A 50,394-nucleotide genomic window follows, 5' to 3' on the forward strand; every position below is an offset into this window, starting at 1 on the left:
TGAAATACGAGTGGCTGCCATTCCAATCGTTTACACCTACCGAACTTGAGGAGGCTATCGATGAAATCGGCGCTGGTTTTGGCTCTCAATACCAATTTACTTTCTGCTAAGCACTTAACGATAGTATTAGGTGCTTATTAAATAAAGGAGAACACCATGAGTATTGCCGCACAACCCTTAACTACAGAGGACTCCGCGTTGTCTCCCTGGTGGATGCGCACGGTGCTGATCGTGATGGTGCTGGGCTTTACAGGCCTGATCGTCATCACTTCACTGGCCTACCGCAACGCTCCGCCGATCCCTGCACAGGTGCTTGATGCGCAAGGTATTCGCCTGTTTACCGGCGACGACATCAGCGAAGGCCAGGCCATCTTTCTCAAGTACGGATTGATGAACAACGGCAGTATCTGGGGTCATGGCGCATATCTTGGGCCCGATTACTCGGCCGAGGCATTGCACCGTATCGGCGAGGATACCGCCACGGTCATTGCGCAGCAGCAATACCAACAGCCGCTTCCTGCACTGGCGCCTGGACAACTGGCGGCAGTGTATGCACAAACAGCGGTCGAGTTAAAAACCAATCGTTATGACGCCGCCAGCGCTACGCTGCATCTGACCATGCCGGAGACTGCCGCCTACCGTCGACAGATTGCTTATTGGACGGATTATTTCCTTAACCCCGAACGTAATGGCGGGCTCCAGCGTGGACTGATCAGCGATCCGACTGAATTGCAACAATTTACTGCGTTCGTCACATGGACTGCGTGGGCATCGGTGGCCAACCGCCCCGGTGAGAATTACTCCTATACCAACAATTTTCCGTACGACCCCAGTGTTGGCAATACGCCCGTCCCAGGCGCGCTGTTGTGGAGTGCATTGAGTCTTATCGTGTTGCTGGCCGGTATTGGAATCGTCCTGTTGATGTTCGGCAAATTCGATTATCTTGGCTGGATTAGCACCGGACAGCATGTACACCCTCATCTGCTGCCGGGGCAGGCCAGTTCCGGCCAGCTGTCGCTGGTGAAATTCTTCGTGGTGGTGGCACTGCTGTTTCTTATGCAGACTTTGGTGGGTGGCGCGGTGGCGCACTATCGTGCCGATCCGGGCAGTTTTTACGGCTTCCAATTAGAGAAAATATTTCCCAGCAATCTGATGCGCACCTGGCATCTGCAAACCGCGGTTTTTTGGATCGCTACCGCTTATGTTGCCGCGGCCTTGTTTCTCGGCCGTTCACTGCGCAAAGATGAACCACACTGGTTCGCTGGCTGGGTTCATCTACTTTTCGGTGCTTTCGTCGTGGTCATAGGTGGCAGCCTGTTAGGCGAGTGGGCGGGTATTTCACAACTGCTGGGTCAATGGTGGTTCTGGCTTGGCAATCAGGGCTGGGAATACCTGGAGCTCGGTCGTCTGTGGCAGTACCTGCTTATCGTCGGTCTGTTGGTGTGGTTTGCAATATTATTGAAACTGGTGCAGTCAGATACTTTGAGCGATCCTTCAGCGAAACCTTTGGTCAGGCTGTTCCTGCTGGCTTCCCTGGCGATTCCGCTGTTCTACATTCCGGCACTCTTTTTCAATGCCAAAACCAACTTCACCGTGGTCGATACCTGGCGCTTCTGGATCATTCATCTATGGGTCGAAGGTTTCTTTGAATTCTTCGCAACCACGATGGTGGCGCTGCTGTTTTATCAATTGGGTCTTACCCGGCGTAACGTTGCGCTTCGAGTGATTTACCTCGACGCCATCCTGTATTTCTCCGGTGGCCTGATCGGCACTGGCCATCACTGGTATTTTACTGGCCAGAGCAGCGTCAACATGGCACTGTCGGCGATGGTTTCGGTACTGGAGGTGGTGCCGTTGACGCTGCTGACCCTGGATGCGTGGGATTTCGTGCGCACTACACGTGCTGACTGCGACACCTGCGGCAAATCGGTAGCAATACCGCATAAGTGGACGTTCTACTTCTTGATGTCCGTGGGCTTCTGGAACTTCGTCGGCGCCGGCATCTTCGGCTTCCTAATCAACCTGCCGATCGTCAGCTACTATGAAGTCGGTACCCAACTGACGCCCAATCATGGCCATGCCGCGATGATGGGTGTATTCGGCATGCTTGCGCTTGCGCTGATGGTATTCGTTTTGCGCCAGACCAGCACCGATAAACGCTGGGTCGACATCGAGAAATACGTTAAGGTCGGATTTTGGGGCACCAATGTCGGTCTGACTATGATGTTAATGATGAGCTTGTTCCCCAGCGGAGTGTTACAGGTCTGGGATGTAGCTCAGCATGGATACTGGCATGCGCGCAGCCTTGACTACATCGACAGCGAGCGATCTCGCCTGATCGAGTGGTTACGTCTGCCCGGTGACCTGGTATTTATTATATTTGGTGCCATACCTTTGGTAATCGCATCCATCAAAGGCTGGCAGGGGGTGCGTCGACAGTCGGCGGATTGACGTTCTTTCCATTCAACGCAAAACAACGGTGTGTGGATAGTTTTATCAGGCATTTTGAAGTCATAAAACCTATCTATTAAAGGATCGGTTGCAAAACCCGTTAGTCGGATGGAGAACTTACCCTTTTTGGGAGGATTGAAAAATCTTAATGATAGTCTCGAAAAAGTAGCGACCATTTTTTCGTCACTGGATTATTAACTTGTATTTGATAAATTTAAACTTATTAGGAGATATTCATGGCCACACATCACGCATCACCAGGTGAAATTGTTGACTTGGCAACCTGGGCGCAAGACGTCCCAAATGAAAAAACAAAAGTCATTGCGAAAACAGTTGAAATGGAGCTGGTTCGACTTGTTCTTTCGGCAGGTAAAGAATTTGCAGGTCATAAAGTATCAGGGCCCTGTGTGATTCATTGCATAACCGGGGAAGTTGAGTGCCCAGCAATGGGAACAACACAAGCATTAACATCCGGCCAACTGCTTTATTTAATGCCCGGTGAGCCGCACGCTGTTAGAGCTGTAGTTGATTCAGTTGTTTTACTCACAATTGTCTTTAAAATTTAAATCGTTAGTACTATACCTGGTAAATTATTCAAGCATGACGCGACGCGATACCTCGTAATTGCCTTTAACTCAAATGACGAATTCAAGACATAAATGCAACAGCCAGAAAATTATCGCTTCAGGATTAAAAGGGTATATGAACTACCGGACAAGCATGACGGCCGGCGTATCCTCGTGGATAGGCTCTGGCCGCGCGGTTTGACAAAGGAAAAAGCAAGCATTGATCTGTGGCTCAAAGATATCGCTCCCAGTACGGAGCTCCGGAAATGGTTTGACCACGACCCGGGCAGGTGGGAAGAGTTCAAGGAACGATATTTAGATGAGCTCAAGGGCAATAGCGAGCAAATCCAGCTCTTAAAGCAAGAACTGGACAAGGGTATCGTGACGCTCGTCTATGGCGCAAAGGACGAAGAGCATAACCAGGCGGTTGTGATCCAGGAAAACAGCTGGCTATTCCGTTAGTTGGAGAGGGAGAACGATGTACGAGAACAGGCGGGAGATTGATGCATTTAATTCGAGAGGGAGTCGGCGACCAACAGCGACCGAGCTGGGCGATGCTCTGACCTCCTATAGCCAGAGCTTTGGTCACAAGATTCCTTCGCTCCGTCTTTCAGAAGCGGATGAGTTTGGTTATTCGCCTGTCACGAGGAACGTTGCCCCATGAATTCATTTGCATCTTTGCTAGCCAAGGTCCGCGCTTGCACCATTTGTGCGGCACATTTGCCACATGGCCCCCGTCCCGTTCTACAGATACACCCGCAGGCCCGGATATTGATTGCAAGCCAGGCGCCAGGAAGAAAAGTTCATGAATCCGGTGTGCCTTTCGATGATGCCAGCGGAGATCGTTTGCGCGAGTGGATGGGGCTGACGCGTGAAGTCTTTTACGACTCAAGGCGGATAGCTATTCTGCCAATGGGCCTTTGTTTTCCCGGCACGGGTAAATCCGGTGACCTTCCGCCACGGCCTGAATGCATGCTGGCATGGCACGATCTACTTCTCGGTCATCTGCGCCATCTTGAAGTTACGTTGGTTGTTGGGCGGTATGCACAGACATATCACATGAACGAAGAACGGTCATCACTTACCTAGACGGTTCGGAATTGGAGATCCCATTGGCCCAAGATTGTCCCCCTTCCGCATCCAAGTCCGCGAAATAATATTTGGCTTAGCCGAAATCCGTGGTTCGAGAAGGAACTACTCCCTATCCTTAAACGGCGAGTGTCCGAAATACTTGAAAGATAAAGGGGAAGCTACCTTACCCTTCTTTTCGGTATCGTTGCCTTATTTTGCTTTAGACAACATCATTTAATCTACTTTCATTAACAAATTTGCCCAGGAGAATCATCATGTCCGATTTTAAAAAATATCAGTGCAGGGAATGCGAACATATCTACGATGAAGCAAAGGGAGACCCTGATAGTGGGCTTGCTCCCGGAACCCGTTGGGCAGATGTACCGAAAGACTGATCCTGCCCGATCTGTGGAGCGCCTAAAGATTTTTTTAAACTAATCGAATAAGCCGCGCTTTTTCGATCCTTTATCTTTCACTACCCACTAGGATTCGCATAGAGCAAAACATAGTATATTAAGGCTATCACCCGACATAACAATGCTGACAACATATTAGTGACAATGAGATGTTTTTTTGCAGAACTATTTTATGAATGGCAGGATAAATTCTCCCATTTTTAGGCACGCGACATTCACCGCCTACACCCTGGAGCGGATTGATGACAAAACTGCTGCAACCGCATCCGTGAACGGAACTTGTCTACGTGCCTGGATTTGAGTCCAAGGATGGCGTCTCGTAGGGTGGATAAGTGATTGACGTGCCTTCCACCTTGGCGAAAGGCGTGATCGTATGCAACTGCCTACGCGTCTCGTTGACGATTTCTTCTACCCGAACCCCGTGAACCAGCAGCGCGTCGGCGATCAGCGAGCGATGGCAACGCCACGGTACGGCCTCGGCGCACATCAACGCGATGCGCTCTTGCTTTGCCCCTTCGATAAGGCTTGCTAGATTTTCCGCAAACTCCGTGGTCTGCATGTAGTCGGCGAAACCGCGAAATGCTTCGTTTCGCCAACCCCGATTAGGCGACTCTCGGCTAGTGCGGCGGAAGCCTCCCAGACCAACGGCGTGTATATAGAGGATTCCGGCAGACTCAAGCGCATCTGAAAAGGTGTCTCGGTTAAACTGTGGGTTGTGACGCGAGCGAGGCACGGTACGCACATCAATGAGACGGGTCACCGCATGGGCATCGAGTAGATTGATAAACGTCTCCAGGGGGCGCGTGGAATGCCCCACGGTCAATACGACGGGTTGGGATTCCGGCTTTAACATTGCTCTCCGATCACGCGCGGCTTGATTTGGAATGGGTGCTTATTAGCTTCTTGGGACGCCTGTATGACATGGTTTTTCTGCCAGAGTGAAGCGCTTCGATCCGCCCGCAAAGCAGGGGGCTTCGGCCGAGCGACAAATGTCGCGCGCATACACGACAATTTCGCACGGTTGCCAACAATGTTCGAGCGACGGAGAACTGGTTTCAGCCACGAGGGTTTGCCTAATTTAATAATAATATTCAATGGGTAATGTTGGATATAGAATATGTTGCTCAATTAGGGTATGGCTGTTAACGAGTGATGACAGCGCCACTACACGGACTTTGCCCTTTCATAAGATACCGGGCTCTTCGTAAATTCTGCGGTCTGCATGTGGTCATGCGTATCCCCTTATTTTGAAACATTTTGCTAACCCCCGATTCATGGACTCCGCACTTGTGCGATGAAAGCCCCCAAGCTCGCGATTTGCACTTAGTGGATGTCGGCGACCTCAAACGCAGCCGGAAAGGTATCGCGGTTGCACTGGGAATTAATAATGATCATGGGGTATCTCCTGTAATAACGACAACCTGGAAATTTTCACCTTGCCACACTTTCCGGTCAAGCCAATAGAAGGTAAAGTCGATGTGCTCGCCTGCAACAAGCTCTTTGGTCTGCAGCCGTGCAACGTAACCTAATCCCCAATCTTCAGTGATGACATCCGCCGGGTTTTGCCAGTCATTCTTACCCCAGTGTATCTGTGCTGCTTCGGACAACAGCACACGCAGTTCCTGACCGGCAACGAGTTGCTTCACACGCTGGCGTGGTTGCCACAAGGCGTAATCAAGTTGCAAATGGCGTCCGCCGTAGCGGGCCCAGGTGCGCGCAGGCCTATCGACTGGCTCGCCTGCTGCTATACTTAGCGCCAGTTTGATGAATTCGGCGTGCGCCCATACCAGCGGCATTGCCGAGCCAGTGGGTTGGCCTGGATACAGGCCACGCTCAGGGATGGCCACGCTATCCCACACCTGTTCTGGCAACAGTCCGCCTTTACCAGTCATTTGCGCCATAGCCTGCAAATAAGGTCGTGCATCCTCCCCCGCCAGCAAGGCCAGATGTCCACGTTCGCCAGTTAAAAGCGGCCAGCCGCGACCCTGCCCCCAGCCATCAAAGGGCGTGCCGTCCGGATGCTCACCATAACCATCGCCGTTATAGCGATGCCACACCGGACCGTTGGGCGTATTGGTCTTGAGCAGCAGGTCAATAGCCTGAACGCTACTGACCATGGCAGGGTCGTCAGCGGCACGCAACCCAAAGCGGGTAAGCTGCAAGCAACCGATAGCGAGCTGTTCATCGGCGGCAATCCCTGGGTTATTCCCGCGGTTTTTGATCAGTAGGCGTTCAAGCTTGGCACCTTCATGAATCAATATGTCTTTCGGCGCGCTGCGCATATAATAGCCTGGTACTCCCAGTTGCTGAGCCAGAGTAGTATTGGCTGCCCAGGTATACTCTTCCAGGCGTGTGTTCCAGGTATCGGCAAGCATCAGCGCACAGTCTAATTCGAGCCCTGCGAGAAATCGACTGCCTTCGACCAGCGCAGCAATGGCTACCGCGACGGTAAAAGTATTGATGCCCGGGGTTTCCTCCCAGCGATCCTGGGCAGTCATGGGCCCTTCATGCGCTATGAAGCTAAGGGCCCGATGCACCATGTCGCCCACTCGTACTTCACCCAGTGCATTTCGCTCCGCCAAGGCGCTGGCAAGCAGCACCGGGAAAGCCGTTTCATCAAGCTGTATACCTTGCCAGAAAGGCTTGCCGCCCAGCCACTGGTTTTGCAGCCAGTGGCCATTGGCCTGCTGGGTAGCGATGAGGTAAATCAAACACCGCTGCGCATCCGCTATATCGTCGAGTGCCACCAATGCACCTGCCGTCTCGACTAAGTCGCGCGCCCATACCAAGTGATAGCCACCCCGACTGTTGCTGGCTTCGCCCCAAGGCACCGACAGGCTTGCGACAAAAGCACCCGGAAATGTATGGTCTTCGTGGATTTTTATGACGGTTGCCGAGCGCCGTAATAGTATGAGTGATTTAGAATCCAGCAAAGCCTCCAACTCAGGTGGCCAGTGCAGGGCCTGCAGCCACTGCTGCCAGCCTTGGCAATACCTTGCCCAGAGCGTATCAAAACCTGTCGACAGCGATTGCAGGGCCAATGTGGCGGCGGCTTCACGGCTGCCGGAAAGCCCGAAGGCCAACGTACCGGCGCAGGGCAATTGCGCAGTGAACGCTACTTCTCCAGGGCCGGCCTGGGCATAGTGCCAAGTCATGCCATTATTGTTTTTAAAATCCTGCCAGCCGTCGCTCTTACCCACTAATCCTACTGAACGCTGCAATAGCGCAGGGCGGCCCTCTCGATCTACAGCCGTCAGAGCCATCCCGAACGGCCCCTGTTCAGCCCACAACATGAGGTGGCCTGCCCACTCATCCGTCCATGCCTGATTGCTAGTTGCATCTTCACCAATACGGGGTGCGGCCAATAGATAGAGTTGCAGATCTGCATCCCCTTTTAACATAAAATCGACCAGTAGCACATCACGTTCCGGATCGATGCATACCTTGAGTGTTAATATAAAACGGGCATGGTGATGAGTGATGGTGATTGCCGGAATAACATCATCCTGCCAGGCCACCGTATAATCGCCCAGCCGGCGCAGTTCAATCCAGAAATCTGTGCCGTCGGCGATGATGAATCCCAGGTCTTTTAACTGAGGAATGTCCAGGCGCGGGTAATATACCTCGGTGATAATTCCTTGAGCCATGGTAAACCATACGCGTGAGGTACCTAATGCCGTGCCAACCGCGTCTTTGGCAGCAGGCGCCCAAGTTGGGTAACCACTGGAGGGTGCAGGCGCTATACCTTGGGGATACGACTTTTCTGACATTTAAGTATTCCTTCTCGATTAGCGAAGCTGTGATGAGCTTCGAACCTCAACACTTTTCGATGCAGGTCTGTTCGCCCTGATCCAGCAACCTGGAATTATTATTTTATGACTGATTTTTTGCCGGGCTCAGCCCTTTTTGTTTAACCAGATGGATCAGACTACCCGCCAGCACCATTTCTACCTGGTAGGGCGTCATCGTGTGTTCGGTCTCATAGGTCTCGTCCTTGGTCAGGTTGATCACCTGGATTCTGTTGCCCTTGCGAATGGCATTGCGCGCATCAGGAATAGACAGCAAGTCGCATTGAGTGATCTTGTTCCAATCTTCGGGATTGGCAAATATCAGAGGGAGGATACCGAAGTTGCTAAGATTCTGTAAATGTATTCTGGCAAAACTTTTTGCAATTACCGCAATAACACCTAAATAGCGTGGGCCAAGGGCCGCATGTTCGCGGCTTGAACCCTGTCCGTAATTGGCGCCGCCTACAACGAATGAGCCCTGTTGCTGATAACCCATTGCTCTTTCGTAGTAGGTCTCGTCGATCTGGCTGAAAACAAACCGGCTGATTGCCGGGATATTACTGCGAAAAGGCAGCACCTTGGCGCCAGCCGGCATAATTTCGTCCGTGGAAATATCGTCCCCCACTTTCAATAGCACTGGTCCTTGGAGTGTTTCGGGTAGAGGTTCTAACTGTGGCAGGGGTTTGATATTGGGGCCTTTGTCCAGGTCATACAGTTCGCCTTCCGGTGCAGGAGGTATCAGCATCTCGGTATTGAGGAGTACGGTTTCTGGTGCAGTGAAACGGGGGTATTCCATGCCTAGCGTGCGCGGATCGGTGATCACCCCGGTCAGAGCTGAAGCGGCGGCGGTTTCAGGGCTGCACAAATAAACCTGATCCTCCTTGGTGCCCGAACGTCCCGGAAAATTCCGGGGTACGGTGCGCAGGCTAATGCGGTCTGTAGCAGGCGCCTGTCCCATGCCGATACAGCCGCCGCATCCTGCTTGATGGAGGCGCGCGCCCGCATGGATGAGCTTTCCGAGCATGCCCATTGCCATCATGTTTTCCAATATCTGCCGGGACGTGGGGTTGACGTCGAATGAAACGCGGTCGTGAACCTGTTTGCCGTCGACGATCATGGCTGCGATGGCAAAGTCCCGCAGCCCAGGATTAGCGGACGATCCGATATAGGACTGGTAGATTTCCCGGCCCGCCACCTCGCGCACCGGCACCACCTTGCCCGGACTGCTCGGCAGCGCAATCAAAGGCTCCAGGTCTGAGAGGTTGATTTCCTCATATTCGTCGTATTCCGCATCCTCATCCGCGAGGATTTTCCGAAAGACTCCCTCACGCCCCTGACTTTTCAGGAACGCCATAACCGCATCGTCTGCTGGAAACACCGTCGTCGTGGCGCCCAGTTCAGCCCCCATGTTGGCAATCACATGGCGGTCCATGGCGGTCAGGGACCTCAATCCAGGACCATAATACTCGACGATCTTGCCAAGCCCGCCGTCCACATTGTGTCGGCGCAGCATTTCTAAAATCACATCCTTGGCGCTCACCCAGTCGGGAAGCGCCCCTACCAATTTGACGCCCATTGTTTTCGGCATGTTCACGCGAAAAGGCTCCCCCGCCATAGCCATCGCCACCTCCAGGCCACCTGCGCCGATTGCCAGCATCCCCAATGAGCCGGCCGCGCAGGTGTGGCTATCCGAGCCTAACAAGGTTTTTCCCGGCACGCCGAAGCGCTCCATATGAACGGGATGGCTAACGCCGTTACCGGGCCGGCTATACCAAAGGCCAAATTTCTTGCAAGCACTACGCAAAAACAGATGGTCGTCGGCATTTTTGAAGTCTTCCTGCAGGAGATTGTGGTCCACATACTGAGCGGAAAGCTCGGTTCGTATGCGCGGAATGCCAAGCGCTTCAAATTCCAGCATGACCAGAGTGCCTGTCGCATCCTGGGTGAGTGTTTGATCAATTTTCAAACCAATCTCTTCACCCGGAATCATAAGGCCTTCGACCAAGTGACTTTGGATCAGCTTCTGCGTTACGTTTTTACCCATGGCTTTATACTCCCACATAGAGACGTTCAGAAAATAAATTTTCCAAAAAGTAAAAAACGCCTTTGAAGAAATACTTATTTCTACCAAGAAAAAGCCACTCAAAGGATGGCTTAAATGATAACACTAATGAGCGTGCAGACAATAAGTTGGCCAATTTAACGATCACTAAAACCGGTTGACGCCCCTTAGAGCCTGTTTATGATCTTTTTAGCTAATATTATTGTTGATTTTTTTCACAATCATGCCAAGAGCCCTATACCCAAGCGATATAACACGAGAACAGTTTGAAATTATCCGTCCGCAACTGGAGAGTTTCAAAAAACAACTAAGGTTCCATTTGCGCGGTGGTTAATTAATCAGGGCAACAAGCAAAGTGACTTGAGACTCGCCGAACGAACCGTGCGTAGCTATCGATAGTCTTGTCGCTCATGCATCGAAGCTTCAACGTTCTGAGGTGACAATTGTATAATTTATCGAGATGCGCTTGTTCTATAGCATTCATGTTAAACTCCAAATTTATCGTACTCGACATTGAGTACAGTTGAAGTTTAAGCTTTAAGAGTGTTTTCCGACGCGATAGCGGATTCGTCCAACTATTGAATAGACTTTACTTAAACAGCAAGATGAGGAGTCTAATACTATGAAAAGTTCAGAAATCACAGTTGCTGATTATTTGATAACCCGACTCAAAGAGATAGGCGTGGATCACCTTTTTGGCGTGCCGGGAGATTTTGTCCTGGGCTTCTTCAACCAAGTACTGAAGAGTGACCTAAAGTATGTCGGCACCTGCAATGAACTCAACGCGGCCTATGCCGCCGACGGTTACGCTCGTATTCAGGGTGTTGGTGCATTTTCTTCGACCTATGGCGTCGGAGAATTAAGCGCCATCAACGGCGTGGCAGGCGCATTCGCCGAGAGAGTGCCGATGGTGGTGATCACCGGCTCGCCTTCGACAATTAGTTTCCGCACCCGGCCGCTGTTGCATCACACATTGGGCGATTATCAGATTCCCTTGAGGATATACGAAAAAATTACTGCCGCCTCAACCGAGCTGGTTTCGGCTCAAACGGCACCGGCCGAGATCGACCGGATGTTATCGGCGTGCCTATCTCATCAGCAACCGGTTTACATCAGTATTCCATCGGACGTGGTGATGATGCCATGTCAGCGTCCTCAGGCTTTTTTGTTCCCGCCAGCCCTAGGTAGTGATCCGGATGCGCTTGGAGAGGCGATCGCCGAAGCGCTGGAAATGCTGAATAAGGCACAGAAACCGGTTGTGATTGGCGATGTCGAATTGATACGCTTCAAGCTGCAACAGGATTTCGCCGGCTTTCTCGACAAAACCGGTTTCCCGTATGTGACCATGATGTTGGGCAAGAGCGTCCTGTCAGAGCAGCATCCGCAATTCATTGGTCTGTTTGAGGGGGAACGGAGTCGCGAGTATGTGCGAAATCGAGTCGAGTCCGCAGATTGCATTCTACAACTTGGGGCCGTGCTGACCGACTTTAACACCGGCGGCTTCACAACCAACCTCGACGACGCGAAGACGATCAGTGCCAACATCCGTTCCGTAAGGATCAAACATCATTATTACGAGAACGTGTCTCTCCATGATTTTATCCTTGGGCTGACTGAAAAAATTACTCGACGCGATCCCGCAACGCTGGATATCCACTGCGCCGCTGAGGGCTGCGTGCACCGACGTTCGGAGCTGTACCAGCCTGATGTGCCGAAACCGCTTACCATCAAGCGATTCTTCGACCGCATGAGTCATTTTATAGAAGACGATGCAATAGTCATTGCTGAAACAGGCGTATCCCTGTTCAGTGCCGCCGAAATGCTCATGCCGGAGGGAGCGACCTTCATAGGCCAGACCTTTTACGGATCAATCGGCTATACGATCGGAGCAACCCTGGGCGCGGGCATGGCAGCGCCGGACAGGCAGGTTGTGCTGTTTGTGGGAGACGGATCTTTTCAAGTAACTGGCCAGGACCTGTCGACGATGATCCGCAACAACCTCAAGCCTGTCATCTTTCTCATCAACAATGACGGGTATACCATAGAGCGAGTGATGAGTGATCGTCCTTACAATGATCTCCAGCCCTGGAAGTATCATAAACTGGTGGAGGTGTTCGGAGGTGGGCTAGGTCTTGATGTTCGTACGGAAGGCGAGCTTGAAGAGGCGCTGGCTAAAGCCGCCACAGCGAACGACCTCGTATTCATCGAAATTCACACCGGACGACTGGATTGTCCCGAGTCGCTACGCAGTGCAGGTCAGTCGATGGCAAAAATAAATCAGCTCGACTCGCGCGATAATTGATTCATCAACTTTATATGCTTGAGCTCGATATGATGCAATCCAACTCGCTTGAGCAGCAGTAATCACTTTTTGAAGAAATGATTGCCAAAGGAAGGCGATAAAGATATTGCGTCATCAATAGTAATAGCTTTAGAAACGGGGGAGCGAGATGGCAATTCCAAGAGTGCTGGCGATGGTATTGGCTGGTGGCGAAGGCACTCGTCTGAAATGTTTGAAGTTGTCAGATCAAGTTCAGAGTTTTACACCAAATGAAAGTGATTGTTGAGTGATCCGCAATCATTGCGGATTAAAAACGCTGATTGATAAGGTTTGGGCCGATCAGCCACAAAAATGTGGAGCAGCGCCGCAAAAATCTAGTAACTTTTACAGTGGTTTTTAATAAAGAAACCCGAAAGTCCTGTATTTTCTATATGCTTGCTATCGTGCGCGGACGTACAAACTGAAAAGTGTTGAATGAATTTTTCTGAACACTGAGCGTTAATTCCGTCCGGCGTGCTGGCAATCGGTCGGAAGGGTGCCAATCAATGCTTACAAGGAGGCAAGACTTTCCGATTTTACGCGAGCGAGGCGACCGCTACTCGCCGCTTTGCCCTTCGGCTCTACCCCCATGTCGCTGTCCTCCTTGTCCCCGGCGGCCGCGCTGCTCATTTTGCTGCGTCGGCACGGTGTTTTGCCATCCCGAGTCCGTACGTTCAGCAGATCGATTCTCAAAACCGCGATTTTGAGGTCCGGTTTCTTGCTGAGCCAAATTTTGTTGACGCTGCCATTGGCCGCGCGCATCCGGCTCGTCCGGCCGAAGCTGCCGTCCGTCATTCCGGTTATCGCGCTGTTGATGGTCCCACGCGCTTTGCCGATTGCCGTAAGGCTTCGGAGTCTGCTTGTTCCAGTTATAATAGCCGTTTGTGCCATGATCGTGCGAATCGTGCTGGCGATAAGCCGTGCCGGAAGGAGCCGGGAAGCGTTGCGTGTCCCGATAGCGTCTGTCCTGATAACGGTGATCGTCGCCGTCATGATGGTGATGATCATAGGTACGATAAGAGGGTGTCTGATAGGCGTAGGTGTTGTAATAGTTCCGTTCAATTACGCCGTAGCCGCCTTGGTATTGCCCCGGATAGTAATAGCCGGAGCTGCTCTGGTACTGTCCTGGATAGTAGCTAGTATCATAATACTGCCGCGAATAGTACGGCGCGCAAGCCGCCGGCAGGAACATCAGGCCGGACAGAGCGAGTCTTTTGATGATGGGGTGCATGAGTTTACCCTTTGTCGAGAGTGATTGAATGTTAAATGAATCATAACCGAGATTGCTGAATGGGCCATGAATCGTGGCGGCATTTTTTTCGCCTGACGCGCTTGTTTGTCGGCAAAGGCAATCGGTAAATCCTGTGCATGATCCGTGCATCGTGATGCAATCCAGCAAAATAATAGAGTGTAGAGGAAAAGAATGAAGAATGAAGTGATCGATGCGGTAATTTCGCCCGAGGAAGGCCGTCTGGAGATTCTATCGAAAGCCGAAGTCAGCAAGTTGTTGGATACCAGCCAGGGCGGACTATACAAGGTGTTTCGCAATTGTGCGCTGGCAGTGTTGAATTGCGGCAGTTCAATGGATGACGGCAAGGAGCTGCTGGAGCGTTATCCCTCATTCGCGATTCGCGTCGTACAAGAGCAACGCGGCATCAAGCTGGAGCTGAAAAGCGCGCCCGCGCATGCGTTTGTGGACGGCAGGATGATCAAGGGCATCAAGGAGCATTTGTTTGCGGTGCTGCGCGACATCATCTATGTCAGCGACGAGATCTATAAAAATTCCCTTTTCAATCTTGAAACCTCGCGGGGCATCAGTGACGCGGTGTTCCACATTCTGCGCAATGCGAACATACTGCGGCCGATGCACAATCCGAATCTGGTCGTGTGTTGGGGCGGCCATTCGATCAGCCGCAAGGAATACGACTACACCAAACAGGTAGGCCATGAACTGGGACTGCGCGGTTTCGATATTTGCACCGGTTGCGGACCTGGGGCGATGAAGGGCCCGATGAAAGGCGCGACGATCGGCCATGCGAAGCAGCGGATCAAGCACGGCCAATATCTCGGCATCACCGAACCGGGGATCATCGCGGCCGAATCCCCGAATCCGATCGTGAATGATCTAGTAATTCTGCCGGATATCGAAAAGCGTCTCGAAGCGTTTGTGCGCACCGGGCACGGCATCGTGGTGTTTCCGGGCGGCGCGGGCACGGCCGAGGAAATTTTGTACATCCTCGGCATTCTTCTGCATCCCGATAACGAGGCGATGCCGTTTCCATTGATTTTCAGCGGTCCGGACAGCGCCGGGGAGTATTTTGAGCAAATCGACAAATTTATCGCCGGCACGCTGGGTCCGAAGGCGCGGCAACGCTATCGGATTATCATCGACGATCCGCGGCAGACCGCGATCGAAATGGAGGCCGGCATTCATGAAGTGCGCGCGTTCCGCAAGTCGACCGGCGATGCCTATTATTTCAACTGGCTGCTGCAAATCGACAAAGTGTTTCAAACGCCGTTCGTGCCGACGCATGAAAACATGAAGAATCTGGCCTTGCATAAAAACCAGGAAACGCATGTGTTGGCCGCGAATCTGCGCAGGGTGTTTTCGGGCATCGTCGCGGGCAATGTGAAGGATGAGGGGATACGCGCGGTCGAACAGCACGGCCATTTCGAGATACGCGGCGACGCCGCCATCATGGAACTGATGGATTCGCTGTTGGCGTCTTTCGTGCAACAGCATCGGATGAAGCTGCCGGGCAAGAAATATATGCCTTGTTACCGGATTATTCAATAAAGGCGAGATGGCAGGGTGATTAGCCATTGGGCGGGTAGATCCCGATGAAAGTGGTTTTGACCGAAAAGCCTTCGGTAGCGAGGGACATTGCGCGCTGCCTGGGTGTGAATAACCGGCGCGACGGTTATCTGGAGGGTAACGGCTATCAGATCGTCTGGGCGTTCGGGCATCTGGTCGAATTGCAGGAACCCGATCAATACAATAAGGGGTGGAAGCGCTGGTCGCTGGATAGTTTGCCGATCATTCCCGAGCGTTTCGGGTTACGGGCACGGGGCGACGCGGCGGCGCAGAAGCAACTCACTACCGTCAAACGTCTCCTTCAGAGTACGAACGACATTATTTGCGCAACCGACGCCGGCCGGGAAGGGGAATTGATTTTCCGCTATATACTGTCCTGGTGCGGCTGCGGGCATAAACCGTTCAGGCGGCTCTGGATCAGCTCGCTGACCGACGAAGCAATCCGTCAGGGTTTTGCGCAATTACGCGACGGCGAGGCCTTCGAAGGACTCTATCGGGCCGCCAAGTGCCGCAGCGAGGCGGATTGGATAGTCGGTTTGAATGCGACGCGTTATTACACGCTCAAGTTTGGGCAGGGCTCGCTGCTGTGGACCGTCGGCCGGGTGCAAACGCCGGTGCTGGCGCTGATTGTGCAGCGCGATAAAGACATCGCCGATTTCAAGCCGAAGGATTTTTGGGAACTGCATACCTTATACCGCGAGGCCGATTTTCAACATGGCGGCGGGCGTTTCGAGAAAAAGGAAGAGGCCGAGGCGTTGATGGCTCGGATCGACGGCCGCGATTTTCGAATCAACTCGGTCAAGGGCAAGCAGGAGAAGGTTTATCCGCCGCCGTTGTATGATCTGACCGATTTGCAGAAAGACATGAGCATCCGCCATGGCTTCACGGCCGATCAGACCTTGCGTCTTGCCCAGTCATTATACGAAAAGAAGCATATCACCTATCCGCGTACAGACAGCCGTTACCTGAGCGCGGATATGAAGCCGCAGGTGAAGCCTTTGTTGCAAACCCTGCAGACGCGTTTCGACGCGCAGATTGCCGGCTTGAATCTGGAGCAACTGGCGCTGACCAACCGCTTGTTCAACGACGCGGGCGTAACCGATCACCATGCGATCATCCCGACCAAGACTTTGCCGCGGGTGCTGGCAGGCGATGAACAAAAAGTGTATGAGGCGATCTCGGTACGGTTCATTGCGGCCTTTTATCCGCCCTGTCTGAAACAGATCACGACCGTGCTAGGTGAGTCGGCGGAAATTCCTTTCAAAACGACCGGTACGGTGATCGAGGCGCCGGGTTGGCAGCTGTTATATAAAGATTCCGCGCCCGCGCCGACCGATCAGGATCAGAAGATTCTGCCTGTCTTCGAGCAGGGAGAAAGCGGCCCGCACCAACCTTCGCTGAAACAAGGCAAGACGAGTCCGCCGAAGTACTATACCGAAGCCAGTTTATTGAGCATGATGGAGTCTGCCGGCAAAACCTGCGACGACGAGACGCTGAAGCAGGCGTTGAAGGAAAAAGGCTTGGGCACGCCCGCAACTCGGGCCGCGATCATCGAAGTGCTGGTCAAGCGCAACTATATCCGCCGACAAAAGAAGTTGTTGCTAAGCACCGAAGCGGGGCGGCGGCTGATCGCGTTGATCGCCGATGAACATTTGAAGTCGGCCTCAATGACCGGCGAATGGGAGTCGCGGCTCAAAAAAATGGAACAGAACGACTACGATCCGGGGCGGTTCATGGACGGGATCATTCAATTCACGCGCAACATCGTGGCGTCGCCCAAGAGGCCCGGCGATCAAGCGGCGCTCGGCAATTGTCCCTTATGCCATGCCCCGATCATTGAAGGCCGCAAAGGCTACGGATGCAGCGATTGGCGTAAGGGCTGCACGTTTGTGTTATGGAAAGAGACGTTCGGCGCGCCGGTTTCCCGCGAAATGGCCGCCGAATTATTGAGGCAAGGCCGCACAAGGCAAACTTATGCGGTCAAGTTCAACGGTGAAGATTTGAATGCCTTGTTGACGCTGGACGAACGCGGCGAAATCGGCGTTAGAGCGTCATCTGCCGATCAGCGTTAATTTTTGCTAGAGCAGCCTTCAGCGCTGCTGCCGCCAGCGAAAATAGGTTTTGCCGTCGTCGCAGGCCCAGCTCGCGCGTTGCGTCCCGGTTTTGCTCATGCGCAATTCACAGTGATGCTCCACTTTGAATTTTTCCCATTGCGCATCGTCCATATAAACCCGGAAGTACAAACTGATCAGGATGATCACCAGCAATGCAAACAACAGCGTCAGCAACGTGCCGATCGGCTGTTCCTGCATATACTGGCCCACGGAAGAAAATATTTGCTTCAATTTCATAAAAACCGCCTAAACCGATAAACTACACTATGGACATCGTTCTTCGGCATGCTTCCCAAGCAATTCTGAACGCGCCGAAAAAAAATTATAGCAATTCTCGCGCCAGTGTAAGCCTTTTCTCGATTAATGGCGAGGCGGCGGGGACGTAATAAGAATCGCGTAGCGCGAGAATACGCAATCCGGCCATAAAGCGGAATCAATCACGCTTTGGCTGTCTAACAGAAGCTTGGCAAAATGATGACCAGGCCGAATAACAAAGGAGAGCACTATGATTTACCGAGTCGAAGGCGATATTTTATTGAGCAAGGCGCAAGCGATTGCGCATGGTTTGGGCATCAATGACCCGATGGACAAAGGGCTGGCGCTCGAATTGCACAACAAATTCCCGGCCATGCATAAGGATTTTCACCGCTGGTGTCATATGCACAATACCAAACCGGGGGAGGCGTGGATGTGGGGCGGACCGGATAACGTAAGGATCATCAATTTAATTACCCAGGAAGGCATCGACAGCCACGATCATCGGCATGGCAAGGCGACGCTGAGCAATGTCCGGCACGCCTTGAGCGCACTGGTGAAGATCATCGCCGCCGAAAAACTGACGTCGGTGGCATTGCCGCGACTGGCGACCGGCGTGGGCGATCTGGATTGGGACGATGTCTGGCCCTTGATCGAAGAGCGTTTGGGCGGGCTGGACATTCCGGTTTATGTCTATACCGTTTATCATCCCGGACAAGCCGCGCTGGAGCCCGGACTATAAAAGGCGACATGGTTCCCCGGCAAATTTTTCCGGGGGCGATTTCTGTTTGTTCGGCGATCTGCGGCGACCCCGAGTCCGCTTGCGGATTGGCCGGCAGGGTTTGTAGATTGCTTTCCTGGATGCCGGAAAATACCGATATGTAAGCTGTCGGATCTGTGCCGGCCGCCGCGATGCCGTAGCGGCCGATCGAAAGTGACAGATAATCGCTTGGCGCGCTGGTTTATGCGTCGATCAGCAAGTCTTGCAGGCTTAATGTATTCTGCGTTTGAGACGAGGACTCTTCTTGTTCATGTTGAAAGTCTTTCATCCCTGCTCCTTAATGTTTAGCTGATGATCAGCGATTTACGGCGGCTGTGTTGTAACCGTTGCAACAGTTTTGCGACCAATCGCCTTGAAATCCAGGCTTCGCCGTTCAATACCGCGCTGATCAGTTTATCGATAAACTTCTCTGCGTCGTTCCTTTCAAGATAGCCCCGCGCGCCCGCCGCCAGGCAGTCAAGAATGCTGCGATCGTCAAGCCGGCCGGCCGTCAGAATGATCGGACTATCGGGGATTATCCGGTATAAGTACGAAATATAAGGGGGGGTGTCGTCTTTCAGCAAATCAAAACCGACAAACACGATGGCGGGCTTTGCGGTTTCAATGCACCGGTAGGCGACAAGCGGATCATCAAAAAAACGCACGGTGAGTCTGCCGCTTCGTAAGAGATGGGCCAATGTTTCTTGGTGATCGATAATCACTATGTCCATCATCTATTCCGGTGCATGCAAGTTGGCGATTGTTCGTAAACGTCGACAGTTTATCGGTTTTTGGCGGTTTGTGAATTGTACGAAAGTACTAAGTTAGGCCATGAAAATAGAAAAGGCTTGGCGCCGATCAGAAAAGCGTTGCGGAAATATTTTGAGCCGGGACAAACCGACGCCGCCTTTGTTTAGCGCGATTGCCCATGTTCAGCGCCATATTTCTGCAATATTGACCTTGAGGGATGGTTAAACAAGAACGGAACTTGGCTTGGATCGTCAAGCCAACTCATTGACCGCGTCCTGGGTCCGGAAAAAGACTTTGCCGGGCTGCAGATGGCTCAAAAAGTCGGTTTTCTTCAATTTATCGAGCACCGGTCCTTTTGCTTCGGAAAGATGCAGGGTGACATGCAGACTTTTTAGCGTAGCGCTGAGGCTTTCCATCACTTCAAGCGCGGTGCTGTCGATATAGCTGACCGAGGCGAAGATCAGCACCACATGTTTAGTGTCCGGCTGCCGTTGCAATTGGTCGGAAATAAATTCCTCGACAAAATTCACATTCGCGAAAGTCAGGTTTTCATCGACGCGCAGCAGCAGCAAATGCTCCCAGGTTTTCACGGCATGGCGTTTGATGTTACGGTAATGCTCGGTGCCCTGGATGCGCCCGACCACCGCGATATGCGGATGGCTGGTGATTCTGAGATAGCTGACCAGGGTCAGAATGATGCCGAGCGTGATGCCCTCCTCAATGCCGAGCACCAGCACGCCGAGTAAAGTCATCACTTCGGCGATGCCGTCGCTGGGGTCATAACGCCAGGTATTGACGATGTTTCGCAGGCGAATCAACGGTGTAATAGCGACCAGAATAATCGCGGCGAGTACCGATTTCGGGATCGCGGCAAAATAGGGACTGAAAAACATCACAGCCAGCGCAACGAAGACGGCGGCCATCAACATCGCCATTTGCGTGCGCGCGCCGGCGGAAAAATTGACCATCGTGCGACTGAAGCCGCCGGCCACAGCCATGCCGCCGGATAGGGCCGAGGCGATGTTCGCCGCGCCGAGGCCGAGCAGTTCATTGTTTGGCTGGATCTTTTCGCCCTTGATGTTAGCGATCGTCTTGGCGATCGCGACGCTTTCGACATAGGCGATCAAGGCGATCAACGCGGCATAGGGCAAAAGGTGGCGCCAATGCGCGGTATCGACAGCATTAAAGCGTAACTCGGGGAGGTTTGCCGGAATGTGGCCGACGGTCGCGACCTGATGCGCGTTGTTGAGATCAAACATATTGACGGCGATCGCTCCGAGAACGACGGTCAGTAACGGACCGCACTTGCTGATCGCAGTAATCCATGCCGGTTTCATTAAGGTTTTTTTGAGTAAACCGGTAAGCGGCTTGCCGAACAGGATCAACAACAAAAGCGCGCCCAAGCCGGTGAGCAGGGTTGAGGTATTCGCGGTTTGAACCGTGTTCGTATAGCAACTGAAACTGCCGACGCAGAGTGGTTTCGCCAGGCCGAGTAGCGGCGGCAGTTGACTCAAAACGATCAGGATCGAGGCGCCGCTGGTAAAGCCGGTCAGCACCGGATGGCTGATGAAATTGACCAGGCCCCCCAGACGCAGCAAAGCCATTATCAACATCAGCACACCGGTTTCGGCGGCCAGGATTACCGCGCTTTGCACGGGTTGCTGCAAGGCGCTGATTTCAGGCGCGTTCAGCGCGCTGGCGATCATTACGGCCGCGATCGACACCGGGCCGACCGAGAGCGTTTTACTGGTGCCGAACAGCGCATACACCATCGGCGGCAAAATGCTGGCGTATAGGCCGAGCTGCGGCGGAATTCCGGCCAGCAGCGCATAAGCGATGCCTTGCGGTACGAGCAGGATTGCAGTGATCGCGCTGGCGAAGATATCGCCGTGGAAATCGTTTCGGGAATAGTATTTGAGCCAGCCGAAAATGGGCAAAAAATCAGTCAGGCGCATTGAAAGTAACCGTGTTGATGAAAATGTAAGCGCGATGAATCAGCAAAAAAACAGCAAAAAACCAGGGGGCGGTTGGGAAAAGAGTGATATTCCGCGTCACGCACCGCAGGAGCAGTGCGGACGGTATTTCCATTTTTGCCTTCTAAGTGCGCAGAGCGCGGGAGCTATGGTAATCCCTTGAATCTTTCGCCTCAGTCCTCTTTTATAAATTTTTTCGCATAGCATTCGAGATGCGGAATGTCGATCCGATAGCCTTTGATCATCAAATGCCAGTAAAGCCACGGAAAGCCGGTCGTTTTGCCCCACCACCAGATCCAGCGGTTTTTGCGCGGATCCAGCAACGGAAATGATGGCGTGACCTTGCCTGCATAGGAAAATTCGGCCAGCATGACCGTGCTCAACGAAGTCGTCAGCGGACAAGAGCCGTAACCGTCGTATTTGTCTTCGGCGGGTTTGTTTTTCATCAGGTGCAAAATGTTGTCGACCACCACCGGCACCTGCTTGCGCACCGCCGCGGCAGTTTTCGCATTTGGGGTCGAGGTCGCATCGCCCAGGCCGAAAATATTTGGATATTTGTTGTGCCGCAGGGTGTTTTCATTCACATCGACCCAGCCGGCCGCGTTCGCGAGTGGGCTTTTCTTGATGAAATCCGGGGCGCTTTGCGGCGGCGTCACATGGATATAGTCAAATTTTTTGTCGACCAACTGTTTATTGCCGGCGCTGTCGGTGGTTTCGAACGTGGCGGTCTTGCCGGGGCCGTCGATCGCGACCAGATTATGATTGAAAGCCTTTTTTATTCCGTAATCGGCGACGACTTTCTCCAAGGCCTTCGCGAAAAACGGGATACCGAACATCGCGGGCCCGGCGTTGCAGAACTCGATGGTAAATTTGTCGAGGATACCTTTTTTACGGAAGCGGTCGGCGGCCAGGTACATGATTTTTTGCGGCGCGCCGGCGCATTTGATCGGCATGGTCGGTTGTGTAAACAGCGCAACGCCGCCTTGCAACGACTGGATGCACTCCCAGGTATATTCGACGGTATCGGGCGAATAATTGCTGCTGACCTGGTTTTTGCCGAGCGTTTCCTTCAGGCCCTTGATTTTGTCCCAGTCCAATTGCAGACCGGGGCAGACGACCAAATAATCATAAGTGACCGTCTCGCCCGAACGGAGAGTCACGCTGTTTTGCTCCGGCTGAAAGCTTTCCGCGTAGTCCTTGATCCAGTTGACCTTCGGGTTGATCAGATCGGCTTCGTTGCGCGTGGTTTCTTTCAGGGTGTAAGCGCCGCCGCCGATGATCGTGAAACCGGGCTGATAATAATGTTTTTCGGACGGCTCGATCAGGCCTATATCGATGCCTGAATTCTGCCGAAGCATGCTGTTCGCGACCGATACGCCGGCCGCGCCGCCGCCAACGATCAAAAGGGTATGGTGCTGTGGCATAAAATCTCCTCGAAATATAATTTTAATGGATTTGACCGCGTAGACTCGCTCGGCCGCCGGGCAGGGTACTGAATCGGTGAGCGACCGATAACCTGACCGAATCGCTCAACCATTGTCTTTTTACTCGAAACACGGCCCATGTCAACTCGAGTTTGATTTTTTCATTTTATGAGGGCATCTTTTGCCACGCTTCGTAACCGCCGGCGATCGACAACACATGCAGATAACCCAACGATTGCAGGGTTTGTGCGGCCAATGCCGCGCGGCCGCCGGTTCGGCAATAAACCAAGATCGCTTTCGATTTATCGGCCAGTTCCGACGTAGTGCCGACTTTGAATTCCAACACGCCGCGCGGAATCGGCAACGCCTTATCCAGATGACCGGCTGCATATTCACTCTCTTCGCGCACGTCGACGACGGTAATATCGCCTTCGGCCAACAGTTGCTTAGCTTTGTCGACACCAATTTCGGTAATTTGCTGTTTGGCCATGGCAACCAGTTCCTGGGTATTGGTGATCACCCGCTCCGGGCGGATCGTTTCCCGGAGAGCCACCGCATCCTGACGTTCGTCTTCATCGAGACCGCAGTAGCGGTTAGCCGGCACCGCTTCATCGATCAAACGCGGTTTCGGCAAATTCAGATTGTTCATGATCTCGATGAACTCCCCGCGCGACTTTCCGGCCAGACGCGGATTCGTGGTGCGTTCCTGCATGATGTTGCTGACCCAGCGTCCCTGATAATCATGGCCCGGATAAACCAGCGTATCGTCGGGCAGGGTAAATAAACGTTGGGTAATACAGTCGTACAGGGCGCCGGCATCGCCGCCTTGAAAGTCGGTGCGTCCGCAGCCGCCGATGAACAACGAATCGCCGGTAAACAAACGGTCCCTCCACAGAAAGGAGACGCTGCCCTTGGTATGGCCGGGGGTTGCGATCACTTTGATTATTTCGTCGCCGGCGAATTCCAGCACGTCGCCGTCCTGCAACTGCAAATCCGCGCCGACCGCGCCGCACAACTGGCCGACGCCGGTTTTCGCACCAAGTTTTTGTCTGAGCAGGCCGCTGGCGGTGATATGGTCCGCATGCACGTGCGTTTCGAGCGTGTATTTCAGCTTCAGGCCATGTTGGTCGAGCAGGGCGATATATTCATCGAGATGCGACTTGACCGGATCGATCAACACCGCTTCTTTGGTGACAGGATCTGCAATGAAATAGGTGTAAGTCCAGGTTTCGGTGTCAAATAATTGCTTGAAAATCATCTTGTCTCTCCGTTTGTTTTAATGGGTAGGAATGATGCAAAGCCGCTTTTATTTAAGTTACAGCAAGGCATGTGCCAGATCCGAAAATGAGAACGTTTATAGGGAGTTTGCTCAGATTCAATTAATTGACATAAATGCGGGTGTTTAGTTTAACGCATTGGCTGAAAAGGATTATTTGATGGCTTTTCTTGCATGGACTCAGCTTTATGCATTCGTGTCGGGTAATTTCATGTGGGCTGTTGCGGCGCATTAGGCCGGCCGAATAACTGTTTCATGATGTTTTAAGATGTTTAATAAATGTTTCATTGAGGCAATATGAAACAAATAAATGCGGACGCTGGAGGAAGGCTAAGTTTAACGGCAAGGAGCGTAACCCTTGCCTTGAAAATGTTACTACGGAGGGGCGTCCTGATAAAAAATCAGGCAGGCTCAACGGCAATAATTTCTGCCTGCGCATTAAATTTGAGCCGCAGGCGGCCATAACAGGATTTCTGATCGCATTGGCAGCCGGAGCCTTCCATGATGCTCTCGAGAAAAGTCACATAGATCAACAGGCTCTCCGGTTGCCGCTCGATGATTTCATAGTGGATCGACTCGTTGATGATCCATCCGTTTTGGCTGCAGAATGCGCTCAGTTCCTTACAGTTTTGCAGTAGATGAGTAATGGCTAGGGCTTCAGACATGGTTTTGTGCCTCTTCAATTCGGTCGGGTTGAGTTTGATGCGAATAGGTTTGTATTTTCTGACTTGCCGATGCCTGATTCAGTTTTATTTTCTGGAAAATGCCGTCATGACCAGAACCAGAGCGGCAAATCCCGCGCCTGCATAAAACGTCGCGGAGGCGCCGTGAAAGTCCCAGAGCCAGCCGGCGAGCACGCTGGCCAGCAGCGCAAACAGGCCGCTCACGAAATTGAACAGTCCGAAGGCGGAGCCTTTCAATTCCGCTGGCGTCGTGCTCGCTACGAGAGTCGCTAGGATGCCTTCGCTGAAGCCCATGTGCAGGCCCCACAAACCGGCGCCGAACAGCACCGCGGACGGCGTATCGGCCCCCGCCAGCAGCAGATCGGCCGCGATCAGCAGTATCAGGCCGATCGAGAGCAGATGGTTTTTGTTCACGATGTCCGACAAAACACCGACGGGGTAGGCCGATAGCGCATAGAACAGACTCATCACAACCATCACCAGCGGCGTGATGGCGATAGACAGTCCCGCTTGCTGGGCGCGCAATACCAAAAAGGCTTCGCTGAACCGGGCCAGCGTAAAGATCGCGCCGATCGCCACGACCCGCCAATAGGGCGACGAAAAAAGCCGCAGAGTATCGAGCCGCAGCGGCGAGCGGAAGCGGTGTTGTCCTGCATTGGGTGTGGGCTCCTCGATGCCGGCGATGATCAGCGCCACGGTCAGCGCGGCCGGCAGGGTCGCGAACCAGAGGACCGCCTTCAGGTCATCGTCGTAAAGATAAAGCAGCAGCATCGCCAGCAAGGGGCCGAGAAACGCGCCCACCGTGTCCATCGCCTGGCGCAGGCCGAAACAGGCGCCGCGAATATTTGCCGGCGCGACATCGGCGATCAGCGCATCGCGCGGCGCGCCGCGGATGCCTTTGCCGATCCGGTCCATAAAGCGCGCGGCGAACACCGTTTCGACCGAGCCGGCCAGTGGAAACAGCGGTTTGGTTAACGCCGCCAAGCCGTAGCCGAGCAGGATCAGACGTTTGCGATGCCCCCAAAAGTCGCTTAGAGCGCCGGAAAAAATTTTGATGATTTGCGCGGTGGCAACCGCGACGCCTTCAATCATGCCGACAGTCAGCGCGTTCGCGCCGAGCGCGCCGACCAGAAAAATCGGCAGGATGCTGTGCACAAGTTCCGAAGACAAGTCCATGAACAGACTGACGTAACCCAGAGTCCAAACGGTGCGCGGAATAGGGACGTGCGTTTTTTTTATGAACAAGAGAACAATCCTATGATGATCAAGAGGGAATAAATGAAATACCTCGACTCCATTTTGCGCTATCGAAGCTGCCAGGTTTAGTTGCAGTTAGGCAAATGTTTCTGCCTGGTTCATCGGAATGCCGTTGGCATCTTTTGCGCGCAATATCGGCTCACCGTCGATAAGCCAATCGATCGCCAGCGTCGGATCATTTCCGGCGATACCGCGTCATAGTTCGGCGCATAATAACCGGTGGTTTTTTGTAGAGCACCCCGGCATAATCCGCGATCACCGCGACCGCTTCCGCGCTGATCCTGAAAGCGGTTTCCTGATCCGTTCCAGCCGTTGTCAACGGCCGTGTAAGCGGTGGCATTCACGATTAGGAGAGTGTTGCCATCCGCGATAAACGGCCCAATTCGCTCAGGTTTTCAATGTTGCCGGCATAGTTCAGTTGGTCTAGGCTGATGACGGTTTCGTCAGATTGCTCGGACCAGTCAAGCACAAGATTGGAGCCGATAAAACCGGCGCCTCTGTCGACCAGCATGCTCATGCGAATGTAATAGGATTGATTTTTTTGTGAAATGCCGGCGTTAAGGATGGGATTATTCCATCATTAATAACTTTTCGGTTCAAGACCTGCCAGGATTTTAAAACCTGGCAGGTCTTGGGTTTTACACATCTTTAAAAGATGGTGGCCTCATTAGCGTTTCAGACCCATCGTTGCCTGCCGGCTGACCAACACGAAGCCCCGTGTTTTTCCTGAAGCCTCGTCGATCGTATTCATCGCCCGCCAAAGTTGCTCGGTTTTGACCCAGACCGGCGGATATTTAAACCGGGCAACGTCCAGGATCAAAAAATGGTCGCTGGTCTGGTCATAGGCGCCCAACGGCGAAATATGACCGCTGGTTTGTTGGCCGAGGGAACTGCGCAGATAGTTGACCAAGATGAAGTTTCCGGGCTGTTTCAGGTTTTCGACGGCGAGCTTGCGGAACTGATCCAGGCTGCTGTCGTCAGCGTGGTAAACCTTCGTCTCGACCGGGTAGGTCGCCAGCAAATCGCCGAGTTGATCCAGCGTCATGCCTTGCAGGGCGACTTTTTTGGCGCTCACCACTTGCTCGGTTTTCGCATTGAACAGGTTGTTCTGGGTAAACATCGGGAAGCGCACATAGACAGGATCGATCGGCGCCGGAATGTCCAGCGCGTTCAGTACCATCGTCATGCTCGCCGCGCCGCAATAGGCGAGATTTTGTTGCGAGACAAAATGAATGCTCAACGGCAGGAAATCCTGTTTGGCGTCGCTGCCGTAGAGCAATTGCTCGCCTTCGGATGAGGTCAGCGGGATAAGCTGTGCGGCTGTTGCACCGCTAGATTTCGCTAAGGTGTCCGGTAATGGCAGTTGTTTTGAACAACAGGCGGAAATAAGAAAACAACACAGAATGAGCGGAAGCGGCCGCAGGATTTTCGAGCTGGTCTCGGTTTTGGGGAAGTGTAATGGCATGACCGGTTCCTCAGATGGGCGCCAGCATAGGCGCTATCAAACTAACATTTTATGCCGGGACGACAGCGAGGTAAATCACATTCAAAGTCAACACCGAAACTCTGTATTGAATCGGCGGTTGCCAACTTTATTCCTCCTCTGTCGTGCACAGCGATTCGGCCCGTTTGCTGATCGGGGTGATACTGCCGTCGGCATTGGCCCGCCAGCGAAAACGCAGTTGCATGCTTTTGTTCATCAAAAATGCGCGTTCGACTTCGAATTGTCCGTCTTCGTTGAAAACCTGCCAGCCCAGATCGCGTTGCGAGCGGATGTGAATCTTGTTTTTCAAGACTTCTTCGATCGTCTGTCCGAGGCAGGGCGAGTTTTTGACCGTCACCTCAATGTTGGATGGATCGATCTCGGCAAAAGCCGAATGGCAAGTGAACAGCAAGCTTAGGATAAGAGAACGGCATGCTTTCATGGCTTCAATAATTCGATCATGTCAAAAGCTTTTCATCAAAAGCAGCGGATTAAAAATTGTAGCCCTGCTGATCGTGCTGATTAAGATCGAGTCCGCTGGTTTCCACTTCCTGATTGACGCGAATGCCGACGACTTTATCAATCGCCTTGAATAGTAAATAACTGACCAGGCCACTCCAGAAGAGCGTGATAGCGATGCCGAAAAGCTGGATCAATGCCTGTTTGAAGATGCCGTCTTCGCTGACGATGCCGGTGCCGCCGAAGGAGACGTCAGCAAATACCGCAGTCAGCAACGCGCCGAGAATGCCGCTAACGCCGTGCACCGGAAATACGTCGAGCGCATCGTCGATTTCGAGGCGCTGTTTGATCAGTTGAATCGAATAAAAGCAGGCGATGCCGGCCACGATGCCGATCATGGTTGCGCCGAAGGGCGACACGAAGCCCGCGCCTGCGGCAATCATGCCGAGGCCGGCGACCATGCCGGTCATCGCGCCGAGTACGCTGGGTTTGCCAAACTTGAGCCAGTCCAGCACGATCCAGGTGATCGAGGCGGACGAGGCGCACAGATGCGTCGACAGCATCGCCATGCCAGCCGAGCCGTTCGCCATCAACGCGCTGCCCGCGCTGAAGCCGTGCCAGCCGACCCAAAGAATACCGGCACCCATTGCGGTCATGGTCAGATTATGCGGCATTAATGGCGAACGCGGAAAGCCGCGCCTCGGGCCGACCGCCAGCGCGCCGACCAGGGCGGCAATCCCGGCGCTGCCGTGCACGACGATGCCGCCCGCAAAATCCATCACGCCCCATTCGGCCAGCCAGCCGTTGCCCCAGATCCAGTGGCATACCGGCACGTAAACCAGCAATTCCCACAGCGCGCAAAAAAACAGCATAGGAAAAAAACGGACTCTTTCGACCATCGCGCCGACGATCAACGCCGGCGCGAAGATTGCGAAGGTCATGTGATACATCGCAAAGACCGATTCGGGCAGGTTGCCGACCAGTTTGTCCGCATCCATATTGACCAGGAATACTTGCGACACGCCGCCGAGCACGGCTTGATGCGTATCGCCGTTGGTTAACGCCAGGCTATAGCCGGCGATCGCCCAGATCAACGACATCAGGGAGGTAATCGAAAAGCAGGCCATGATCACCGACAGCACGTTACGAGTGCGCACCAGCCCGCCATAAAACAGCGCCAGCCCCGGCATGGTCATAAACAGCACCAAGCCTGCCGAAGTCAGAATCCAGGCGGTATCGGCCGAGTTCAAGCCATCCTCGGCAAAAACCGGAAAGGGGAGCGCGGCAAGCAGGATTCGCAAGGCTATCTTTCGCATGATTTCCACCGTTTAATTATTATTGCGGCTCGAAGAAACAGAGAAATGAGCGTTCGATGCTCAAAGGATCGCGCTTTTTAGCCTAGATATAACAAAAATGCAAGGAATTACTTGGGGAATCAGTTTTTTTGGGGGCTCGAATGCACAGCCTTGATCGAGTGCATCAGCATCGAGATAGGCGAACCCGGAATCTCCCTGGGATTGACGATGGGCGAGGATGCCCTTCTAGAAGGGATAGGAAAAAATCATCAAAACTTGATCACGACGTCCATCGCAAACTGCAACTGATGATCCTTGCTTTGGTTGATGTAGGGATTGATTTTCGCATCGGCCCAGTCGTAACGCACTTCGGGCCGCAAGGTGAGCCAGCCTTGCGGCTTCCAGTTCACCCCGGCGGTCAGAGCGAAATAATGCCCCGGGCTGTCGGCAATCACGCGCGTGCCGTTCGCATCCCGAAACCATTCGCCGCGTAATCCGGCCGACAGGGAATCGGTAATGTCATAAATCAGATATTGATTGATGCCGTACCAGAAAGCGTCTTGGCCTGTTGCCGCGACCTTTTCCTGAAATCCGAAATCGTGCTGGAAAACGTATTGCAGTTTGTCGGTCAAGCTGTGCGAAATGACTAGGCTGGACACGGTCCGGTTGGCGGCCAGAACATCATCGGTATCGCCGCTGATCACCGACCAGGATACCGCGCTGCTCGCTTCATCATTGGTCCAGGACATACCTCCCAAAAAATTCCAGTTGGCCAGATTTTCGTCGAAATTATCCCAACCGGCGACGGTGCCCGCATTCAGCGTGAAATTTTCATTCAGCGCATAACTTAAAAGCGCGCCGGTATGCGTGAACGGCTCGCCATGCTGCATCGTATAGGCGTGAGAGTAAAAGAAATTGTTCGGCGCGGTGACCACTTCCTCGCCGAGAATCGTATAAAAATGGCCGATTTTGGCGGTCAGGCCGTTGCCCCACGGCGCACGCACTTCCAGGTAGGCTTGCGGCAACGCCAGGTCGTAAAACCGCAGATTCTTATCGCTGATCCATTTATTGTCGAGCCCCGTGGCCTGAGTGAAACGGCTGTCGGTGCCGAACATCAGATCGACCCGGCCGCCGACATTCCAATGCTTCGACTCCATGTCCACCGGTTTTTCCAGGTATAGATTCAACTGATTGAGCTGGAATTCGCCGCTGCGGTCATTGAATGTGATCGGCGCGTTCGAGTGACTATCCGGGTTGCTGGTCAGATAAGTTCCGCCCATCGATAGCCAGCCGCCCATGTTTAGGGCGTTCTCTTTTAGGAATTGGCTTCGATTGATATCTTGGCCCGTCAATGCAAATAAAGCGCTGTCGTCATGCGCCATTACCGTCGAGGCGAAATGACTGTACAGAAGCAAAAACAAGCAAAGTACCGATAATCTGTCGATGGTGAGCGGAGATGCGCCAAGAGCTGCTTTCGATGGTTTCATGTCCCTAGCCAAACGTTGCCGTAGATGGAAAGCTGTGATGTATGATTCGATGCGTTGCGTTTGAAAAACATCGATCCAGCATGCCGGACCGCTTTTTTATCACGGTTTGCCGGATTCCGGTTAAAGATTATATTATCTTAATAATATCGAGTCGATATTAAAAAGCCGGGCAAGCGAGAAATTTTGTGGTTCAAAGATTGGGAGCGTAAGGCAACAGCATTAATTTTCGCGGCGACGAGTCCTTTTGCCGTATCGATTGACGGCAAGCATTATTTAATAAAATCAAATTCTGGCGATATTTGTCGGCAGAAGAGCAGGACCTTTGATTTATGCGGATTTAGGGGGTATTTACTTTCGATTCGATGCGAAGTAAGATGCTCGCCCGCACTCATTTGGTGCTGATTCGGAAGCATAGGCTGTCCCCGCAAGAGCCATCCAATAATAACGACAAGGCGAAAAATCATGATAAAAGCAAACCGCAAGCATTTAACCAACGTTTTGTTGACCGCCGTATTGTTATCCGGCGTTCCGCTCAGTGTTTGCGCAAAACCCGATGAAGTGCAGGCAGGAAGCGTACAAGGCTGCCAACTCGTCGGCAAGATCGAAGGTTCATCGGGCTATGGCAAGAACAGCAGTTGGCAAAGACTGGCTAAACAGGCGGCGGTCAAACACGCAGCCCAAATGGGCGCAAGCCATGTGGTATGGGAGCGTTTTCACCCGGCAGGCGCTTATAACGGCACTGTTACAGGCAAGGCTTATCAATGCGGGTCTTAAGCAAAAAAAGCCTCTACTGTTGAGACAACACGTATGATTTTTTCCGTTTAATGCCTCGCCTTCAGTCAGCGGCGTTATTGATAATCTTCCAGTGGCGGGCAGGTGCACACCACATGCCGGTCGCCGTAGACATTGTCGATCCGTCCAACCGGCGGCCAGTATTTGTCATCCTGCTGATGGCCACCGGGAAAGAACGCCTGCTGCCGCGAATAGGGCAAGGTCCATTCTTCCAGCAATAGCTTGTGCGTATGCGGCGCGTGGCGCAGCACGTTGTTTTCCGGATCGGCTCGGCCGGCCTCGATCTCTGCTATTTCCTTGCGGATCGCAATCAGCGCGTCGCAGAAACGGTCGATCTCGTCCTTGTTCTCGCTTTCGGTCGGCTCGATCATCAACGTTTCCGGCACCGGAAACGACACGGTAGGGGCATGAAAGCCGAAATCGATCAGGCGTTTGGCGATGTCTTCGACGGTGATGCCGCAGGAATGTTTGAATGCGCGGCAGTCGATGATACATTCGTGCGCGACCCAGCCGTTTTTGCCGGTATAAAGGATCGGATAATAAGAAGAAAGCTGGTTGGCGATGTAGTTCGCGTTCAAAATCGCAGTCAGTGTCGCGCGCTTGAGTCCGGCCGCGCCCATCATCGCGATATAAGCCCAGGAAATCGTATAGATGCTGGCCGATCCCCAGGGAGCGGCCGCGACCGTGCCGATAGTACCATGCCGGCCCTTGTTCGGGTTGACGCCTTTGACGACCGGATGATCCGGCAAAAACGGCGCAAGGTGTGCGCCGACGCCGATCGGTCCGACGCCGGGACCGCCGCCGCCATGCGGGATGCTGAATGTTTTATGCAGATTCAAATGCGCGACATCCGCGCCGATCCTGCCGGGCCGGCAGAGTCCGACCAGCGCATTGAAATTGGCGCCGTCCAGATAGACCTGGCCGCCATGCGCGTGGACCAGACCGCATATGGTCCGGAATGCTTCCTCGAATACGCCGTGCGTCGAAGGGTAGGTAATCATCAGCGCGGCGACCGTGTCGTGATGTTCGGCGAGCTTGGCCTTCAGATCGTCGAGGCTGACGTTGCCGTTGTCGTCGCAAGCGACCACGACCACTTTCAAACCGGCCAAGACCGCGCTCGCCGGATTGGTGCCGTGCGCTGACGCCGGAATCAGGCAGACGTTGCGCCGGCCTTGGCCGTTCACTTCATGGTATTTGCGGATCACCAACAGCCCCGTATATTCGCCCTGGGAGCCCGCGTTCGGCTGTAGAGAAAACGCGTCGAAGCCGGTTAGATCGCAGAGCATGTCTTCGAGTTCGGCAAACATTTGCTGATAACCGAGCGTCTGGTACAGCGGCGCGAACGGGTGCAGGCCGTTGAATTCATGATACGACAGCGCCTGCATCTCGGTCGCCGCGTTCAGCTTCATCGTGCACGAACCCAACGGAATCATCGAGCGGTCCAGCGCGATGTCGCGCCGAGCCAACCTTCGCATGTAACGCATCATCTCGGTTTCGGAGTGGTAGCGCGCGAACACCGGATGTTGCAGAATCGGATCGGTGCGCAGGAGCGTTTCCGGGATGCATTCGCCGATGCTTTGATGCAGCCGATTGATGTCCGGAAACTCGGCCGTCGGCGTCGCGAAAACCTGCCAGAGCGCCCTGAGCGTTTTGCGTGTCGTCGTTTCGTCGACCGAAATTCCGAGATGATCCGGATCGATCACGCGCAGATTGAGCGTCGCTTCCATTGCCTGCGCGGCGATCCGCTTGGCGCGGTTCGGCACGCGCACGACGAACGTATCGAAATAACAACGGCTGACCACGTCATAGCCCATCAACGCGAGGCCGGCCGCCAAAATCTCTGCATAGCGGTGCACGCGCCCGGCAATCATCCTGAGGCCGTTCGCGCCGTGATAGACCGCATAAAAACCGGAGATCACCGCCAGCAGCACCTGCGAGGTGCAGATGTTGCTGGTCGCCTTATCGCGGCGGATATGCTGCTCGCGCGTTTGCAACGCCATGCGCAGGGCGGCCTGGCCGTGGCTGTCTTTCGACACGCCGATCAGGCGTCCCGGCATCGAGCGCTTGTATTCGTCCTTCGTCGCGAAAAAGGCCGCATGCGGGCCGCCGTAGCCCATCGGCACGCCGAAGCGCTGTGCGCTGCCGACCACGATGTCGGCCCCGAAGGCGCCGGGCGGTTTCAGCAACACCAGGCTTAACAGATCGGCGGCGACCGTAATCAGCGCCGATTTTTGCCGCGCGATTTGGACGACCTCGTGAAGATCGTGAATCTCGCCTTGCGAGCCCGGATACTGCACGAGCACCGCGAAAAAATCATGCTCCGCGAGATCAAGATAGGGATCGCCGACGATCACCCGATAGCCCAGCGAGTGCGCGCGGGTTTGCACCACCGCGATCGTCTGCGGATGGCAGTCCCGGTCGACAAAAACGTTCTGCACCGGATTATGCGACAGGCGCCGCGCCATCGTTATCGCTTCCGCCGCGGCGGTTGCTTCATCGAGCAGCGAGGCGTTCGCGATTTCCATGCCGGTCAGATCAATGATCATTTGCTGAAAGTTCAGCAGCGCTTCGAGTCGGCCCTGGCTGACTTCGGGCTGATACGGCGTATAGGCGGTGTACCAGCCGGGATTTTCCAGCACATTGCGCTTGATCACGGCCGGCATGATCGTATCGTAGTAGCCCATGCCGATCAGCGAAGTGAAGACCTTGTTGCGTTCGCGGATCTTGCGCAGGTGTTTGATCACCGCATTCTCGCTTATCGTTTCGGTCAGTTTCAAGGGTTCCGCGTTCAGAATGTCGGCAGGCAGCGCCTTGTCGATGATTTGTTCCAGATCGTTAAGGCCCAGTTCGGCCAGCATCGCCTGGATTTGTTCGGGGTTCGGGCCGATATGGCGGCGGATGAAATCACCGCGCATTTCCAGTTGGTTCAGGTTCGGGCGAGGTTTTGTCATGGCTTAACGGCGGTAGCGATGAGGGATGAAGGGGAGGGTGGTGACGGACAGTGCGACCTCTCGCCCCCGGACTTCGGTGAACAAGCGCGTGCCGGCCGCCGCATAGGCCTTGTCGAGTCGCGCCAGCGCGACCGGTTTGCCGAGGCTCGGCGCGAAACTGCCGCTGGTGACATGGCCGACGGCCTGTCCTTTATCATTCGACAGGGGGGCTCCCTCCCGGATCGGTGCCTTGCCTTCGACGATCAGGCCCGCTCGGATTAGGTCCGTGCCGTCTCGAAGCTGTGCCAGGATTTTCTCGGCGCCGGGAAAGCGGTCGTGGCCTTTCTTGATGATCCAGTTGAGTCCCGCCTCGACCGGCGTGATCGTTTCGTTCAACTCGTGGCCGTAAAGGCATAGCCCCGCTTCCAGGCGCAAGGTGTCGCGCGCGCCGAGGCCGACCGGCGCGACGCCGTCCTCCGCCAGCAGCAGGCGGGCCAGGCGTTCCGCATCGGCAATCCCGACCGAAATCTCGAAACCGTCCTCTCCGGTATAGCCGCTGCGGCTGATGAAGCATGCGCTGCCGTCGAGTTCGGTTTGGCAAGAGTGCATGAATTTCAGGCTGGCGGCAGCCGGCGAAAACTTCTTTATCACCGCCTCGGCCTTGGGGCCTTGCAAGGCAAACAGCGCGCGGTTTTGCAAGTCCCTGAGGCCGCGCAGATGCTGGCGCAGGTACGCGAAATCCTTGTCCTTGCAGGCCGCGTTTACGATGAGAAATAAACCCGAAGCGGTTCGGCTCGCGATGATGTCGTCGAGTACACCGCCATTGTCCAGCGTCAGCACGGTATATTTTTGAAAGCCGGGACGGAGCCCTGAAATATCGCTCGGCGTCAGCCTTTCGAGAGCGCCGGCGGCATCATCACCGTCCACGCTGAATTGTCCCATGTGCGAGATGTCGAAAAAGCCGGCATGGTTTCGGCAATGCAGGTGCTCGCGGATGATGCCGGCGCCGTAGTGCAACGGCATCGCATAGCCCGCAAAAGGCGCCATCTTTGCGCCCAGTTCAAGATGTAAAAGGTTCAATGGCAGGGTTTTCAACATCATCGCATACGGAACCGGAATGTTATTGAACGGTCAGTTTAACCGAATTTTTGCCGATGCGATCGTTTCGTTTATCGATTTTGTCGCTTTTGCGCTTCACAATAGCGAGTCGGCGTTCAAATCGGAATATAAACTGTATGGGTTTGATCGGTGGATATGCGCGCTATGCCGATCTGTCCGCGCCAAATCCTGTTAAAATTGCGCCGCATCGAAGATTTAGGGAGAAAATAGGGCTCCTGAGCGCGACGGGGTATGCACCCCGTCGCTTACGTTTTATACAGGGAAGGGCGTTTGGCATACAAAACGATGCGGACGGGATGAATATCCCGTTCGGCAAAGGTTGATTCGAGCGAAACGTTAATGTCGGGGTTACAAAACCCCGGCCGCTCTGGGATAATTCGATACTCATTATTCCTGAATCGACTTCGCGGAAAGCGCAGCAACTATCACCCACCAGGAGACCCGAATGCCTGCACAACATCAATACATCCGTTGGTTCAATGAATTATCGATCGAGGACGTGCCTTTGGTTGGCGGCAAGAACGCCTCGCTCGGTGAAATGTACCGCGAACTGACGCCGCAAGGCATCAAGATTCCGAACGGTTTTGCGGTGACCGCGGAGGCTTACCGTTATCTGCTCGATAAGTCCAACGGCTGGGAGGCCTTGCATCAGGCGCTGGACGACCTCGATCCGGACAATGTCACCGATCTGGCCAAGCGCGCGCGCCGGGCGCGGGAAGTGATCTACGGCGCGCCGTTTCCGGCCGATCTCGCGCGCGAAATTCTCGCCGCCTATGCGCGGTTGAAAAAGGAATATGGCGATGATTTGAGCGTTGCGGTGCGCAGTTCCGCGACCGCCGAGGATTTGCCGAATGCCAGTTTCGCCGGTCAGCAAGACACCTTTCTGAACATCAGCGGCGATCTGGCGCTGCTCGATGCCTGCAAGCGCTGCATGGCCAGCCTGTTTACCGACCGCGCGATCCATTACCGGGTCGATCAGGGCTTCGATCATTTCAAGCTGGCGCTGTCGGTCGGCGTGATGAAAATGGTGCGCTCGGACCTCTCGGCCAGCGGCGTGATGTTTACGCTCGACACCGAATCGGGTTTCAAGGATGTGGTGTTCATCACCGGCGCCTACGGCCTCGGCGAAAACGTGGTGCAGGGCGCGGTCGATCCGGACGAGTTTTACGTGCACAAACCGACATACGCGTTAGGTTACCGCAGCGTGCTGAGGCGTACGCTCGGCGCCAAAAAGATCAAGATGATCTACAGCGACGGCAGCACGCGCGAATCGACGCACAACATTGCGACCAGCGCACAGGAGCGCAATCAGTTTTGCATCAACGATCAGGACGTGCTGACCTTGGCCGGCTATGCGATCGGCATCGAGAAGCATTACAGCGCCAGGGCCGGCATGTCGCGGCCGATGGACATCGAGTGGGCGAAGGACGGCATCGACGGGCAACTCTATATCGTGCAGGCACGGCCGGAAACCGTCGCTTCTATAAAGACGGGCACGCTACTCGAACAGTTTGTTTTAAAAGGAAGCGCCGAACCTTTGGTCACAGGACACGCGGTCGGCGGACGAATCGCGCAAGGCAACGCGCGAATCATCACTCATGTTGAGCAATTGTCCGCCTTTAAAGCCGGCGATGTACTGGTCGCGGACATCACGACCCCGGATTGGGAGCCGGTAATGAAGATCGCTTCGGCGATTGTGACCAACCGCGGCGGCCGTACCTGTCATGCGGCAATCGTCGCGCGCGAACTCGGCGTGCCGGCCGTGGTAGGCTGCGAAAATGCGACAACCGTGCTCAAAAGCGATATGCTGGTAACCGTGTCCTGCGCCGATGGCGATGTCGGCAAGGTTTATCCGGGTGCGCTCGACTTCGAAAAGATTACGACCGATCTGACCGGTTTGGCGCGACCCAAAACGCACATCATGCTGAACATCGGCAATCCCGAAGCGGCATTCAAGCACAGCTTTTTGCCGAATGACGGCGTCGGCCTGGCGCGGATGGAATTCATCATCACGGAATACATCAAGGCGCATCCGATGGCTTTGATTCATCCCGAAAAGATACAGGACGACGGCGAAAAAGAACAACTGCAAATGTTGACTCAACAGTTCGACAGCGGCCGGGACTTTTTCATTCAGCGCCTGGCGGAAGGCGTCGGTACCATTGCGGCGGCGTTTTATCCGAAGCCGGTCGTGGTTCGGATGTCCGACTTCAAGACCAACGAGTACGCAACCCTGCTCGGCGGCCGCTGGTTCGAGTTTGACGAAGCGAACCCGATGATAGGCTTCCGCGGCGCCTCGCGCTATATTCATCCTGCCTACGCCGAAGGTTTCGCGCTCGAATGCGCGGCGATGAAACAGGTGCGCGAGACGATGGGCATGACCAACGTGATCCTGATGATTCCGTTCTGCCGCCGCGTCGGCGAGGCCGAGAAGGTGCTCGAATACATGGCCGAACTGGGTTTGAAGCGCGGCGAGAACGGCTTGCAAGTGTATGTGATGTGCGAAATTCCGAACAACGTGATACAAATCGACGAATTTGCCAAGCATTTCGACGGCTTCTCGATCGGCTCGAACGATCTGACGCAATTGACGCTCGGCGTCGACCGCGATTCCGAAATCGTAGCAAGCGATTTCGACGAGCGCGATCCGGGTGTGAAGGAAATGATCCGCCTCGCTGTCGCCGGCGCGCGCCGCAACGGCCGCCACTCGGGACTCTGCGGACAGGCGCCTTCCGATTACCCCGAAATGGCCGAATTTCTGGTCGAAGTCGGCATCGATTCGATGAGTTTGAATCCGGATACAGTGCTGAAAACCACGCAGCGGATTCTGGAGACCGAGAAACGACTGGGTAAGTAATCATCGATCAATCATCGTTCCCACGTTTCGGCTTCACTTCCATTAAGCTAAGAGCAAAACTCCCTCTCCCACCGGGAGAGGGTCGGGGTGAGGGGGAATAAAATAAGAAAAAAGCTTTGTTTTGATCCGCCCGGCAATAGCTCCTGCATTGCTCTAACTCCTGCATCCTTGCAGTCGTCATCGGCTATTGCATTATTCGATGAATCTGATTATCATTCAGGCTGAGTTGGCCTGGTCGACGCAGGCTTGTCTTACTTATCGCGCCTCCGTTCTTGCTCAATTCTGCATGAGAAGAGGCCGCAACCGTCGGGATTTGACCGGTTCGGCGCTGATCATGTCCTACCATTTATAAAGTATGACTCTAGTGGGAGAAATTATGAATCAGTTGAAGCTTCATGGGGTGCTTTTTGTCGGCTTAACTTCGGCGTTTGTCGCTCAGGCGGAGACCCAATGGATAACGGTAGCGAAATCCAATGAATCCATCCAGTGCGAAAGTGCCGGCATCAGTCCAAAAACCATGAAAAAAGAACTGACCGAAGCGAAAATTCCGGCCAAGCATGCGCGTTGCGGTACTGATGGTATGCTTTATCCGGCGGTCTGCGGCGGCGAAACCGGCCGCCTGAATCTCTTCGATATTCCCGCCAAAAAGCTCGGCGATGCCACCGAATTAGGTTTTCAGCCGCTCAGCGATTGGCCGGATGCCAGCGAAGCGCCTTGCGAGGAAGAGGTTGCATTTGCAGGCAATGCGGCGGAAATCTCTATCAACGGTATCGGGCCTGCGGTGGATGATAAAGCTTACCGCAAGGTACGCAAGACTATCGGCGAAGCAGTGGCGGACAACGTGATTTCGCGCTTTATCGTTTACAGTTATGGGGTCGAAGGCGGATTTTCGGGTTGCGTGCAAGAAGGTCGATTCGCCCAGCCCAATGCTTTCAGCGACGTCATCAAAAAACTCCGGGCGATAAACGCCGATCCGAGCACCACGGCTTATTCGGTCACGGCGGTTGAAAAATGTGAGACAAGTTCGCCCGAAATCGATGGTGTCCAATAACCTATGACAGACAGCCCGGTTGCGGTTACTTGGGGACGAGAATCGCAACCGGGCTTCGCTCCCGTCCGAAGAAGAGTCGATCCAATACGGTAACAGGTTAGTCCCATAGATAGACCTTCAATTCCTCGCGGTTCGCCAGAATGATTTGCTGCGCATGCGCGGGCCTCTGTAGATCATCGGGGCCGATTCTGATCGCCGAGAGATAATAATTCAGCAAGGCCGCGCGAATGCGCAACTTCAATTCGCCGCTTTCCATCGCATAATCAAACTCTATCGCCGCCCGCTGTGACTCGGTCAGGCCCGGATGCGGCGCAATCACGGCCTGGACATAAGTATTCCAGATCCGGTCTTCGTCCCGGTCTTTCACCGCGTCGCCGACAGTTTCGGCGGCCAGAATACGGGACAACACGAAATCGCGAAATTGCCCGTGGCTTTGGCTGAAAGCCCGTATATGCCAGCGCAAGCCGTCAAATACCAGGGTATGCGGACTCAAGAAATAGTCCAGGGGCAGGTGATTGCTCATCGACTGATAGCGAACTTGAATCTCCTTGCGTTGCACAATCGCCTGATTGACCGTCTGCAAGATCGCGCGGTCGATTTTTCTAAAGACCGGTTCGAGCACTTCAACCGCCGGCAGATTTTGGATCAACGGCACGATGAAGCCGTTGTCCTGGCTTTGATTGGTTTTCAACACCTGCAAGAATTCGGCGGCCGTGCCGGTCATGAAAGCCGGCGTGAATGCTTCCGTGATGACATAGCGCTTCTTGTGCTTGTCATAGCGGATGTTACCGGGGCATAAGCCCTGATAAGTCGTCAAATCCTTAGACGCCTGCACCCGGCTGATGCCGAAATTGCCCATCAACGCAGCCGTCGATACCTCGCCGCTCCAGAACACCGTCGCTTCGAGCAGGGTTAATCGTTGTTGCTGTTCCCATTTTAAATGCTGTTGCATCGGCTGAGTAAAGATGTTAATTTATATGAAAACTTTATTTTCATATAAACTTGATTTGCTGTTTGCAATAGCTTAACACCAATCACGCGGCTAAGGAATGAAATGAAAGACTACTATGCTCATAGCGGCAATGACGTTAATCGATGGCATTTGTTGAGAGAGCATCTCGCATCGGTAGCTAACTTGGCCAAGTCTTATGTGGCCGATTGGAAAGGTGCGGAGGAAGCTGAATTGGCGGGGCTGCTGCATGATTTAGGCAAATACGGCGAGCGGTTTCAGAATCGTTTGCATGGACAAGATCAAGGCCTGGATCATTGGTCTCAAGGCGCATATTTGGCAATCAGAAAAGGCGGCGCTCTTGCAGCGGCCTTAGCTATACAAGGGCACCATGTCGGCTTACAGAGCATGCAAAAGGACGATTTGAAAAAATTGCATCCCGATGTATTGTCTCGTCAGCATCCACAAAATCTCTCTCTGAGCGAGTCCGATGTCGATTTACTGGAGAACTGTCTGGAAGCAGACGGCCTGCGCTGCATCAAACCCAAGCAAAGGCTTTTTTCCGGATTTTTAGGCGTGTCGGAAGCGCGAGTCGATAACATGCTGGACATTCGGCGGCTGTTTTCGGCATTGGTTGATGCCGATTTTATCGACACCGAGGCACATTTCAACGGCGATGAGGACGGCAAATCGCCGCGTATGTCGGGACTAAAATTGAACCAGCAAGGCTTGGCTCAGCGCGCTTCAGAAAAATTGTCAGCCTTTATCAACAGTAAGTCGTCTTTACCGAATCAAACTGAAAATCTGCACAAAATACGGCAGCAGTTGTTGCATGCTTGCCTGCAAGGCGCCGATCAGAAAACCGGGGTGTTCACCTTGACCGCGCCAACCGGCAGCGGAAAGACCTTGAGCATGTTAAGTTTTGCCTTGCGGCACGCAGAACAAAATAAGCTGGAACGCATTATTCTCGTCGTCCCGTATCTGAGCATCATCGAACAAACGGCAGCCATTTACCGGGAAATTTTTGCCGATTTAGGCGAAGATTTTGTGTTGGAACATCACAGCATGGCTGGATTGGGCGCGGAAACAGCCAAAAGCGATGCAGAAGGAAATGAAGAGAGTCAGCAACAAAACAGACGGCAGCGATTACTGTCGGAAAACTGGGATGCGCCGGTTGTCATCACTACCAGCGTGCAGTTTTTGGAATCGTTGTTTTCTAACCGTCCTTCAGGATGCCGGAAAATTCATCGTATCGCCAATTCCGTAGTCTTGTTCGATGAGGTGCAAACTTTGCCGACCGCCCTGGCTATTCCCAGTTTGGCGGCACTTTCCCATATCGCACGGCACTGGCATAGCACCATGGTTTTCGCCACAGCGACACAACCCGCGTTTGATCATTTACATGAGCAGGTGCAAATACAAGCTTCGGCTGGTTGGCAACCGAAACCGATTGTTGCTGACCATGCGGCAATGGCCAATGCATTGCGGCGGGTACACTACACATGGATGAATGAGAAACTAACCTGGCAAGCATTGGCCGGCGTGTTGCAAACGCATTCGCAAGTGTTGTGCATCGTCAATCTGAAACGTCATGCGCATGATCTATGGCAGGCGCTGGAAACGACTTCCGATCTGTTTCATCTTTCGACCAATCTATGTCCACTGCACAGACAATCGATGTTGGAGGAAGTCAGACAGCGTTTAAAAAACGGCTTGCCTTGCAGACTGATCGCCACCCAATGTATCGAGGCGGGTGTCGATGTCGATTTTCCGGTTGTCTATCGCGCGTTTGCGCCGTTGGATGCCATCATTCAGGCGGCCGGGCGCTGTAACCGAGAAGGGCGTTTGGAGGTTGGGCAAGCGGTTATCTTTATTCCCGCTTGCGATGGCCGCTTATATCCTGACGCAACCTATGAACAGGCTGCGGGTGTCGCGTTAAGCCTTAAAAATGAGCTGGACGACGCATTTGATTTATACAACCCCGATGTCATTCAACGCTATTACAAGCGTCTTTATACCGTGGCGGACCCCGGGCAGCTTGCCAAACCGCTTTATGAGGCGATCAAAAACCTGAATTTTCCGGAGGTCGCGCACCATTATCGGCTGATTAAACATGACGCCATCAACGTCGTGGTCCCTTATGATCTTGAACGCTTCGAACAACTCAAGTTGCAGGCCGAACAACAAGGTTTGACCGTCAAGTGGATAAAACGGGCGCGCAGTTCAAGCATCAGCCTTTACCGGCCTAGACCGGATGATCCGGTATGGGATAGTTTGTTGCCGGTGCAAGCTTTCAGACAAGGCAAACACTATCGGCAAGATGACTGGTTTATCGCGGCCAACTTGCATGATTACGATGAAAAACTCGGGTATCGGAAACCTGACAGCCTGAACTGTTGGATAGCATAAAAAATATCACGGAGCAATCATTATGAGTAAACGAACACACTGCCTGGAAGTATGGGGCGATTTCGCCTGTTTTAGCCGACCGGAAATGAAAGTGGAACGCTATAGCTACCCGATCATCACCCCTTCTTCTGCGCGCGGCATCTTCGACGCGATATATTTTAAAAAGGAGTACAACTTTTACTGGCAAGTGGAACGGATCGAACTGCTCCATTCGCCCAAATATATCGCCCTGCGCCGTAATGAAGTGAAGGATAAAGCCTCGACTGCCGAAGTACAGAAATGGATGAATGGCACCAAGGAAATCAGCCCTTTATGGGCCGACGGCACCCAAGCCGAACTGGGAACCGATCAAAAAGGGCGGACGCAGCGGCAAATGATGGCGCTAAAAAACGTTCGTTATCGCATTTATGCGCACATCCAATGCAGGGATCCTCGCGCAAATTTGAATGCGTTGAACGCCCAGTTCGAACGGCGCGCCGCTCAGGGAAAATGTTTTTATCAGCCTTTCTTCGGTTGCCGGGAGTTTCCGGCTTATTTTGAATTGGTAAATACGCCGCCAGACAAGGGGCCAGTCGATCTGGACCTTGATTTGGGCTGGATGCTTTACGATGTGTTCGACTTGCACAAGGCGAATGACAATCAGGCTGCCCCCTCTATCAGCGTGTTTCATGCGCAATTGAAAGGTGGGGTATTGGAAGTGCCTGAATACCATAGCGATTCGGTTCATAAAGTGGACGGAGCGGGCCATGTTGAATGAAGTGTTGGCTTTTGCGGAGCGAGCGGGGTTACAGTCCGAGCCCGGTTTTACCGTTAAAACTGTAAAGTGGGCGATCGTGATCGACAAGCAAGCGCAAATTAATGGTATCGTTGCAGTGGGTGACGGTAAGAACGGCTTGTCCTTTCCTCGTAGCCCGGATTTGTCTCAGGGCGAAATGATTGCGGGCGGAGTGACGAGGAGTCAGTTTTTGATTGAATCGTTAGCCGTTGTTGCGCTTTTTTATAAGCAGGATACGCCTGTAAACGAGGCGCAAAAATACAAAACGAAGCACGACTATTTTGTTCAATTACTCGAACAAGCCGGAGCCGATTGTCCCGAGTTACGAATTGCCGTCTTGGCGTTAAGTAATGATGAGCAATTGCAAAAGTTGCAGGCTCTTATAGAAGAGCAACAACCAAAGCCAAAATCAATCGATAGCGCGACCCTATTGATCGCAGATCAGTATCCTGTCAAGTCAACGCTTTGGCATGACTGGTGGAGAAAACAGCGTCGACAAATCAACGGAAACGGAGAAGAAGGCTCAGCTTCCGATGTCGAGATTATGCGATGTTTATTGACAGGCTGTGCGATCAAACCGGTCGAGACACACCCGAAAATTAAGGGTTTGTCCTCCGTTGGCGGCTTGGGTACCGGCGACGTGTTTATCGGTTTTGACAAAGAGGCATTCCAGTCTTACGGCCTGAAAAAATCTGCTAATGCCGCTACCGATGAAGTCACCGCGAAAAATTATGCAGAGGCTTTCAATCATCTGATTGCCGAGCAAAGCATTCGTTTAATCAATGGATTGGCCGTTTATTGGTTTGGGCACTCGCTGGAACACGATGAAGACAATATGTTTGCCGAGCTTGAGAATCCCAGCGAACCGCCGGCCGGGCAAGAGACTCGCCCCAAACAGTTATTATCCGCTATTAATACCGGTCAGCGCCCTGACTTGCTTGATAACCATTATTTCGTGTTGACCGTATCAGGGCAATCCGGTCGCGTCATGGTACGCGACTGGCAGCAAGGCCAGCTAACCGAATTGCTGGAACATATCAGCGCTTGGTTTGATGATCTGCAAATCATTGCCAGAGATGGCGGTAAGGCTGCACCGCCGTTTAAATTTCTGGCAGTGGTCGGTGGTCTGGTGAGGGAACTGAAAGACGCTCCCGCGCCATTAATAAACGAACTCTGGCGCACCGCGCTGAATAAAAATAAACCGATTCCGTTCGCTGCCTTTAGTCAGGCTGTATTGGAATCGCGCAAAGCAGTCATTAACGAAGAGCCGCAAAATCATGCGCGCATGGGTTTGATCAAGGCTTTTCATATCCGCAATAAAGGAGATGAACACATGAATCACCAACTAAATCCAGCACACCCAAGCCCCGCCTATCAATGCGGGCGTTTACTCGCCGTGCTGTCCGATTTGCAATATGCCGCATTAGGCGATGTCGGCGCGGGTGTCGTGCAACGCTATTACACCTCAGCGAGCCAGGCTCCAGCTTTACGCATCGGTCAGTTGATGAGCAACGCGAAAAACCATTTAAACAAGCTCGGCGGCGGTCTGGCGTTTGAATTTGAAAACCACATCGCTGAAATCATGAATGCGATGACCCAAATCCCCAAAACGTTGGATTTGGAAGAACAAAGCCTGTTTGCGCTGGGTTACTACCAGCAATTGGCAGAAAACAGGGCGCGCATGGCTGAAAACAAAGCAAAAAAACAAGCAAAACAAAACGAAGCACAAGGAGAAAACTGATGAGCATCGAAAACCGTTACGAATTTTTATTCTTGTTCGATTGTGAAAACGGCAATCCGAACGGCGATCCCGATGCGGGCAACGCCCCGCGCATAGACCCGGAAGATATGTACGGACTGGTTTCGGATGTTGCACTGAAACGTCGGATTAGAAATTATGTGCAAATCGCCAAAAATAACGAACGTCCGGACGCGATTTTTATCGAGCATGCGACCAATTTAAACCGGCCTATCGCCGAATCGCATTTGCAGGCTAACGGCGAAATTCCCGAAAAGGGCAAAGCATCCAAGGATAAAGTCAGGCTGGCGCGCGACTGGATGTGCAAGAATTTCTATGATGTTCGCACCTTTGGTGCCGTGATGAGCACCGGCGCCAATGCCGGGCAAGTGCGCGGAGCCGTGCAATTTTCGTTTGCTCGTTCGCTGGATAAAGTGTTGCCGTTGGACATTTCGGTAACCCGAATGGCGGTGACCGAAGATGTCAAGGCAGCAAAGAGTCTGGACGATTTTCAAAAATGGGAACGCGAACAGCCTGAAGACCAACTGCGCACGATGGGCCGCAAAAACCTGATTCCCTACGGTTTATATGCCGCGAAAGGATTTATCAGCGCCAATCTGGCGCAAGACACTGGTTTCAGCGAAACGGATTTGGAACTGTTATGGGAGGCCCTGTTGAATATGTACGATCATGACCGTTCCGCCAGCAAAGGCATGATGTCGTGCCGTGGGCTATACATTTTCAAACACGTCGGCACCGATACCGATTTGGAACAACGCAAGAAACAGGCGATGCTGGGCTGTGCTCCTGCACATAAATTGCTGGATTTGGGGAGCATCGTTGCGATTAATAAGCGGGAAGGCGTCGATACGCCGCGTAAATTTGCCGATTACGAAGTCACAGTACATAAAGACCGTTTACCGGCGGGTGTCGAACTTATTTCAAAATAATCCGCCATGGTCGTTCAGGATGCGTAATATTGGCTTGTTGTCGAAATCGTAAGAATATTGAGGTTGTAAAAACCGTTATAATCCAATCAACAGTTTAGCTAAGCGATGACGTATGAAACAAACCATCAACATCCACAAAGCCAAAACCCGGTTGTCTCAATTGATTCAGCAGGTTGAAGACGGCGATGAAATCATCATTGCGCGGGCGAATAAGCCTGTCGCGCGCCTGATCGCCTATCAGCAAAAGCCGATCAAGCGCCGTTTGGGCGAAGCCAAGGGTATGGTGGAAATCATGCCGGATTTCGATCAACTACAGGACGATTTCATGGAGCATTTTGAATGAAAATCTTGCTCGACACGTGCGCTTTTCTTTGGCTGGTGACCGGCGATCCGCGAGCGTTGCCATTAGCCAAGGAAATCTTCCTGAATGAAGTGAATGAATTATTGCTCAGCGCCGATCAGTAGCTTTCCGCTTATCCGATCGAACGGCTGTGGTAACGATAGTTTGGATTAGCCGTTGTGTAGGCGGCATATAACATTTGAGGTAGCCATGAACTGGAAATACCGTATCACCGTTGATCCCGACGTTCTCGCCGGAAAGTTCATCATCAAAGGGACGCGCATTTCGGTTGAGCTGATTTTTGACAGAGTGGCGGACGGCTGGACGACCGAAGATATTTTGTCTGCTTATCCGCACCTCAGCCGCGATGACGTTTTGGTCGCGCTCTCGTTTGCCGCTGAATATTTCGGGAGGAAAAAGACTATCGCTGCCGGTAAAGTCGCGGTATGAGCGTTCGTCTGTTATTCAATGAAAGCCTTAGCCGGCCGTTGTTGCGGGAGATCGGCGATGAATCCGCCTGAGTCGATTCCCATTTCCGCGCTAAACCAGTACGCCTACTGCCCTAGGCGCTGCTATCTGATCCACGCGGAAGGCGAGTTTACCGACAATGTGCACACCGAGAGCGGCAGCCGCGAGCATGAACGCGTCGATCAGTTAGCGCACGAAATCAAAGCCGGCGTGCGCGTGGAGTTTGCGTTGCCGGTGTGGTCGGAGCGTTTGGGGCTGAGCGGCCGCTGCGATGTGGTCGAGTTCCATCCCGACGGCAGCGTCTTTCCGGTCGAATACAAACACGGCAAACGCAAGCAATGGCTGAATGACGACCTGCAACTGGCCGCGCAGGCGATGTGCCTGGAAGAGATGATGAATATATCGGTTCCGGCCGGGGCCATTTATCATACCCAATCGCGGCGAAGACGGGAGCTGGCTATCGATCAACAATTGCGCGCCGAAGTGGCCGCAACCGTCGAGGCGGTCAGCAAGATGCTCGACCAACAGCAGTGCCCGCCGCCGATAAACGACGTCAAACGCTGCCCGCAATGCTCGTTGAATGAACTTTGCAATCCCGATCTGATCAACGGCAAAATTCGTCTGCGTGAATTGTCGGGGCAGTTGTTTGATGTGGACTCGGAGCCGGAGAACCTATGAAGCAGCTTCTGAATACCTTATATGTCACCCTGCCGGACGCTTACTTGCGGCTGGAAGGCGAAACGGTGTGCGTGATGATCGAAAAAGAAAAACGCTTGCAGGTGCCGTTGCATCATTTGAGCGCCTTCGTGCTGTTTGATCACGTGATGCTCAGCCCGGCTTTGCTGGGCCGCTGCGCCGCCGATGGCCGCAGCATTGTTTGGCTCAATCGTTCCGGCCGTTTTCAAGCCAGGATGGAAGGCCCAGTCAACGGCAATATCCTGTTGCGCCAGGCGCAATTCAGGGCAGGGGACGATGAGCGGCAGATTTTGCGTCTCGCCCAGCGCTTCATCGCCGGGAAAATCCGCAACAGCCGGCAAGTGCTGATGCGCGGTGCTCGCGACAGTAAAGACGATCAGGAAAAGGCGGCTCTTGTGCAAGCGGCGCGGTCGTTGGCGAATAACCTGAAGAAGCTGGCGCATGCGCAAAATCCAGACGAAGCCCGTGGCCTGGAGGGTGATGCCGCGCGTATTTATTTTGCCGCCTTATCCCTTGTGATCCGGCCGTCGGCAAGATTGACCTTTGCCTTCACGACCCGCAACCGTCGACCGCCCAGAGATTGTTTCAATGCGCTGATTTCGTTTTTGTATGCGCTGACGCTGGGCGATTGCCGCTCGGCGTTGGAAACGGTCGGGCTCGATCCGCAGCTCGGTTTTTTGCATGCGGTTAGGCCGGGCAGGGAATCTCTGGCGTTGGATCTTTTGGAGGAGTTTCGCGCGCCACTATGCGACCGATTGGCGCTTACACTGATCAACCGCGAACAAATCAAGGACAAGGATTTCGACAAACGCGACGGCGGCAGCGTATTGCTGAACGATAACGGCCGCAAGACCGTGATCGCGGCTTATCAGGCGCGCAAGCAGGAAGAACTTATCCACCCGGTTTTGGGTCAATCGGTTTCGATCGGGCTGATTCCGCAGATTCAGGCGCGGCTGCTGGCGCGCTACCTGCGCGGCGATGTCGAAGACTATGTGCCTTATCTGCAACAATAGCCATGATGATTCTGATCACTTATGACGTTTCGACCGAAACCAGCGCCGGCCGCAAGCGTTTGCGGCGCGTTGCGAAAGTCTGCTTGAATTACGGGCAACGGGTGCAGAAATCGGTGTTCGAATGCCAGGTCAATACGATGGAAATGGCGCGTCTGAAGGAGCAGTTGTTGCAGGAGATCGACGAAAGCGAGGACAGCTTGAGAATTTACCGTATCATCGAGCCGATAGAAAAAAACCGAGAGCAATTCGGTAACAACCGGGCGATCGATTTTGAAGGAGCTTTGATCGTATAAATCCGCGAACCGGGAGTGATGCCCAAAACCGGGCGGGTTCGCGAGAGAATTAAATGCATGAAATGTAAGCATTATATGCATAATTGAAGGTAACAAACAATGAAGGGAATGAAGCCGCTTGGATTATTCGCGTTACTACGGAAGAATCGCTATAATCGTCATTGCCTTGCAATAAGGCAGTATCTCCCGGCCTAACCGCCGGGAGCGGATTGAAACAAAAAAAATTCTCTCGAATCCGCCTCCGGTCGGTGTATCTCCCGGCCTAACCGCCGGGAGCGGATTGAAACGTTGGGCAGGTACAGCTTTATTATGGTGCGATGACGTATCTCCCGGCCTAACCGCCGGGAGCGGATTGAAACGAGGGCAACCTGGTCATTGATCTGAGCGCCTGCGAGTATCTCCCGGCCTAACCGCCGGGAGCGGATTGAAACGTTCACCGTTCCCACTGACCTTGAAAAACTGTTTCAAAGTATCTCCCGGCCTAACCGCCGGGAGCGGATTGAAACCTTCATGCACGGGCGCGCCGCCACTCGGCTCTGGGTATCTCCCGGCCTAACCGCCGGGAGCGGATTGAAACGCATCCGGGGCGATCGCCCATGCCTTTGCAATGGTGTATCTCCCGGCCTAACCGCCGGGAGCGGATTGAAACTTTCTTCCAGCAATTGCTTAACGGCTTCCTCAACGGTATCTCCCGGCCTAACCGCCGGGAGCGGATTGAAACCTCACTTTGCGAACTTTCGCCCGCATCTCAAAGGCCGTATCTCCCGGCCTAACCGCCGGGAGCGGATTGAAACTTTGATTTTTGCAATGTTGGGCGTAGATATGAAGAGTATCTCCCGGCCTAACCGCCGGGAGCGGATTGAAACTTATTGCGTTGGTTGCTATCGTTACCGGTGTCGGGTATCTCCCGGCCTAACCGCCGGGAGCGGATTGAAACGTTCACGTTCGCGCACCGAGCGCCGGCATTCGTGGTATCTCCCGGCCTAACCGCCGGGAGCGGATTGAAACCCGACCATGCCGTTTTTTCCAGCAGTTTTCGAAGAGTATCTCCCGGCCTAACCGCCGGGAGCGGATTGAAACGATTCTACGCGGTGCACCTTTCACACCCTGCTATTGTATCTCCCGGCCTAACCGCCGGGAGCGGATTGAAACTTTTGCCGTTGCTTTTCAGACTGCAAAAAAGAAGGTATCTCCCGGCCTAACCGCCGGGAGCGGATTGAAACATTTGCATAATCAATAATCGATTCGAATGTGCACGTATCTCCCGGCCTAACCGCCGGGAGCGGATTGAAACTTTTGCAGCTGCATT

General features: G+C 53.5%; 40 protein-coding genes, 2 pseudogenes and 1 CRISPR repeat array. Of the genes and pseudogenes, 23 read left to right on the top strand and 19 right to left on the bottom strand.

The window, feature by feature from the left end:
- The first annotated feature begins 156 nt into the window (after positions 1-156).
- The 5 genes and pseudogenes from U2W12_RS04040 to U2W12_RS04060 form a co-directional block, all read left to right on the top strand.
- Entirely contained in the window at positions 157-2,451 is a 2,295-nt protein-coding gene (locus tag U2W12_RS04040) for a cbb3-type cytochrome c oxidase subunit I (protein ID WP_326499384.1), read from the top strand.
- A gap of 236 nt (positions 2,452-2,687) precedes the next feature.
- A complete protein-coding gene (locus tag U2W12_RS04045; protein WP_326499385.1) occupies positions 2,688-3,017 on the top strand; it encodes a hypothetical protein in 330 nt (109 codons plus the stop codon).
- 93 nt (positions 3,018-3,110) lie between these two features.
- Complete coding sequence (locus U2W12_RS04050) at positions 3,111-3,479, top strand: DUF488 domain-containing protein (RefSeq protein WP_326499386.1); 369 nt, start codon at positions 3,111-3,113, stop codon at positions 3,477-3,479.
- Between the two features lie 198 nt (positions 3,480-3,677).
- Positions 3,678-4,106 carry a uracil-DNA glycosylase family protein gene (locus U2W12_RS04055; RefSeq protein ID WP_326499387.1) on the top strand — a complete coding sequence of 143 codons (429 nt, stop codon included), beginning with the start codon at positions 3,678-3,680 and terminating at the stop codon, positions 4,104-4,106.
- A gap of 257 nt (positions 4,107-4,363) precedes the next feature.
- A pseudogene (locus tag U2W12_RS04060) lies at positions 4,364-4,480 on the top strand (rubredoxin); the annotation flags it as partial.
- A 307-nt stretch (positions 4,481-4,787) separates the two neighbouring features.
- Here U2W12_RS04060 and U2W12_RS04065 read toward each other — a convergent pair.
- The 3 genes from U2W12_RS04065 to U2W12_RS04075 all read right to left on the bottom strand — a co-directional run bounded on the left by U2W12_RS04065 (position 4,788) and on the right by U2W12_RS04075 (position 10,438).
- Positions 4,788-5,357, bottom strand: a complete 570-nt coding sequence (locus U2W12_RS04065) for a DUF488 domain-containing protein (protein WP_326499388.1) — start codon at positions 5,355-5,357, stop codon at positions 4,788-4,790.
- 538 nt (positions 5,358-5,895) lie between these two features.
- On the bottom strand, positions 5,896-8,274 hold the full coding sequence (locus tag U2W12_RS04070; RefSeq protein ID WP_326499389.1) for a glycoside hydrolase family 15 protein: 2,379 nt from the start codon (positions 8,272-8,274) through the stop codon (positions 5,896-5,898).
- Between the two features lie 103 nt (positions 8,275-8,377).
- Positions 8,378-10,438 carry an aconitate hydratase gene (locus U2W12_RS04075; RefSeq protein ID WP_326499390.1) on the bottom strand — a complete coding sequence of 687 codons (2,061 nt, stop codon included), beginning with the start codon at positions 10,436-10,438 and terminating at the stop codon, positions 8,378-8,380.
- 136 nt (positions 10,439-10,574) lie between these two features.
- Between U2W12_RS04075 and U2W12_RS04080 the strand changes: the two are divergent.
- Together U2W12_RS04080 and U2W12_RS04085 are read left to right on the top strand one after the other, a co-directional pair.
- Positions 10,575-10,667: pseudogene (locus tag U2W12_RS04080) on the top strand (IS5/IS1182 family transposase); the annotation flags it as partial.
- Between the two features lie 309 nt (positions 10,668-10,976).
- Positions 10,977-12,656 carry a thiamine pyrophosphate-binding protein gene (locus tag U2W12_RS04085; protein WP_326499391.1) on the top strand — a complete coding sequence of 560 codons (1,680 nt, stop codon included), beginning with the start codon at positions 10,977-10,979 and terminating at the stop codon, positions 12,654-12,656.
- 574 nt (positions 12,657-13,230) lie between these two features.
- On the opposite strand, the gene U2W12_RS04090 is transcribed toward U2W12_RS04085, so the two are convergent.
- Complete coding sequence (locus U2W12_RS04090; RefSeq protein ID WP_326499392.1) at positions 13,231-13,905, bottom strand: hypothetical protein; 675 nt, start codon at positions 13,903-13,905, stop codon at positions 13,231-13,233.
- A gap of 192 nt (positions 13,906-14,097) precedes the next feature.
- On the opposite strand from U2W12_RS04090, the gene ppnN reads away from it, so the two are divergent.
- Positions 14,098-15,471, top strand: a complete 1,374-nt coding sequence (ppnN, locus tag U2W12_RS04095) for a nucleotide 5'-monophosphate nucleosidase PpnN (protein ID WP_326499393.1) — start codon at positions 14,098-14,100, stop codon at positions 15,469-15,471.
- Positions 15,472-15,515: 44 nt separating this feature from the next.
- Entirely contained in the window at positions 15,516-17,561 is a 2,046-nt protein-coding gene (locus tag U2W12_RS04100) for a DNA topoisomerase 3 (RefSeq protein WP_326499394.1), read from the top strand.
- An 18-nt stretch (positions 17,562-17,579) separates the two neighbouring features.
- Here U2W12_RS04100 and U2W12_RS04105 read toward each other — a convergent pair whose 3' ends face one another.
- Entirely contained in the window at positions 17,580-17,840 is a 261-nt protein-coding gene (locus U2W12_RS04105) for a hypothetical protein (protein ID WP_326499395.1), read from the bottom strand.
- Positions 17,841-18,108: 268 nt separating this feature from the next.
- On the opposite strand from U2W12_RS04105, the gene U2W12_RS04110 reads away from it, so the two are divergent.
- Complete coding sequence (locus U2W12_RS04110; RefSeq protein WP_326499396.1) at positions 18,109-18,600, top strand: macro domain-containing protein; 492 nt, start codon at positions 18,109-18,111, stop codon at positions 18,598-18,600.
- A gap of 323 nt (positions 18,601-18,923) precedes the next feature.
- Here U2W12_RS04110 and U2W12_RS04115 read toward each other — a convergent pair whose 3' ends face one another.
- From U2W12_RS04115 to U2W12_RS04165, 11 genes are all read right to left on the bottom strand, one after another.
- Positions 18,924-19,349: a hypothetical protein gene (locus U2W12_RS04115; RefSeq protein ID WP_326499397.1), complete on the bottom strand. Its 426-nt coding sequence runs from the start codon at positions 19,347-19,349 to the stop codon at positions 18,924-18,926.
- A gap of 270 nt (positions 19,350-19,619) precedes the next feature.
- Complete coding sequence (gene sulP, locus U2W12_RS04120; protein WP_326499398.1) at positions 19,620-21,323, bottom strand: sulfate permease; 1,704 nt, start codon at positions 21,321-21,323, stop codon at positions 19,620-19,622.
- Positions 21,324-21,514: 191 nt separating this feature from the next.
- Positions 21,515-22,765, bottom strand: a complete 1,251-nt coding sequence (locus U2W12_RS04125; RefSeq protein ID WP_326499399.1) for an FAD/NAD(P)-binding oxidoreductase — start codon at positions 22,763-22,765, stop codon at positions 21,515-21,517.
- Between the two features lie 166 nt (positions 22,766-22,931).
- A complete protein-coding gene (locus U2W12_RS04130; RefSeq protein WP_326499400.1) occupies positions 22,932-24,023 on the bottom strand; it encodes a rhodanese-like domain-containing protein in 1,092 nt (363 codons plus the stop codon).
- A 419-nt stretch (positions 24,024-24,442) separates the two neighbouring features.
- Positions 24,443-24,706 (bottom strand): hypothetical protein, encoded by a 264-nt coding sequence (locus tag U2W12_RS04135; protein ID WP_326499401.1) that lies wholly within the window; start codon positions 24,704-24,706, stop codon positions 24,443-24,445.
- An 84-nt stretch (positions 24,707-24,790) separates the two neighbouring features.
- Complete coding sequence (locus tag U2W12_RS04140; RefSeq protein ID WP_326499402.1) at positions 24,791-25,969, bottom strand: MFS transporter; 1,179 nt, start codon at positions 25,967-25,969, stop codon at positions 24,791-24,793.
- 358 nt (positions 25,970-26,327) lie between these two features.
- On the bottom strand, positions 26,328-26,498 hold the full coding sequence (locus tag U2W12_RS04145; protein WP_326499403.1) for a hypothetical protein: 171 nt from the start codon (positions 26,496-26,498) through the stop codon (positions 26,328-26,330).
- Between the two features lie 150 nt (positions 26,499-26,648).
- A complete protein-coding gene (locus U2W12_RS04150) occupies positions 26,649-27,446 on the bottom strand; it encodes a phytochelatin synthase family protein (RefSeq protein WP_326499404.1) in 798 nt (265 codons plus the stop codon).
- A 127-nt stretch (positions 27,447-27,573) separates the two neighbouring features.
- Positions 27,574-27,906 (bottom strand): hypothetical protein, encoded by a 333-nt coding sequence (locus tag U2W12_RS04155; RefSeq protein WP_326499405.1) that lies wholly within the window; start codon positions 27,904-27,906, stop codon positions 27,574-27,576.
- 49 nt (positions 27,907-27,955) lie between these two features.
- Positions 27,956-29,239, bottom strand: coding sequence for an ammonium transporter (locus tag U2W12_RS04160; protein ID WP_326499406.1), 1,284 nt, complete (start codon positions 29,237-29,239; stop codon positions 27,956-27,958).
- Positions 29,240-29,487: 248 nt separating this feature from the next.
- Entirely contained in the window at positions 29,488-30,705 is a 1,218-nt protein-coding gene (locus tag U2W12_RS04165; RefSeq protein ID WP_326499407.1) for a porin, read from the bottom strand.
- A 462-nt stretch (positions 30,706-31,167) separates the two neighbouring features.
- On the opposite strand from U2W12_RS04165, the gene U2W12_RS04170 reads away from it, so the two are divergent.
- Positions 31,168-31,479, top strand: coding sequence for a hypothetical protein (locus U2W12_RS04170; RefSeq protein WP_326499408.1), 312 nt, complete (start codon positions 31,168-31,170; stop codon positions 31,477-31,479).
- A gap of 74 nt (positions 31,480-31,553) precedes the next feature.
- Here the strand turns inward: U2W12_RS04170 and gcvP are convergent, their stop codons facing one another.
- Both gcvP and gcvT read right to left on the bottom strand, forming a co-directional pair.
- Complete coding sequence (gcvP, locus tag U2W12_RS04175) at positions 31,554-34,448, bottom strand: aminomethyl-transferring glycine dehydrogenase (RefSeq protein WP_326499409.1); 2,895 nt, start codon at positions 34,446-34,448, stop codon at positions 31,554-31,556.
- A 3-nt stretch (positions 34,449-34,451) separates the two neighbouring features.
- Positions 34,452-35,528: a glycine cleavage system aminomethyltransferase GcvT gene (gcvT, locus tag U2W12_RS04180; RefSeq protein WP_326499410.1), complete on the bottom strand. Its 1,077-nt coding sequence runs from the start codon at positions 35,526-35,528 to the stop codon at positions 34,452-34,454.
- A 463-nt stretch (positions 35,529-35,991) separates the two neighbouring features.
- On the opposite strand from gcvT, the gene ppsA reads away from it, so the two are divergent.
- Both ppsA and U2W12_RS04190 read left to right on the top strand, forming a co-directional pair.
- Positions 35,992-38,403 carry a phosphoenolpyruvate synthase gene (gene ppsA, locus U2W12_RS04185; RefSeq protein WP_326499411.1) on the top strand — a complete coding sequence of 804 codons (2,412 nt, stop codon included), beginning with the start codon at positions 35,992-35,994 and terminating at the stop codon, positions 38,401-38,403.
- Between the two features lie 376 nt (positions 38,404-38,779).
- On the top strand, positions 38,780-39,454 hold the full coding sequence (locus U2W12_RS04190; RefSeq protein WP_326499412.1) for a hypothetical protein: 675 nt from the start codon (positions 38,780-38,782) through the stop codon (positions 39,452-39,454).
- A gap of 97 nt (positions 39,455-39,551) precedes the next feature.
- Here the strand turns inward: U2W12_RS04190 and U2W12_RS04195 are convergent, their stop codons facing one another.
- Positions 39,552-40,406, bottom strand: a complete 855-nt coding sequence (locus U2W12_RS04195; RefSeq protein WP_326499413.1) for a WYL domain-containing protein — start codon at positions 40,404-40,406, stop codon at positions 39,552-39,554.
- Between the two features lie 102 nt (positions 40,407-40,508).
- Between U2W12_RS04195 and cas3 the strand changes: the two genes are divergently transcribed.
- From cas3 to cas2, 10 genes are all read left to right on the top strand, one after another.
- Positions 40,509-42,812, top strand: a complete 2,304-nt coding sequence (gene cas3 / locus U2W12_RS04200; protein ID WP_326499414.1) for a CRISPR-associated helicase Cas3' — start codon at positions 40,509-40,511, stop codon at positions 42,810-42,812.
- 22 nt (positions 42,813-42,834) lie between these two features.
- Positions 42,835-43,569 carry a type I-C CRISPR-associated protein Cas5c gene (cas5c, locus tag U2W12_RS04205; protein ID WP_326499415.1) on the top strand — a complete coding sequence of 245 codons (735 nt, stop codon included), beginning with the start codon at positions 42,835-42,837 and terminating at the stop codon, positions 43,567-43,569.
- Positions 43,559-45,328, top strand: coding sequence for a type I-C CRISPR-associated protein Cas8c/Csd1 (gene cas8c / locus U2W12_RS04210; protein WP_326499416.1), 1,770 nt, complete (start codon positions 43,559-43,561; stop codon positions 45,326-45,328). Before cas5c ends, cas8c begins: the two co-directional genes overlap by 11 nt.
- A complete protein-coding gene (cas7c, locus tag U2W12_RS04215) occupies positions 45,328-46,275 on the top strand; it encodes a type I-C CRISPR-associated protein Cas7/Csd2 (protein ID WP_326499417.1) in 948 nt (315 codons plus the stop codon). Before cas8c ends, cas7c begins: the two co-directional genes overlap by 1 nt.
- A gap of 112 nt (positions 46,276-46,387) precedes the next feature.
- Entirely contained in the window at positions 46,388-46,618 is a 231-nt protein-coding gene (locus tag U2W12_RS04220; RefSeq protein WP_326499418.1) for a type II toxin-antitoxin system Phd/YefM family antitoxin, read from the top strand.
- Positions 46,615-46,740 carry a hypothetical protein gene (locus U2W12_RS04225; RefSeq protein WP_326499419.1) on the top strand — a complete coding sequence of 42 codons (126 nt, stop codon included), beginning with the start codon at positions 46,615-46,617 and terminating at the stop codon, positions 46,738-46,740. The genes U2W12_RS04220 and U2W12_RS04225 overlap by 4 nt, the downstream gene beginning before the upstream one ends.
- Before the next feature lie 85 nt (positions 46,741-46,825).
- On the top strand, positions 46,826-47,065 hold the full coding sequence (locus U2W12_RS04230; protein WP_326499420.1) for a DUF433 domain-containing protein: 240 nt from the start codon (positions 46,826-46,828) through the stop codon (positions 47,063-47,065).
- A 57-nt stretch (positions 47,066-47,122) separates the two neighbouring features.
- A complete protein-coding gene (cas4, locus tag U2W12_RS04235) occupies positions 47,123-47,761 on the top strand; it encodes a CRISPR-associated protein Cas4 (RefSeq protein ID WP_326499421.1) in 639 nt (212 codons plus the stop codon).
- Positions 47,758-48,792: a type I-C CRISPR-associated endonuclease Cas1c gene (cas1c, locus tag U2W12_RS04240; protein WP_326499422.1), complete on the top strand. Its 1,035-nt coding sequence runs from the start codon at positions 47,758-47,760 to the stop codon at positions 48,790-48,792. Before cas4 ends, cas1c begins: the two co-directional genes overlap by 4 nt.
- 2 nt (positions 48,793-48,794) lie before the next feature.
- Complete coding sequence (gene cas2 / locus U2W12_RS04245) at positions 48,795-49,085, top strand: CRISPR-associated endonuclease Cas2 (protein WP_326499423.1); 291 nt, start codon at positions 48,795-48,797, stop codon at positions 49,083-49,085.
- Positions 49,086-49,264: 179 nt separating this feature from the next.
- Positions 49,265-50,379: a CRISPR direct-repeat array (repeat unit 37 nt; unit sequence GTATCTCCCGGCCTAACCGCCGGGAGCGGATTGAAAC).
- Positions 50,380-50,394 lie beyond the last annotated feature (15 nt).

The organism is Methylomicrobium sp. Wu6 (assembly GCF_035916875.1).
In the GTDB taxonomy this organism is placed as follows: Bacteria; Pseudomonadota; Gammaproteobacteria; order Methylococcales; family Methylomonadaceae; genus Methylomicrobium.

Bases quoted from the DNA above. Each gene is read 5' to 3' on its own strand.
- cas3 (WP_326499414.1), top strand. From the start codon at position 40,509: ATGAAAGACTACTATGCTCATAGCGGCAATGACGTTAATCGATGGCAT.
- cas4 (WP_326499421.1), top strand. From the start codon at position 47,123: ATGAATCCGCCTGAGTCGATTCCCATTTCCGCGCTAAACCAGTACGCC.
- U2W12_RS04195 (WP_326499413.1), bottom strand. From the start codon at position 40,406: ATGCAACAGCATTTAAAATGGGAACAGCAACAACGATTAACCCTGCTC.
- cas2 (WP_326499423.1), top strand. From the start codon at position 48,795: ATGATGATTCTGATCACTTATGACGTTTCGACCGAAACCAGCGCCGGC.
- U2W12_RS04145 (WP_326499403.1), bottom strand. From the start codon at position 26,498: ATGAGCATGCTGGTCGACAGAGGCGCCGGTTTTATCGGCTCCAATCTT.
- cas5c (WP_326499415.1), top strand. From the start codon at position 42,835: ATGAGTAAACGAACACACTGCCTGGAAGTATGGGGCGATTTCGCCTGT.
- U2W12_RS04070 (WP_326499389.1), bottom strand. From the start codon at position 8,274: ATGTCAGAAAAGTCGTATCCCCAAGGTATAGCGCCTGCACCCTCCAGT.
- U2W12_RS04110 (WP_326499396.1), top strand. From the start codon at position 18,109: ATGATTTACCGAGTCGAAGGCGATATTTTATTGAGCAAGGCGCAAGCG.
- U2W12_RS04125 (WP_326499399.1), bottom strand. From the start codon at position 22,765: ATGCCACAGCACCATACCCTTTTGATCGTTGGCGGCGGCGCGGCCGGC.
- U2W12_RS04190 (WP_326499412.1), top strand. From the start codon at position 38,780: ATGAATCAGTTGAAGCTTCATGGGGTGCTTTTTGTCGGCTTAACTTCG.
- U2W12_RS04050 (WP_326499386.1), top strand. From the start codon at position 3,111: ATGCAACAGCCAGAAAATTATCGCTTCAGGATTAAAAGGGTATATGAA.
- ppsA (WP_326499411.1), top strand. From the start codon at position 35,992: ATGCCTGCACAACATCAATACATCCGTTGGTTCAATGAATTATCGATC.
- U2W12_RS04165 (WP_326499407.1), bottom strand. From the start codon at position 30,705: ATGAAACCATCGAAAGCAGCTCTTGGCGCATCTCCGCTCACCATCGAC.
- U2W12_RS04115 (WP_326499397.1), bottom strand. From the start codon at position 19,349: ATGGACATAGTGATTATCGATCACCAAGAAACATTGGCCCATCTCTTA.
- cas8c (WP_326499416.1), top strand. From the start codon at position 43,559: ATGTTGAATGAAGTGTTGGCTTTTGCGGAGCGAGCGGGGTTACAGTCC.
- U2W12_RS04040 (WP_326499384.1), top strand. From the start codon at position 157: ATGAGTATTGCCGCACAACCCTTAACTACAGAGGACTCCGCGTTGTCT.
- U2W12_RS04085 (WP_326499391.1), top strand. From the start codon at position 10,977: ATGAAAAGTTCAGAAATCACAGTTGCTGATTATTTGATAACCCGACTC.
- U2W12_RS04155 (WP_326499405.1), bottom strand. From the start codon at position 27,906: ATGAAAGCATGCCGTTCTCTTATCCTAAGCTTGCTGTTCACTTGCCAT.
- U2W12_RS04170 (WP_326499408.1), top strand. From the start codon at position 31,168: ATGATAAAAGCAAACCGCAAGCATTTAACCAACGTTTTGTTGACCGCC.
- cas1c (WP_326499422.1), top strand. From the start codon at position 47,758: ATGAAGCAGCTTCTGAATACCTTATATGTCACCCTGCCGGACGCTTAC.
- sulP (WP_326499398.1), bottom strand. From the start codon at position 21,323: ATGCGCCTGACTGATTTTTTGCCCATTTTCGGCTGGCTCAAATACTAT.
- U2W12_RS04160 (WP_326499406.1), bottom strand. From the start codon at position 29,239: ATGCGAAAGATAGCCTTGCGAATCCTGCTTGCCGCGCTCCCCTTTCCG.
- U2W12_RS04130 (WP_326499400.1), bottom strand. From the start codon at position 24,023: ATGATTTTCAAGCAATTATTTGACACCGAAACCTGGACTTACACCTAT.
- gcvP (WP_326499409.1), bottom strand. From the start codon at position 34,448: ATGACAAAACCTCGCCCGAACCTGAACCAACTGGAAATGCGCGGTGAT.
- U2W12_RS04100 (WP_326499394.1), top strand. From the start codon at position 15,516: ATGAAAGTGGTTTTGACCGAAAAGCCTTCGGTAGCGAGGGACATTGCG.
- U2W12_RS04225 (WP_326499419.1), top strand. From the start codon at position 46,615: ATGAAAATCTTGCTCGACACGTGCGCTTTTCTTTGGCTGGTGACCGGC.
- cas7c (WP_326499417.1), top strand. From the start codon at position 45,328: ATGAGCATCGAAAACCGTTACGAATTTTTATTCTTGTTCGATTGTGAA.
- U2W12_RS04230 (WP_326499420.1), top strand. From the start codon at position 46,826: ATGAACTGGAAATACCGTATCACCGTTGATCCCGACGTTCTCGCCGGA.
- ppnN (WP_326499393.1), top strand. From the start codon at position 14,098: ATGAAGAATGAAGTGATCGATGCGGTAATTTCGCCCGAGGAAGGCCGT.
- U2W12_RS04045 (WP_326499385.1), top strand. From the start codon at position 2,688: ATGGCCACACATCACGCATCACCAGGTGAAATTGTTGACTTGGCAACC.
- U2W12_RS04150 (WP_326499404.1), bottom strand. From the start codon at position 27,446: ATGCCATTACACTTCCCCAAAACCGAGACCAGCTCGAAAATCCTGCGG.
- U2W12_RS04090 (WP_326499392.1), bottom strand. From the start codon at position 13,905: ATGCACCCCATCATCAAAAGACTCGCTCTGTCCGGCCTGATGTTCCTG.
- U2W12_RS04135 (WP_326499401.1), bottom strand. From the start codon at position 24,706: ATGTCTGAAGCCCTAGCCATTACTCATCTACTGCAAAACTGTAAGGAA.
- U2W12_RS04065 (WP_326499388.1), bottom strand. From the start codon at position 5,357: ATGTTAAAGCCGGAATCCCAACCCGTCGTATTGACCGTGGGGCATTCC.
- gcvT (WP_326499410.1), bottom strand. From the start codon at position 35,528: ATGATGTTGAAAACCCTGCCATTGAACCTTTTACATCTTGAACTGGGC.
- U2W12_RS04105 (WP_326499395.1), bottom strand. From the start codon at position 17,840: ATGAAATTGAAGCAAATATTTTCTTCCGTGGGCCAGTATATGCAGGAA.
- U2W12_RS04220 (WP_326499418.1), top strand. From the start codon at position 46,388: ATGAAACAAACCATCAACATCCACAAAGCCAAAACCCGGTTGTCTCAA.
- U2W12_RS04055 (WP_326499387.1), top strand. From the start codon at position 3,678: ATGAATTCATTTGCATCTTTGCTAGCCAAGGTCCGCGCTTGCACCATT.